Source organism: Tsukamurella sputi (assembly GCF_007858445.1).
Classification (GTDB): Bacteria; Actinomycetota; Actinomycetes; order Mycobacteriales; family Mycobacteriaceae; genus Tsukamurella; species Tsukamurella sputi.
In genome coordinates this window covers 905332-960047 of the sequence record NZ_VIGV01000001.1, presented here as the reverse complement: position 1 = coordinate 960047, position 54716 = coordinate 905332, and the positions used below count along the sequence as shown (strand labels likewise).

The window sequence follows — 54716 nt, the reverse complement described above, 5'->3', positions numbered from 1 at the left end:
CACCGCCGCCACCGTCCCCGCGGCGGCCACGGTGTCGTCGAGCGCCTCGGCGGCGACGCTGCGCTCCTCCACGCCGTCCGTCTCGGATGCTGCGTCGCTCGTGACTCCTGCGGCGGCCGCAGGTGCTGAACTCCCGGCGGCGCCGGTCCAGGCCGCTCGGCCTGCGTCGTCCGCAGCGAGCGCGGTGCCCTCCGCACCGGCGACTCCGTCGGCGCCGTCCACCCCGGCCTCGTCGGTCACGCCTGCGCAGCCCACGGCACCGGCCACGAACACGTCGGCGAGCACCCCGGCGGAGAGCGTAGCCCCCGCGACATCCGAGACCGTGAGCCACCCTGCCGGGTCCGCGCCGGCCAAGTCTGCGACCGCGCCCGCGGCGGAGGCCGCTGCTCCCGCCGCGTCCGCGACCGGCAGCACGGGTAGCGCTTCCGCTCCCTCGGGCTCCACCTCCTCGAGCTCGTCGTCGCGCTCGTCCTCCTCCGCTTCCGCGGCATCGGGCTCGACGTCCTCCGACGCGGCCTCCTCCGGCGGCTCGTCGTCGAACTCGTCGTCTTCGGGCGCCGCTGAGAAGTAACCGAACACCCGGTAGCCACCGACCCGGCGCACAGCGCACGTCTCCTTCGGGAGGCGTGCGCTGTTTGCGTTTTCGCGGGAAGTGGCCGAGTGGTTCGCGCCCCGATGGAATGTGACCTTCCGCACGCCACGGGCGCATTTTCGCAGGTCGTGTCACTGCGTGCAGTGCGCATCCGAACTCGGACATATCCGCCGATTAGGCCGTGTTAAGGTTTGGCTGACCTAAGGGTGCAAAGGGTTGCCTTGCATAATCGAACGTGCGGGTGTGCACCTGAGGGGATCCGTGAGCGAGCGCTCCGGAATCGATCAGGTGAGGTGAGAGTTGCGGAACACTGGGTGGAAGTCGGGCGCGGTCGTGGCGACGATGGTGGTCGGCGCGTCGATCGGTGCGGGTGCGGCGAACGCGGGGCCGCTGCCGAGCGGGCAGAAAGTCGTCGCGGCGCCGGCCGGATGGTCGATCGTCCTGAAATCGGTGGGGAACGCCGCGGCGATCCAGCCGACGATGGCGACGCCGCAGTCGCGGTCCGCCTGGCTCACGACCACCGGTTCGGTCGAGGTGAAGGTGCCCGCGGACGTGAAGGATGTCCAGGGCAAGCTCGGTGTCGGACTGGTCTCAGGATGTCAATTCCCTGGGCAGATCGGCGGCGGCATCGACGTCACAGGACCCAGCGCGGGCGCATCGAGTAAGGGAATTACGGCCAATCTCGGTGGAGTGTCGCCGAGCCTCAGCATTCCGCTGTCGCCGGGTGCGACTTCCAGTGTCACCGGCTACGGGCAGTCCGACCAGCCCAGCGCGCTCGACTCGATCAAGTTCACCAAGGCCGGCACCTACGAGGTCGTGATCAAGGACCAGAACGTCGACATTCCGTTCTGCACGGGCTATGCGCAGGCACGCGTAGTGACCTATGTGGAGATCAAGGGCAGCAACCGGATTCAGGGCTTCCTGTACGGCGCGCCGTTCTCCCTGGGCTGACCCACGTCACGGCCGACGAGCCGCTCTTCACCGCCCCGAGCGCGGAATCCGAACCACGAAGGACGAATTCATGAATCGCACCACCCTGCGCGCCGCTGCCGCCATCGCTGCTACCGGCATCGCCGCCGGCGCCCTCACGACCGCCACTGCCAATGCCGATACCGTGCTCAATCTCGGCACCTCGACCGTCTCCCAGAAAGTAGGCGGAGCAACGGTCACGATCACCCTCTCGGGCCATTCGGCGCGCCTGTCACCCGGCATGGTCGCGTTGCCCACCACGCGCAACGCGTGGGTCTCGGGCATCGTTTCGGCGACGATCGACGGGGCCAAGGCCAACGGCGGATCGATCCAGGCCGGCTACGTCGTCGGCTGTCAAGTAGATGTCGGAGCGGCGAATGTGAAGTTCTCGGGCACGGCCGACAGTGGCGTCGGATTCGACAGCTCGGCTGACAACCCGTTGTCCGTCACGCCCAAGGCCAGCGGGTCGACGGGGGGTTCCCTTTCGCTCAAGGCCGGCTCTGTGGGCACACAGATGCTCACCTACGACCGCTCCAAGTGGCCGTCGCCCGGCGACGAGATCTCGCCGAAGTTCGCGGAACCCGGTACCGGGTTCAAGTTCGCCGGCAAATCGGGCTCGCTGTCGTACAACGATCAGACGATCGGTGTCGACGGCTGTGCCGGCTACGCACAGGCGAAGTTCTTCGCGAAGGTCAAGGCGCAGGTGGGGAACTCGGAGGGCACCGTGATCCTGTGGGGCAAGCCCTTCACGCTTGGCTGACCGCGCGGTGTCACGGCGGTGTGAATTAATCGCTATTCCGTGTTACATGCGTGGTCATGACCGTGATTAGGTGCCCCTTGGGCTGCTAGGTTCAGAGACCTGCCGTTCGACGTCGTCGTGAACGGCTCAGAAAGGACTCGAATGCCTATCAGGACAACGCACGCCGCTGTACTCGCCGCCGCCGGTGCACTCACCGTCGGATTGCTCGCTCCCGCGGCCACCTCCGGTGCGGACACGGTGATCCCCTTGCGTGACACGGTCAAGACGGTCAAGGTGGGCTCCGGCTCCATCACCGTGACGGTCAAGGGGCAGAAGGCGAGGCTGTCGCCCGGCATGGTGGCGCTGCCGACGACGCGCAATGCCTGGGTGACCGGCGCGATCAGTGTCAAGTTGACCGGTGCCGACGCTGATGCCGGAACTATCGAAGCCGGCTACGCGGTCGGCTGCCAGGTGCAGGTCGGCGACGCGAGCGTGGGTGTTAATGGAACCGCAGACTCCGGTGTGGGATTCGACAGTTCGAAGGGGGGCAACCCTCTGTCGGTCTCACCAAGCCTCAGCGCCGAGACGGGCGGGTCGCTCAGCCTCGCAGCCGGACAGGTCGGTGTGCAGTCGTTGACCTTCGACCGCGCCACCTGGCCCAAGCCGGGCGACGAGATCAAACCGCGTGGTGCATCGTTCGACCCCTCGACCAGTTTCGACTTCAAGGGGGGAAGCGGCAGTTTCAACTACGCCGATCAGACGATCGGCGTCGACGGCTGCGGCGGCTACGCGCAGGCTCGCCTGTACGTCATCGTGACGGCACAGATCGGCGACTCGGAGGGGACCGTTCTCGCCTGGGGCGATCGGTTCACCCTGGGATAGGACGCGGAGCGATCCGTGGACACGGCGGCCTCGTTACCTCGGTACGGGGCCACCGTGGCGTCTGTTGCGGAAGGGATCCCCGTTTCGGGCGCCGCTGGGTTATCGGCATCCGCTCCGCCAGGGCTTTCCGCTGGAGGCCGCGTGGGCTGTCGACTCGCTGACGGAGAGGACGCCTCCGACCAAACGAATGCCGGCCTCCCCGCGCGGGGAGGCCGGCATTCGTTTGGTTGTGGTTGTTGTTAGATCTGCGGTTTCTGCGAGGGGAACTGACCCGTCGGCGGCAGAGCGGAGTGCGCGCCGCCCTGCGGCTGCGAGGCCTGGGCCGCGAGCAGGTCGCGGATCTCGACGAGCACGTCGACCTCGTCCTCGGCGGCAGCGTTTCCGGCGCGCTTCTTGAGCGACTCGTACGGCAGGATGAGGATGAAGTAGACGACAGCCGCGACGAGGATGAAGTTGATGCCCGCGGTGATCACGGCACCGAGGTCCACAGTCGTCTTGTCATTGCCGTCCACGATCTGCCAGGCGAGACCCTGCACGTCCTTGGCGCCGCCGATCGAGGCGATGAGCGGCTGCACGATATGTTCCGTGAATGCGGTGACGATCGCGGTGAACGCGGCGCCGACGACAACGGCGACCGCGAGGTCCAGCACGTTGCCCTTGAGGAGGAAGTCTTTGAATCCCTTGAGCATGTTCGTCAGTCCTTCGTGGAGGTGTAACCACAGTTACGTATGTTGTAGTTTCAGACTTATGATAGTCACATGAACAGGTCCCGCGCAGGGGACGCGAGCGTGTCGGTAGGTGTGATCTTGGTGGTGGGCGGTCTCGCCGCCGGTTGGTACGGACTCGAACGTGCGGTGCCCACGCCGCGGACACCGGTGGCGGATCACACCTACCGCGTCGGCGACGACGATGCGGGCGTGGATTTCCGGGCACCGTCGGGCTGGGACAAGATCCCTTCCGGCCAAGCGGATGTCGTGCGCTTCGTCCACCCGAGCGGCAGCTCGCTCTCGGTTCGGCTGACCACGGGAATGACCGATTTCACCACCGCGGCCCCGCGGCGTCTGCGGGCGCTCGAAGCCGGCGGCGTGGACGCGCGGTTCACCGGCGACGTTCGCGGCGAGCAGTTCACCGGTCGCAGCTGCACGGCCTCCGGCGGCGGTAAGTCGGGGGAGTGCGCGGTGGTGGGGCGGTCGTCACTGCTGGTCACGGTGCTCACCCTTCGCGGGCCCGACGGGGCCGTCGCGGACCTGACCGCGCTGGTCCGGTCGATGCGGGAGGCGTGATGCGCGCGCAGCTCACCACGATTTCCTTCTGGGTGTTCGCGGCCGGCCTTCTGATCGGCGGCGTCATCGAGGCTCGTGATCTGTTCCCGCGCTTCGGCGAATCGGGCGAGGCCATCGCCGTCGCACTACCGATTGTGTTGATCGCCGCGGGCCTCGTCGCGCTCCTGATCTGGGCGCTGGACCGATCGCACGCCCAGGTCCGCAGCGCCTGGGGGTGGGCGTTCGCGTGGGGTGCGATCGGCGCGTGCGGTCTCGCGCTGCAGATCAACGGCTACGCCTCGGATGCGGTCAACGACGTCCTCGACGATCCCGGTTCCACCCTGTGGGGTGCGGCGCTCGTGGGTCCGCTCGACGAGGAGGTGATCAAGGGCGCCGGCGTGGCACTGCTGCTCGTGCTCTACCGGGATCGACTGCGCCGCCCGCTGCAGATCTTCGCGGTGGGCGCGTTCGCCGGCCTGGGCTTCCAGGTGGTCGAGAACCTCTCCTACGCCCTCAATTTCGCGATGCGCGACGCCCAATCGGATGCGGTCGGAGCGCTCACCGTGAGCCTGATCCGCGCCTTCTTCGGGTTCCAATCCCACTGGGTGTACACCGGCTTCTTCGCGCTCGGACTGGCGTTGGTGCGCATCCGGCCGCACCTCGCGGCCCTGCCGATCGCGCTCTCCTTCCTCCTGCACTTCTGGTGGAACGCGCCCAACGGCGAACACTCCGTGGGCGTGACACTGCTGCTGATCATGCTCAAGTGCACCGTGACCGTGTCGCTGCTCGCCGGCGCGTGGTGGTGGATGCTCGTGGAACAACGACAGTGGCTTCGGCGCGCCATCCGCACCCCCGAGGCGGCGGCACTGGCCCCGCCCGCCGAGCTCGCCACGCTGCCCACCCGGGCCGAGCGCCGCGCGGGCGAGCAGTACCTGCGGTATTACTACGGGCCCGCCGTCGCCGAGGTCGCGCGGCGGCGCCAGAAGTGGCTGATCCGGGAGCTCACCTACCGCGTCGGCTGATCGTGCCGAAAACCATTTGTCCGAATCGGTCGCAGCGGGAGAGTATTCGGGCATGTTCTCCGCTGCCGTCGATCGCTATTGGCGCACCGTCTTCGACGGCCCGTACGCGGGCGTGCCCTTCCGGTTCGTCGTGAGCCCGGGCCTCGACGACGGACTCCGGCTCGTCACCCTCACCTCGCCCGACGGTTCCGTCGCCGCCGCGACGACGCCCGCCACCGCCGCGGAGATCGGGTGTCCTGCCGACGCCGCGGCGCTGCACGTCGCACTCGCCGCCGCCGGACTGCGGCTGCACGGCGCCGACCACGTCTTCTACCTGCCGGAGGCGAGCCACGCGGACCGTCGGCCCGCACGGCCGGACGTCCGGCGGCTCGGCGAGGGCGACGTCGAGGCGTTCCACCGCTTCGAGGCGAGAGCCACTGCGGAAGACCTCGATGCCGCACTCGTGGATCTCGACGACGACGTCGCCGTCGGCGCGTTCGACGGTGACCGCCTGGTCGCCGTCGGCAGCTCGTACCGGTTCGAAGACTCCGCGCTCTGGGACCTGGGCGTCCTGACGCTGCCCGAGCACCGCGGCAGGGGATACGGGCTCGCCGTCGTGGACGCGTTGAGCCATGCGGCGTTCGAGGCGGGAGGCGAGCCGCAGTACCGCTGCCAGACCGACAACGCTGCGTCGATCGCCCTCGCCGCCCGCGCCGGCTTCGTACGGTTCGCGGACTGGGACCTCGTGCAGAGCTGACCTCACCGGAAGACCACCGACAGTGGCGAACTCAGCGCCGCGGCGGCCACCGCGTGGGCCTCGGACTCCGACATCGCGAGCATCGCCGTACGGGCCTGCTGGCGCGTGGCCTGCGCTGCCGGGGCGACGGCTACCGTCGCTGAACGGGCCAGCACCGCAGGGGAATCATCCTTGCGCTGCGCCACCACGTCCACCACATCGCCCGGCCGGAGCAGGTCCATCGTTGCCGAATCCTGCAGCGAGACCGGCACGAGCCGCGCTCCGGGCCGGATCTGTCCAGCGGTGCGGTCTGTGAGAACCCTCCGGCCCGTGAGGATCTCGCCCGCGCCGACCGGGCCCGTCACCGAACGGCCGACGGCGTCCTCGGCGCTCGCCAGTACGTCCTGCGGCGCGAGTTCCGCCGGGACGGTGCGCACCGCCACGTCCTCCGCCGTGAGCTTGCCGCCCGGACCCAGCTCACGCGCGGCGACGAGGACCTGCGCCTGCGGCCCGTTCGGCCGGCTGGTGAGCGCGACGACGAGTGCCAGTACGGCCAGGGCCGCGGCGGCGGCCCGGCGCGCCGTCAGCGTGCGCGCCCACCCGGGCCGCAGGGCGGCGCGGATCCGTTCCGCGCCGGTCGGTTGCAAGGAGTCCATGCCCGCACGCTACGACGGCGGACCGTCGGACCGAGTGCCGCGCGAGGGCTCCTGTGGATAACCCCGAACCTGTGGATACCCGCCGGTATCAGGCCGACGGGTCCTTGTAGTAGACGATCTGGTGCGTGGTCGCCAGGAGCGTGCCGTTCCGGCTCCAGAGCTGGGCGTACTGGTCGAAGTGACCGTGCCCGAAGCGGGCGCCGCGGGCGGTGCCCAGCAGGTAGTCGTCGGACTGCTGCTCGAGTTCCGCGGGGCTCGCGTGGAAGTACGTCGTCAGCGAGATCGTCCCCGCCGGCAGATAGGTGCCGCGGCGCAGGAAGACGCGGGGGAAGAAGGCGTCCGCGAGCGACGCGAGAGCGGGGTAGTCCAGCGCCCGCGCGGGCTTGTCGCGCAGCCACAGCGTGGTGGTCGACGAGTCCTGCGGACCCTCGAGCTGCAGGCTGCCCTCGACGAAGCGCGTCTCGTAGTTCTTGGCCCACTCGATGAACTCGGGGAAGGGCAGCTCCGGGTAGTCCTCCGGTGCGCCGACCTGCGGGAACTCCAGCTCCGTCGCGGACCAGGTGTCGCGGCGGATGCCGAACACCGCGGTGCCGGAGGCGACGGCACCGTCGCCCTGTTCGATGAGGAAGGTGAAGTGTTGGTTGGTGCGGTTGGTGCGCAGCACGGTGATCGTGATGTCCCACTCGCCGTTGCTGATGGGTGCGGCGTAGTTGATCGTCAGGCTCAGGGGATGCCCCTGGGTATCGGGGTGCGCCTGCAGCGCCGCGACGACCGTGGCGGCGGTGATGCCGCCGAACGGGCCGACCATGTTGTTGTAGGCCGGGTGCGTGTGCGCGCGGAAGACCCCGTCGACCTTCTCGACCACCGTCGCCTGATCGAACGGGTGGGACATCAGCTGGTGGCCTTGTCGACCTTGGCGGCAGTGTCCGACGAGCTCTTCGTCTCCGACTTGGCCGTGGTATCGGCCTTGGAGCTGCGGGAATCGGTGCGGTAGAAGCCGCTGCCCTTGAAGACCACTCCGACGGAGTTGAACAGCTTCCGCAGGGGACCGCCGCAGTTCGGGCACACGGTCAACGGATCGTCGGAGAAGGACTGGACAGCGTCGAAGGCCTCTCCGCACTCCTTGCACTGATACGAATAGGTAGGCACCTGCTGATTCTACCCCTCGGATTAGCACTCCGCTGATTCGAGTGCCAAGCATGTGAGCGGATACGATGACCGCCATGACCGATCTCCCGCGCACGCCGTCGCCGGCCCGGCGGATCGTGGACGCGGCGCGCGAGGTGATCGCCGCGAACGGCATCCCCGGGGTCAGCATGGACCAGGTCGCCAAACAGGCGCACGTCTCCCGCAGCACGCTGTACCGGATCTTCCCCAACCGTGATCAGCTGATCGCGCGCGTGGTGGCCATCGAGATCCGCACGCTGCGTCGCAAGCTCGACAAGACGATCGTCGGGTACACCCCGCAGCAGACCCTCGTCGAGGTGTTCGTGCTGAGTGTCGAGCAGGCCGCCGCCAATCTGGCCGTGTCCAAGGTGCTCGCCGCCGAGCCCGAGTACTTCCTGCGCATCCCCCGCGGCGTCTGGGACCTGCTGATCCAGGGCATCGTGATCCGGCTGCGGAACTCCGGTGCCGAGCAGGACTACGCCGAGCTCTGCTCCGTCACCGATCTCATGCTGCGGATCACCGGCTCACTGCTGTCGAACTCGCCCACCGGCCTGGACGTGGGCGATTCCGACGCGCTGCGTGCCTACGGCGAGAAGTACATCTCCCGCCTCCTGATCTAACCGACGCCGTGAATCCACGGCGCACAGCGTCACGAAGCCGAATCTGGCCTCCTGGCGCTCTCACCCGTGGATTCACAGGAACTCGACGAGCCCCGACGGGGTCAGTGCCGCATGCACGGGCACATCCGTGGGCTCAGAGGGCAGCGCATCCACCAGCTCGTGGTCGTAGACCACCGCGATCAGCCGGGGGCCGGGACGCAGGGAGCGGTCGTAGTAGCCCGCGCCGCGCCCCATGCGCACGCCTGCGCGCGAGACCCCCAACGCGGGCAGCAGCACCGTCGACGCCGAGGCCAGGGCGCCCGCGCCCAGACGCGGCCCCGCGGGCTCGAGCAGCCCGAACGGCCCCGGCGCGAGCTCGCCGGACCAGGCCCAGTCCAGTGGTCCGGGTTCCGGGGGAGTGACGGGCAGCAGCACTCGTCGGTCGAGCGCGACCGCCGGCTCCGAGCCCACCGGCACGTACGCCGCCACCACCGGACCCAGGTCCAACGACGCTGCAACCGAGGTCAAGGCGTCCGCAGCGGCAGCGCGTTCAGCCGCGCTCATCCCCGCGCGACGGCGCCGGAACCATGTGCGCCAGGCCGCCTTGGACGCAGTGCCGGAGGGAGCGTCATCGGAGTCGGACACCACACCATCCTCGCACTGTGATCCGCGCACTCCGATCGTTACCTTCGTGTGACCTAGCCTAAGGTGGGGGAATGACCACCACCCCGTCCATTCCGAAGACCGCGATCGTTCCCGCCGCCGGCCTGGGAACTCGCTTCCTCCCCGCGACGAAGACGGTGCCCAAGGAGCTGCTTCCCGTGGTCGACACCCCCGGCATCGAGCTGGTGGCCGAGGAGGCCGCGGCGGCCGGCGCGGAGCGGCTGTGCATCGTGACCAGCCCGGGCAAGGACGGCGTCGTCGCCCACTTCGTCGAGGACCTCGTGCTCGAGGGCACGCTGGAGAAGCGCGGCAAGACCGCGATGCTCGACAAGGTGCGCCGCGCCCCGAACCTGATCCACGCCGAGGCCGTCATCCAGGAGAAGCCGCTGGGCCTGGGTCACGCCGTGGCCTGCGTCGAGCCCGTCCTCGACGACGACGAGGACGCCGTGAGCGTGCTACTGCCCGACGATCTGGTGCTGCCGATCGGCGTGCTCACCACCATGGCGAAGGTCCGCGAGAAGCGCGGCGGCTCGGTGCTCTGCGCGATCGAGGTCTCCCCGGAGCAGATCAGCAGCTACGGCGCCTTCGATGTGGAGATCGTTCCCGATGCCGCCAATCCCGACGTGCTCAAGGTCAACGGCATGGTCGAGAAGCCCAAGGCCGAGGACGCACCGTCGAACTACGCGGCGGCCGGCCGTTACCTGCTGGACCGGGCCGTCTTCGACGCGCTGCGCCGCATCGACACGGGCGCGGGCGGCGAGATCCAGCTGACCGACGCCATCGCCCTGCTCATCAGTGAGGGGCATCCGGTGCACGTGGTGGTGCACCGCGGAACCCGACACGACCTCGGAAATCCCGGGGGCTACCTCAAGGCTGCGGTTGACTTGGCGTTGGACCGCGACGACTACGGTCCCGACCTGCGCGACTGGCTGCAGGATCGCCTGAACAACTAGGAGGCCCGACGACATGCGCTCCGTGGAGGACCATCTGGCACGGGTGACGGCGGCGGCGGTGGCGCCGCGACCGGTGCGCGTGGGGATCTCCGAGGCGCAGGGCCTGATGTGCGCGGAGGAAGTGGTCGTCGAGAACGCTCTCCCCGCCTTCGACCAGGCCGCGATCGACGGCTACGCGGTCCGCTCCGTCGACGTCGCGAACGCCGGCGGCACCGACGAGGAGACCGGCGAGCAGATCATCGTCAGCCTTCCGGTCGTCGGCGAGGTGCGGGCCGGCAACCGCCAGCCCATCCGCCTGCAGCCCGGCCAGGCCGTCAAGGTCGAGACCGGTGCGCCCCTGCCCACGCTCGCCGACGCCGTCCTCCCCGACAAGTGGACCGACGGTGGCCTGTCCAAGGTCCGCGTCGGACACGCGGTCCGCTCGGGCCAGTACGTGCGCCGCACGGGCGACGACGTCCAGCCGGGCGACGTGGCCGTGCGCCGCGGCACCGTCGTCGGCCCTGCGCAGGTGGGCCTGCTCGCCGCCGTCGGGCGCGACAAGGTCTCCGTGCACCCGCGGCCGCGCGTCGCCGTGATCTCGGTGGGCCGCGAGCTCGTCGACATCGACCGGGAGACCGGCGCCGGCCAGGTCTACGACGTGGCCTCGTACGCGCTGGCGGCCGCCGCGCGCGACTGCGGCGCCGAGGTGCACCGCGTCGGCATCGTCGGCACCGACGGGGTGCGCGAGGCCGTCGAGGCGCAGCTGCAGCGCTCCGAGGTCGTGATCATCACCTCCGCTCTGGGCGGCAGCGCCTCCGAGGACATCACCGCCGCCCTCGTCGAGCTCGGCGACCTCGCGGTGGAGCGGATCGCGATGCACCCCGCGTCGGTGCAAGGCTTCGGCACCCTCGGCCAGGACCAGGTGCCCACCTTCCTGCTGCCGTCCAATCCGATGAGCGCGCTGGTCGCCTTCGAGGTCATGGTCCGGCCGCTCATCCGCATCGCGCTCGGCAAGCGCCAGCCGATGCGCCGCCTGGTCACCGCCAAGAGCGCCGCCTCGCACCAGTCGCCCGCCGGGCGCCGCGAGTACGTGCGCGGTCAGCTCATGCGCGACGAGGACTCCGGCGAGTTCATGGTCGCGCCGATCCCCGACAACGGGTCCCACCTGCTCGTGAGCCTGGCCGAGGCGAACTGCCTCATCGTCGTGGATCCGGAGGTCACCGAGGTGCGCGCGGGCGACGACGTGGTCGTCGCGTTCCTCGCCCAGCGCGGCTGACCGCGGTGTTCGGAGCGAACTGGCAGGTCGAACTCGGGCCGCTCACCACGGCTGCGGGCGTCGTGCGGCTACGGCCCATCCGCGCCCGCGACGGCCGTCAGTGGTCGCGCCTGCGGCTGCTCAACCGTGCGGAGCTGGAGCCGTGGGAACCGTCGGGCGAGGTGAACTGGCAGCGCCGGCACGCCGCGTCGCAGTGGACCCCGCTGTGCGCCTCGCTGCGCTCGCAGGCCCGGGCCGGGACGATCGTGCCGATGGTCATCGAGGTCGACGGTGCCTACGCCGGCCAGATCACCATCGGCAACATCACCCGCGGCCAGCTGCAGAGCGCGTGGGTGGGGTACTGGGTCGACCGGCGCGTCACCGGGCGCGGGGTGGCGACGGTGGCCGTGGCGCTCGCCGTCGACCACTGCTTCGGGACGCTCGGCCTGCATCGCGTGGATGCCACGGTGCGGCCGGAGAACGGCGGATCGCGTGCCGTGCTGCGCAATTCGGGCTTCCGCGAGGAGGGCCTGCTGCGCCGGTACCTGCACGTCGACGGTGCCTGGCGGGACCACCTGCTCGTCGCGATCACGGCCGAGGAGGTCGCCGATTCGATGGTCGCGCGGGTGGTGCGCTCGGGTCGCGCACGCTTCTAGCCGTGTGACTGAAGTGACTGTTTGAGATTTTTGGGGTTTCGCTACGGCGCGTCGGGCGCGCTGATCCATCCTGGTGAAATAGCCTTCAAGGCGACTTACACGGATGTGATCCGTGCACGCTGATTGCCGGAGGGAGCCGACATGATCCCGCAGACACTGCTCTGGGTGGGGCTGATCGTCGCGTGGTTGGTGGTGCTCGTTCCGATGCTCGCCGCGCGGCACCCCAAGGTGAACCAGGTGTCCGATGCGACGCTGAAGACCCGACTGCTGCACCGCGGCGGCTCCGCCACCCGCGCCGTGCGCCGTCGTATCCGCCCCGCGGCCACCGTCGCCGAGGCCCGCGCCGACGAGGCCCCTGCCGACCAGGACCACGACGAGGACGTCGACGGCCGCATCGTGCTCGGCAAGGCAGACGGGGCCGTGGAGGCCGCGCAGCTCGCCGACGAGGAGGCCGAGGCGCACGCCTACGTCGACTCCGACGTCGACGACCTGCACGGATCCAGCCCCATGGACGGCGACACCACCCCGATCCCGACCGTCGAGCGGGCCGCTATGCGCGCGAAGGCGAAGGTCGTGGACCTGGACGATCTCGATGCGCCCGAGGCGAAGCCCGTTGTGAAGGCCGAGAGCGATGCCGCCGCGCCGGAGGCGGAGCCGATCGTCCGGCGCGTGACCGCGCCCGTCGACGAGCCGGTGGCCGAGCCCGTCGCCGAGATCCAGCCGGCCGCGGAGCTCCCGGCCGCGGAGCTCCCAGCCGACGAGGCCCGGGGCGAGGACGCGTCGCGCGACGACGCCGTCGAGTTCGTGGACGAGGACGTCGACGAGGTGCCCGCGGACGAGCAGCTCACCGAGGAGCTCGCCCCCGTCGCCCGGCCCGCGCGCGCCGACGACGACGAGCTCGACGACGACGAGCTCGCCGACGAGTACGCCGATGCCGAGTACTCCGCCGAGGACGGCGAGGCCGAGCCGCGCCGTCGTCGTGGCGGCTACGACCCCGAGAACGACGCCCGCCTCACCGAGGCGCGCTTCCGGTTCCGCCAGCGCGTGACGCTGGTGCTGGGCGTGCTCGCCGTCGTCGCCCTGGGGGCGGGCCTGATGAACGTCCCGTTCGCCTGGTACGGCCTGGGCGCCGTGGTGCTGGCCCTCGTGGTGTACCTGACCTACCTGCGCCGGACGGTGCGCATCGAGTCCGAGATCCGTCGTCGGCGCATGGCCCGGCTCGAGCGTGCGCGGCGTGAGCGCGCCCGCGAGGCCGAGGTGCGCGACGGGGTGCCGGCGCACCTGCGCCGGGGCGGCTGCATCGTCATGGAGATCGATGACGAGGATCCTGCTTTCGACCACCTGCCGCGCTACCGCGCCGAGGAGTTCGACTTCCTCGATCGCCCCGCTGACCTGCGGGAACCCTACGAGCGCAAGGTCGGTTAACAGTTTGCCCGCGGAGCTTGCTAAGGTATTCGAGTTCCGCAAGGGGCTATAGCGCAGTTGGTAGCGCGCCTCGTTCGCATCGAGGAGGTCAGGGGTTCGATTCCCCTTAGCTCCACAGAGGAAACCGCAGATCGGGCGGGGTTCTGAGAAATCAGAACCCCGCCCGATCTCGTTGTCCGGGTGGCGGGTCCGCGTAGGGTGGAGACCGCCGTCGAACCGCCAGGAGGCTCCTCGTGTTCACCAAGAAGGGCGACGCCGCCGTGCTCGCCAAGCTCCGCGCGATGCCCGCCCCGTACGCCGAGATCGGCGAGCGCGTGCACGCCATCATCCGCGAGAACGCCCCCGGGCTCGAGCCGGTCGTGCGGTGGGGCCTGCCGTTCTACGTCGGCGGCGGCGAGGACGTCTGCTACATCAAGCCGGGGGAGACCTACGTGGCCTTCGGCTTCGGCGAGACGGTGAACCCCGCCTTCGAGGACGGCGCCACGATGCATCCGATCGTCTGGAACATCACCGCGCTCGATGCCGAGACCGAGGCGAGGATCGCGGCACTCGTCGCGAAGGCCGTCGCCTGACGGCCCACCGTCGGCGATGACCCCGCTCGACCAACTGTGGCGCTGGGAGGATTCCGGCGGCACCTGGGCCGTATTGAGTCGCTCCGACGATGCGGTCGTCGTGGCGCTGCTGCGCTGCGACGGTGGCGAGATCGTCGATCGCCTCGAATCCGGCGACGCGGCCTGGCGGGAGTACGTCGCCGACGCCTGATTCCGGCGGTTCAGGCCGCGACGATGCTGCGCTTGGCCAGGCCCATCCAGAAGCCGTCAATGGGCTCCTCGGGCGCGGCCTCGGGATCCGTCGCCGCGCCGAGGGTGACGAACAGCGGCGCGAAGTGCTCGATCCGCGGGTGCGCATAGGGCATGCCGGGGGCCTCCTCGCGGAAGCGCATGAGCCCGTCCACGTCACCGTCGGCGAAGCGCTCGTGCGCCCACGCGTCGAACTCGCGGGACCACCCGGGCGCGACGGCGTCGGCGCTCGGGTCCGTGAGGAAGGGCAGGCCGTGGGTGGTGAACCCGGAGCCGATGATCATCACGCCCTCCTCGCGCAGCTCCGCGAATCGGCGGCCGAGGCCGAACAGGGCTTCCGGCTCGAGCGTGGGGAGCGAGACCTGGAGGACGGGGATGTCGGCCTCCGGGTACATCACGGTCAGCGGTACGTACGCGCCGTGATCGAGCCGGCGCCGCTCGTCCCGGTGCACGGGCTGATCGTCGGGTGCCATTGCCGCGATCCGATCCGCCAGCTCCGGCGCGCCGGGGGAGGGGTAGACGGTGCGGTAGTACCGCTCGGGGAAGCCGCCGAAGTCGTAGGTGAGCGGCACTCGGGAATCCGTGGCGCCCACGGTGAGTGGCGCGGCCTCCCAGTGTGCGGAGACCATGAGGATCTGTTCGGGCCGCGGCAGGTCGGCGGCGAGGCGGCGCAGCTGCGAGACCCACCGCTGGTCGTCGACGAGCGGTGGTGCGCCGTGGCTGAGGAACAGCGCGGGCATGGGGGTCATGGCATCCCTTTCGAGCGTGGGAAGCGCGTTACGACCGTTGCGCGGTGGTCATGGCCGTCTCGACGGCTTCCACCAACTGCAGCACGGCGGCCGCCACGTCGGTGCCGGCGGGAGTGAGCCGGTACTCGGTGTGCGGCGGATTGGTGCCGGCGGAGTACCGGGTGACCAGGCCGTCGTCGACGAGTGCGCGCAGCGTCTGCGTGAGCATGCGATCGCTGATGCCCTCCACCTGGCGGCGGATCTCGCCGAAGCGCTGCGGCTCCGAGCTCAACCGTCCCAGGACGAGGGCGCCCCACCGCCCTGTGACGTGCGCGAAGACATCGCGCGAGGGGCAGTTCTTCGCGAAGACGTCGAATTCGGCCATGAGGAAACCTTACACGTACGGATGTATTGCGCTTACGATTTGTATGTGCTTCTATGGTAGCGCACGCTTGAAGCTTCAACAATAGAACGGAGTGGTCCGCATGGCCGCACAGCTCGAGCGGGGCCAAGGCCTCGCATCCACGATCGCCCGGGTGATCCTCGGCGTCATCTTCTTCGCGCACGGCTGGCAGAAGTTCGTCACGTTCGGCATGGACGGCGTCGCCGCCAACTTCGACAAAATGGGTGTCCCGCTTCCCACCCTGTCCGCGTGGTTCGCCGGCATCGTCGAGCTCGTCGGCGGCGCCGCACTGATCATCGGCTTCGCCGTGCCGATCGTCGCGGTGCTCGGCATCATCGACATGCTCGGCGCGATCATCTTCGTGCATTGGGACGCCGGCTTCTTCGCGAGCAACGGCGGCTACGAGCTGCCCCTGGCGCTCATCGCCGGCCTGATCGCCGTGGGCATCGCCTCGCACGGCCCGCTCGCCGCCGATACGCACCTGCTCAACCGTCGTTCGAAGGCGGTGGCGAAGTGAGGATCACCGTCTTCGGCGCCTCCGGTTACTCCGGCGGCCACATCACCACTGAGGCGCTCGCCCGCGGCATCGAGGTCGTCGGCGTCGCCCGCGACATCGCGAAGGTCCCGGCGGGCGCGACCGCCGAGGCCGGCGACGTGACCGACCCGGCCTTCGTCGCCCGCGCCGTCGAGGGCTCCGCCGTGATCGTCTCGGCTCTGCCGACCGCTGCACCGTCGGGCGAGGGCACCGACCTGCCCACCGCCCTGGAGGCACTCGTCACCGCCGCACGCGCCACCGGTGCCCGCCTCGGCGTCGTCGGCGGCGCCGGCAGCCTGCTGGTCGCCGAGGGCGGCCCCAAGCTGGTCGACACCCCGTCGTTCCCCGATGCGGTGAAGCCGATCGCCCAGGAGCACGACCGCGCGCTCGACTACCTGCGCACCGTCGACGACGTGGACTGGTTCTACCTGAGCCCGGCCGCGGCGTACGGCTCCTTCAATCCCGGCGAGAAGCGCGGCGCCTTCCGTACGAGCGGCGACCTGCTGCTCACGGACGCCGACGGAAACTCCGAGATCTCAGGCGAGGACTACGCGATCGCCTTCGTCGACGAGGTGCTCACCCCGGCGCACCACCGCGAGCGGTTCTCGGTCGCGTACTGATCACGGTCCGCGCCGTGCCGTCGTATCCTCGGCTCAAGGGACGAATGCAGGGGGTGTGATGGCGCGGCGCGAACCCGTCTATCAAGTGGTCTTGGTTCTGGCGAAGAGCATCATCGGGGCGCAGGGATTGCGGGTCGACTACCGCGGACTCGAGAACATCCCGGCGTCCGGCGGAGTGCTGCTCGCGGTCAATCACACGTCCTACGTCGATTTCCTCGAGGCGGGGCTCGCCGCCAAGCGCGCCGGTCGCTGGCCGCGCTACATGCTCAAGGCCGAGCTGAAGAAGATCAGGATCATGGCCTTCCTGATCAAGCACTGCGGCGCCATCGGAGTGGACCGTGAGCACGGCGCGGAGAGCTACCACGAGGCCGTCGCGGCGCTCGAAGCCGGTGAGGCGGTGATCGTCTACCCCGAGGCCACCATCAGCCGCAGTTTCGAGCTCAAGGAGTTCAAGTCCGGCGCCGCACGCATGTCCATCGAGGCGAACGTGCCGATCGTCCCCGTCATCGTCTGGGGCACGCAGCGCATCTGGTCCAAGGGCACGCAGCGCCGCATCGGCAGGCACCGCTTCCCCGTCGTCGTGGAGGTCGGTGCGCCGCTGCGGCCCGACGGTGACGACCCCGTCGCCCTGACTGCCCGGTTGCGATCGGCGATGTCGGAGGCGCTCGACCGCGCGCAGCGCGGATTCCCCGCTCCCGCAGGGGAGGACTGGGTACCCGCACGGTTGGGCGGCGCGGCGCCCCCGCCCGACGAGGCGCTCCGGCTCGAAGAGGAGGAGTTCGCGCGCCGGCGGGCCGAGCGTGAGGCGAAACGCCGGGGCGACGACGGCTGAGAAGCCACCTATGGTGTGTGTCACGACCTGTTGGTAGGTTTGCCGGGATCGTTCATGTCCGAGGAGGAGACCATGACGCAGCCGCCGAACTACCCTGGCGACAACCAGGGCGGCTACCCGCAGAACCCGCAGGATCCGCAGCAGGGCGGATACCAGCCGGGGGGACACCCGGAGCAGCCCGGCTACGGCCAGGGCGGTTTCCCGCCGCCGCCCGCCGGTGGCTTCCCGCCCCCGCAGGGCGGCCAGGGCTTCCCGCCTCCGCAAGGCGGCCAGGGCTTCCCGCCGCCGCAGGGCGGCGACTACGGCCAGGGCTTCCCGCCCCCGCAGGGCGGCCAGGGCGGTTTCCCGCCTCCGCCGCAGGGTGGATTCCCGCCCCCGCCCGGTGGCGGCTTCGGCGGCCCGCAGTTCGGTGGCCAGCAGCCCTTCAACATCGGTGACGCCTTCTCCTGGGCCTGGAACAAGTTCAGCAAGAACGCACTTGCTCTCGTCGTCGCCGTCCTGGTGTACGCGCTGGTGGTCTCGGTCGTCGGTGGCGCGCTGGGCTACCTCGTCGCGTCGCTCACCGGCACCACCACGTCGATCGACGGCGGTTTCGCCTACAGCGCGACGGGCGTCGGCGCGATGCTCGGGTTCGCGCTGGTCGGCTTGATCACGCAGGTCCTCTCGTCCATCGTCTTCGCGTCGCTCTACAGCGGGCTGCTCGACATCGCCGACGGCAAGCAGGTGGACATCGGCTCGTTCTTCAAGCCCCGCAACCTCGGCCAGGTCATCATCGCCGGCGTGATCATCGCGGTTGTGACGAACGTCCTGGCGCTCATCCCGATCCTCGGATACGTCGTGGGCATCGTGATCTCGTTCCTGACGGTGTTCGTGATCCCGGTCATCGTGGACCGCGGCCTGCCCGCGATCGAGGGCATCAAGCAGGGCTTCGCGATCATCCAGCGCGACATCGGCAACTCCATCGTCGCGTACATCATCGCGGTCCTCCTCGTGATCGTCGGCGCCTGCCTGTGCGGCATCGGCCTGCTGTTCACCGGCCCGCTGGCCGCGCTGCTGATCACCTACGCCTACCGTCGCCTCTCCGGCGGCCAGGTGGCACCGCCGACCCCGTAGTCGGCCGCTCCACGACGAAGCCCGCTCCACCGCATGGTGGGGCGGGCTTCGCCGTTGCCGGGCTAGGCCAGGAAGTCGAGCACGGCCCGCGCGAACGCGGCGGTGGCCTCCCGGTGCACCGTGTGCCCGCCCCGCAACTCCAGGTACTCGCCGCGCGGCAGGGCGTCGGCGACCAGCCGCAGGTACTCGGGCCGCAGGAAATCGCGCGGCCCGCCGGAGATCACCAGCGTCTCCTGTGGCGTGGTCGACAGTCGCTCCCACCACGCCGGATCGGGCCGGAACTGCGGCGAGACCGAGTCCATCATCGTGCCGTCGAACCGCGAGAGCGCGCCCGGTGTCTGCACCACCTGCTTGATCCCGAGCCACACCCGCCGCGGCGTGAGCGGCAGGTCCATCGACTCCGCGAGCTGCGAGTCCTCCTGCGCGACCGGCGGCATCTCCTCGAGCACCAGGCGGCGCACACCGTCGGGCAGGCGCCACGCGAGCCGCAGCGCGGCCTGGCCGCCGAGGGAGTGCCCGACGACGTCGAACTCCTCGAGGCCCGCGTACCGCGAGACGTGCTCCGCGTCCTGCGCGAGCTCGTCGAGGAGGTACTCGGGGCTGTGATCGCTGCGGCCGTGGCCGCGCTGGTCGTAGGTCACGGTGTCGCGCCCGGCGGCGTTCAGGGCGCGGACGGTGCGCCGCCAGGTGCGGTGATCCGCGGCCATGCCGTGGATGAGCAGGACCGGCGGTCCGGTCGGCTCCGGCACGCGGCGGTGCTGCACCCGCAGCCGCACGTCGCCGGCGGTGATGGTCTCCTCGCGCATCAGTTCATGGTGCCAGCACGGTCAGGCCAGTGCGTAGCTCAGCGCGACGCACACGGCCGTGCCCGCGACGATGCTGAGCACCGCGTTGCGCCGCCACAGGTGCGCCGCGGCTGTGGCCGCGACCCCCGCGATCTGCGGCAGCCCGTGCGCCGGCGCCGCGTAGTCCACCTGCGCCATGCAGTAGACGGCGAGCACCACGACGGCGCCCGCGGGCATCCACCGCCCGAAGTCGGCGAGCAGAGGCGAGTCGCGCAGCGCCGAGGCGAGGCCGAAGGGCGCCAGCCGCAGCGCGAGGGTGACCGCCGCCGCGATCGCGATCCCCGCCAGCAGGTAGCCGGTGCTAGGCATGCGCCGCCTCCTTCGTCCGGCGGGCCAGGACGTGGCGCATCACCAGCAGCCCGGCGAAGCCGCCCATCGCGACGAGCAGCATCGCCCCCGGCGCGACGGCCAGTGCGACCGCGCAGGCGCAGAGCGTGAGAGCGAGCGTCGTGCGGTCCGGGTGCGCGTCCAGCGTGAGGACCACGAACAGCGCGGTCAGCACGAAGTCGACGCCGGGCACATCGCGCAGGAAGGCGCCGCCCGCGAGCCCGCCCACCAGGGACCCGCTCACCCACGCGACGTGCAGGCCCACCTGGGTGCGCAGGATCATCGGCCCGGTCATCGTGGCCGACGGTGCCGTGCTCACCAGGGCGTAGGCCTCGTCGGTGAGGGCGTAAACGCCGTAGGCCCGCCCGACCCGGCTGCGGATGCGCCCCAGCGGGAAGGTGAGGCCGTAGAACAGGTGGCGCGAGTTCACCAGGAAGGTGGTCGCGGCGATCGCGGCCAGCGGCGTCGCCGCGGCCAGCAGTCCGGCGAGCAGGAACTCCACCGAGCCCGCGTACACCGCCATCGACAGCACCGGCGCGATCCACCACGGCAGGCCGTTGCCCGTGACCACCACACCGAGGCCGATGCCGAGTACGAACAGGCCCAGCTGCACCACGGCGACCTTCGACGGAACTCCCATGGCGACAATTCTATTTCGCACTGTGCGCAATGTGCTTGCGAGAATATTGAGATAGAGCCTGTTTCGAGCAATGATTGATAGATGGATGCCCTGGACCGAGCAATCATCGACGAATTGGTGCGCGACGGTCGGCTCACCAACCAGGAACTCGCGCAGCGCGTGGGCCTCACCCCCGCGCCGTGCCTGCGTCGCGTGCGGCGCCTGGAGGCCGACGGCGTGATCACCGGCTATACCGCCGTCCTCGACCCCGCGGCGCTCGGCCGCGGCTTCGAGGTGCTCATCCACGCGGACCTCTCCGCCAACGACCGCGCCTCCGTCGAGGCCTTCGAGGCGCGCATCGCCTCCTTCGACGAGGTCATCGAGGTGCGCCGCATGTTCGGCCTGCCCGACTACGTGATCCGCGTCCGCGTCGCGGACCTCGACGCCTACGAGAAGTGGGTCACCACGCACCTCATGGGCGATCCGGCGATCGTGCGCGTGGACTCCCGGATGACGATGAAGGTGGTCAAGTGAGCGATCTGAGCATCGCGCAGCGCATCGCCGACGGTGCCTGGCCGGGCGCGACCGTGGAACCCCTGTTGGTCAGCGAGAACGCCACCTTCCGGGTGTGCGGCGGACAGCGGCCCGCGGTGCTGCGGCTGCACCGGCCGGGCTACGTGGGCGACGCGGCCATCGAGTCCGAGCTGGCCTGGATCGCTGCCCTGCGCCGGGACACGACGGTGCCGGTGGTCGAGCCGCTGAGCGGGGTACTGATCGATCCACCGACGGGGCGCCGCGCGGTCCTGTTCGCCGAGCTGCCCGGCGGCCCCGTGCCCGACGAGGCCCTCGACGTCGCGCACTTCGCCGCGCTCGGCGAGATCGCCGGTGCCTTCCACGACCACGCCGAGGCCTGGCGGCGGCCCGCGGCGTTCACGCGGTTCACCTGGGGACTGGCGGAGACGATCGGTCCGCGGCCGCGCTGGGGTTCCTGGCGCGACGGGCTCGCGGTGGGGGAGGCGCACCGTCGGGCGATCGCGCCGGCGGCCGAGCGCGTCGCGGAGCGGGTGGACGCCTTCGGTCGCACCCCTGATCGGTTCGGCCTGATCCACGGCGACCTGCGGGCGGCGAACCTCATCACGCCCGGCGAGGGCTTCACCGTGATCGACTTCGACGACGCCGGATTCGGCTGGCACCTCTTCGAATTCGCGGCGGCCGCGTCCTTCGTGGAGACCGATCCGCGGCTGCCGGAATGGGCAGCGGCGTGGACCGCGGCCTACCGGCGTCGTCGGGCCCTGCCGGATGCGCATGTCGACCTCCTGCCCGACTTCGTGCTGCTGCGCCGCCTGCAGCTGCTCGGCTGGCTGGGCACGCACGGGCACGCACTGGAGGCGGATCCCGGATTCGCCGACGGCACCGTCGAACTGGCCTCCCGGTACCTGGCCGGACGACTACTGTGAGGCCGGTGAGCTTCTCGGAATCGGTCGCCGCGCACGTCGTGCGCTACGGCGGCACCTTCGCGCCCCTGCCCATCGATCGCGCCGCGGGCACGTACGTGTACTCGGGGGAGCGCCGCTGGCTGGACTTCACCTCCGGCCAGATGAGTGCCATTCTGGGACACAGCCATCCGGCGATCGTCGAGACGGTGCAGCGCGAGATCGCGACCCTGGACCACCTGTTCTCGGGCATGCTCTCGCCGCAGGTGGTGACACTCGCCGAGCGGCTCGCCACCACCCTGCCGGAGCCCCTGAGTCACGTGCTGCAGCTGACCACCGGCGCGGAGTCCAACGAGGCCGCGCTGCGGATGGCCAAGCTGTACACGGGCAAGCACGAGATCGTCAGCTTCTCGAAATCCTGGCACGGCATGACGGCGGGCGCCGCGGCGGCCACCTACTCCTCGGGCCACAAGGGCTACGGCCCCACGGCGCCGGGCAACTTCGCGCTGCCCACACCGAACGCCTACCGCTCACGGTTCGTCGACGCAGCAGGCAAGTACGACTGGCAGGCCGAGCTGGACTTCGGCTTCGACCTCATCGACGCGCAGTCCACGGGCTCGCTCGCGGCGTGCCTGGTGGAGCCGATCCTGTCGTCGGGCGGCATCATCGACGTGCCTGTCGGCTATCTCGCGTCGCTCAAGCGCAAGTGCGAGGAGCGGGGCATGCTGCTCATCGTCGACGAGGCGCAGACGGGGCTGTGGCGCACGGGCGCCGCCTACGCCTTCGAGCGCGACGGCATCGTGCCGGACATCCTGACCCTGAGCAAGACGCTCGGCGCGGGCCTGCCCATCGCGGCCGTCGTGACCTCCGCGGAGATCGAGCGGGTGTGCCACGAGCGGGGCTTCCTCTTCTTCACCACGCACGTGAGCGATCCGATGGTGGCCGCGGTCGCCACGACGGTGCTGGACGTGCTGAACGACGGTGTCGCCGCATCCGTCGCGGCGCGGGGTGCGCGACTGCGCGCCGGGCTCGACGAGCTGGCCGCCCGGCACGAGGCCATCGGCGACGTCCGCGGCCGCGGACTGATGCAGGGCATCGAGCTGGTCACCGACCGGGAGACCAAGGAGCCGGCCAACGAGCTGGGCAGGCTGGTCACCGAGCGTTGTTACGAGCGGGGCCTGCACATGAACGTGGTGCAGCTGCCGGGCATGGGCTCGATCTTCCGCATCGCGCCGCCGCTCACCGCCACAGACGCCGAGATCGACGAGGGCCTGGAGATCCTCGACGGGGCGCTGCGGGGGTAGGGGGCGGAGCCCGCAGTTCGTGCCGGAGGGACTCTCCCTCAGAACCGCGTCCGGCGGGACGCGGTCGTCCGATATGCTCCGTTCACCGGTTCGGCCGCGAGCACCACGGCGGTCGTCGTAAGAGGGAATCCGGTGTGAATCCGGAACTGTCCCGCAGCGGTGAGTGGGAACGACGTCGCCATCGAGCACTGGGCCTGCGGCCCGGGAAGCGGCGGCGGAGGAAGACCTCGATCACGAGGAAGCGCCCCGAGTCCGAAGACCTGCCGGTACGTCGGCGCAGGAGCGACGACGCGAACCGTGAGGCCGAGGAGCCGAGAAGAAACATGAATACCGATTCACCCGCGCGGCGGGTGATGCCCCGCGTCCTGGTCGCTCTGCTCGCCGGCTTCGCGATCGCCGTATCCGCCTGCTCCGCACCGGATCGGCCCGGACCTTCGAGCGTCTCCGCGACGCCGCGGATCAGTCTCGTCGACGACGCCGGGCGCACCGTCGAACTCGATGGCCCCGTGCAGCGCGCGGTGGTCGCGAACCGCTACAACAGTGAGCTGATCCGGGCCATGGGAAAGATCGACCGCGTCGTGTCCGTGGACCTGAACACCGCCCAGGACCGTGCCTATTGGCCGATGTTCGACCCGGCGAACGTGATCGGTAAGGGGCAGGACGATCTCAACCTCGAAAAGGTCACGTCCCTCCACCCCGACGTGCTGATCCTGCCCCGCAACTCGAAAGCGGACGAGTACGCGCAGAAGCTGGCGCCGTCGGGGATCAAAGTGCTCGTCGTGACGGGGTGGGACAACGCGAAGCTGCCGGGGCAGATGGATATTCTCGGCAAGGCGTTCGGTGATCGCTCCGCGGCGCAGCGGGTGACCGACTTCTTCCAGCGGACCATCGCGTCCGTGACTGAGCGGGTGGGCTCACAGAACCCGAAGAAGACCGTCTACTGGGAGTACGGGGACCCGTACACCACGGCGATCCCGGGGACCTCGAACGACGGCTGGCACAACATGATCGTCTCCGCGGGCGGGGTCAACGTCTTCGGTGATCCGACGCTGAAGGGCGCCACGGTCGATCCGGAGAAGATCCTTCAGGCGAATCCCGATCTGATCGTCAAGACCACGTCGGGTGGGGCGCTCAAGAACACCGGGCGCTACACACCGCCCGAGGACGGAGAGTTCGCGCGGATCGGTGCGGACATGGTCGCCCGCACCGGATGGCCGCAGCTGAAGGCGGTCCGCGCGGGCGATGTGTACCTGATGACGGGCTTCGCGGGCGGCGGGCTGGGCAAGGCGGTGGGCACCGTGTACCTCGCGAAGTGGCTGTATCCGGAGCAGATGAAGGACATCGACCCCGATCACGTGTTCACCGAATGGCTGGCGACACAGGGGATGCCGTTCGTCGCAGGGCACACCTTCCGCGTGCCCGCGGCTGGATTACCTCGACCGACGCGCCGTCGACCGCGGGCCCCGCGCCGGACGACGTCGCGGCGCTCGCCCGCTGGCGCTGGCGCAAGCGGGCGATCCTCGTGGCAGCGGTACTGGTCACGGTGGCCCTGGCCTGGCTCGGCGTGGTGCACGGCGTCACGGACATCAGCTCGCGGCGCCTGCTCGCGACCGTCCTCCCTGGTGGCGGCTCTCTCGGTCGGCCGCTGGACTGGCTGGAGTGGTCGGCGCTGATCGACCTGCGACTGCCCCGGATCGCGCTCGCCGTCGTGGCCGGGGCAGGGCTCGCCTGGTGCGGCTGCGGGATGCAGATCATCACCGGGAATCCGATGGCGAGTCCGTTCACGACAGGGATCTCGCACGCGGCGGCGTTCGGGGCGGCGCTATCGATCCTGGGGGCCTTCACGATCGGGGGTTCGGCGACCGCCGCGACGATCGCATCGGCGTTCGTCATGGCGTGCCTGTGCTCGCTTCTCGTGGTGGGGATAGCGTCCGCCGCCCGGCTCGGCCCGACCGCCATCGTGCTGTCGGGCATCGCCATCAGCTACCTCTTCGCGGCGCTGTCCGCCGGCATGCAGTACGTGGCCGATGAACGTGCGCTTTCGGCGATCGTCAGTTGGACCTTCGGTGACCTGGGCAGGGGCGACTGGAACCGGATCGGCGTGATCACCGTGGTCGTCGCCCTGGCCGGGGTCCACACCCTCGCCAACGCACGCCGGTTCCAGCGGCTCGCCGCGGGTGACGAGGCGGCGATCGCGCTCGGTGTCCCGGTCCGCCGGCTACGGCTCGAGACGGGGTTCGTGGTCACCGGTGTCGCCGCGACGATCATCAGCGTCACCGGTGTGATCGGCTTCGTCGGTCTGGTGGCGCCGCACATCGCCGGGATGCTCGTGGGCGCCGACGAGAGATACCGGCTCCCGCTCGCGGGAATCGTCGGCGCCGCTGTGGTCCTGGGCGCGGACCTCGCCGGAAGGCTGGTACTGAGCCCCGTGATCGTGCCGGTGGGGATCGTCGTCTCGCTCGTCGGGGTTCCGATGTTCCTCTGGCTGATTCTCCGGGAGGGCCGATGGGCACGGCGGTGAGCGCGGAGCCGACGACATCGGGGCTGCGGATCGAGGGCCTCGTCGCGGCTCACCGTCGTCGTGGTGCCCCGGCGATCAGCGACGTCGACCTGATGGTCGGCCGCGGTGAGATCGTCGGAGTCATCGGCCCGAACGGGTGCGGCAAGTCGACCCTGGTGAAGTCGGTGGTCGGCGTCCTGACACCACGAGCGGGGAGGGTCACGGTCGACGGGACGGACACGACGCGGACGCGACCCGCGCGCCGGGCGAGGCTTCTCGGCTACGTTCCCCAACAGGACACGGTCCAGGCACCTGCCCTGACCGTCGTCGAATCGATCGCGCTCGGGCTGCACACGCGTCCGCGCGGGGCCGATGGATTCGAGCGCGCCGTCACGATCGCGGAGGAACTCGGTCTCGGAGGGTTGTCGCTGCGCCGTGCCACCGAGCTGAGCGGCGGCCAACGACAACGTGTCCTGATCGGCCGTGCGCTCGCGGGCGCGGCCCCCTACCTGCTTCTCGACGAACCCGTGAGCAATCTGGATCTGCGTTATCAGGTGGAGATCATGGATCTGCTGCGCGGGCTCGCCGATACCGGGACGGGGGTGCTCGTCGTGCTGCACGATTTGAACCTGGCAGCGGCCCATTGCGATCGACTCGCCGTGATGTCCGACGGGCGGATCCTGTACGAGGGAGCGGCGGACCGCGTCGTCACCGACGACCTCGTGCGGAGCCTGTACGGGCCGGTCGCCACCGTCGCGGAGATCGACGGCGCCCGGTACGTCCTTCCCCGACGACGGGGAGGGGCGTCATGAGCGGGCTCGAGCGGATCCTCGACGACGTGGACGGACTGGGGCAGCCCTTCCGGATCCGGACGGTCCGGCCCGGCGATGCCGACGGCGATGCGGTCCGCTTCAGCGCCGCGCGTCTCGCTGACGCGACTTCGGGCGAGGCGGTGCGCATGGCGGACCTGCACGCGGACTTCCGTCGCATGCCGCGTGCCCGTCACGCTGCCTCGCTGGTCTTCCAGCGGTACAGCCACCGGGTGTGCGGTGTCGCGGTGGCCGCCTGGTACCGCCATGGCACTGTGCTCGACCTGTCCGCCGGGAACGTCGTGATCCGGTTCGTCGGCGGTACGCCCGACGGAATCGAGCTGCGCGAGGCGCGGACGGTCGACGGGACCGGCGTCGGCGGTGTGCTGCGGACCGTGCTGGACGCGCATCTGGTTCCCGTCGCCCGAGCGCTCAGTGCCGCTCGCGGTCCGGGAATGCCGAACCTCCTCGGCAACGCCGCCGCAGGCTTCGCCGGCGCTTTCCGGACACTGTCCGCGCGCTATCCCGGGGACGACGTGGTCCGCGCTGCCGAGCTCTTCCTCGCCGCGGATCCGCGTCTCGCGCGCGGTGGGACGTTCCGTACGGTGGACGGCCCGCGGGGGCCGCGCCTGCAGTACGACCGTTCGAGTTGTTGCCACTGGTACGCGGCTCCCGACGGCAAGTACTGCTCGTGGTGCTCCCGGCTGACGCCGGACGAGCGCACCGCCCGCTACCTCGAGGCTATGCGCGCAGAGCGGTGAACGCCGCGTCCCGTCCGATCTGCACGGCGCGGGAGATCAGCGGACCGTCGTTCGAGAGCCGCCCGACGGCGGGGCTACCGGACGGGACCCACACCTGCAGCACCTCCGCCGCGCCGGGCACCACGGGGTCCGGCGCGGGCGCAGCCCTGCGCGCGGTGAAGTAGGCGTCCAGGATCCACTGCTCGGCGCGCGAGGAACGCGGCGCCGCATCCGCTTCGACGGTGCGCAGCACCAGCAGGTGCGTCGCGCCCTGCTCGATCGGGGTCGCCAGCGGGACCTTCTCGGCGAGGCCGCCGTCGAGGAACTCGCGGCCCCCGAGCCGCACGGGCGGGCCGGCCAGCAGGGGGAGCGCGGTGGTCGCGCGCAGCGCGGTCCGCAGGGTCGCGGCATCGGTGATGAACGGCGCGAGGTCCGCGACCCGGCGGGTGTGCGCGTCGACAGCCAAGGGATGCAAGCTGATCGGGCTGGCGAGGATCGCGTCGAAGTTCATCGGCGTGACGTCGGAGTAGACGCGTTCCACGAGTCGGCGCGTGTCGACGACGACCCCGCCGCGCAGCACCCGGCGCGGATGCACCACCCGCTCGGCCAGGACGTCCTCCCAGCCCCACGAGGGCAGCCACCGTCGGCCTTCGCCCGAGACGAGCCACGCGGCGTTCAGGCCGCCGCCGGAGGTGCCGTACACCGCGTCGATCGCGGGCAGGAGGCCGAGCTCGTCCACGGCGATCGCCATGCCGGCGGAGTACGCCGAGCGCGAGCCGCCGCCCTCGATGCACACGGCGATCCGCAGACCGTCGGACCGCTGTCCGGGGACGCTGCCCGAGGCGAGTCGAGCCCGCAGGGCATCCAGCATCGTCATCCGACCGGCACCCCGTAGCCGACGAGGCCCGAGGTCTCGGTCAGGCGGTAGGTCCAGGCGCTGATCCCGCCCTCCTGATTGCCGCCGATCGTCGTGACCTCGTCGCCCGACACGGCGACCACGAAGTTGGTGTGCTGGCGCATCACCGGATGCTCCGGCGCGTACAGCACCACATCGCCCGGCACCGGACGATACGCCGTCGCGGACCGGAGCTTTCCGGCCTTCTGGAAGTACTCCGTGAGGGTGTACACGCCGGGAATGCGCCACGTCCCGGAGTTGGGATTGCGCAGCGGCAGTCCGGAATCGCGGAGCACCGTCGAGACGAAGTCCGCGCACCACGGCTCCTCGACACCCTCCGAGAAGGCCGTGCCCGGCCGATTCTCGGCGAACTCCTGTCGCAGATTCTCGATGATGCGAACCCTTGACGGATCGAGGCCCGCCGTGCTGACGGTGGGGAAGACCCTCGGCTTGAGCTCGGTGGGGAGATGCCTGGAGAGCGGCGTCTCGTGCGCCGTCGACAACCAGATCGCACCACCGGCGATCACCACCAGCGCCGCGAACACCGCCGCGATGATGAGTCCGATCCTCCGTAGCCCCATGGATCCACCGTACGCAATGAGCCGGATGCGATCATGGACCGATGAGCCCGCACATCGTGACCTGCACGATCAAGCCGGGGAGCCGCAAGGGGCCCGTCGTCGAGATCGGCGACGACGGTGCGCTGACCCTGTTCGTCCGCGAGCCCGCGACCGAGGGGAAGGCGAACAGGGCGGCCGTCGGCCTGCTCGCCGCCCACCTCGGCGTGCCGAAGTCCCGCGTGCGGTTGATCGCGGGGCAGACGAGCAGGCTCAAGCGGTTCGCCGTCGACGACTGATCGCGCGCCGCTCCGGCGGGCACTCGCAGGTGCCCGCGCGCGGCACGCATGCACCGAGTGGCATGCTGGGGGTGCAGCTGGTCTGCCGCCCGAGGCCTCGGACGCGGCATCGAAGCGCGCGGTGCGCCGCGACGTGAAGAGGGAACCCGGTGGGAATCCGGGACTGTCCCGCAGCGGTGAGCAGGAACGAAAGTCGCGATGACGCACTGGACCCTCGGTCTGGGAAGCAGCGACCGGTAGGAACGAGTACGAGGCCTGCGAGTCCGAATACCTGCCCGCTGTACCGGACGCGCCGCGTCCGGTGGTGTGCCGCCTCGCGGAATGGGCGTGCGACCGCAGGAGGACGAGACGTCGGCAGGCGGGCTCGTCGTCGTGCGTACGTGCGTCCGGACGGGCGGTCACCGCCCGCTACGCACGAAAGGAACGGTCCACCCGTGACCGCACCGAACTTCACCCGCACCGTTCTCGGTGTTCCCCGCATCGGCCCCCGCCGCGAGCTCAAGCGCGCGATCGAGGGCTACTGGAAGGGCTCCGTGAGCCGCGCCGATCTCGAGTCGACCGCCGCAGGCCTGCGGCGCGACGAATGGGCGCGCCTGGTCACGGCCGGCCTGGACTCCGTGCCCACCAACACCTTCAGCTACTACGACCAGATCCTCGACACCGCCGAACTGCTCGGCGCACTGCCGCCCCGCGTCGCTGCGATCGCCGACCCGGTGGACCGCTACTTCGCGGCCGCACGCGGCAACGCCGAGGTCACGCCGCTCGAGATGACCAAGTGGTTCGACACGAACTACCACTACCTCGTCCCCGAGATCTCGGACGCCACCAGCTTCTCGCTGCACCCGGAGAAGGTCCTCGGCGACCTGGCGGAGGCCCTCGCGCAGGGCGTGCCCGCGCGCCCCGTCGTTGTCGGGCCGATCACCTTCCTCGCGCTGTCCAAGGCCGTCGACGGCGCCGGCGATCCGCTGGCCCGCATCGACGAGCTGCTGCCCCTCTACCGGGACCTGCTCGGACGGCTCGCGGCTCAGGGCGCGCAGTGGGTCCAGTTCGACGAGCCCGTACTCGTCAGCGAGGCGGGTCTCGGTCTCGCCGACACCGCGGCGAAGGTCTACGGGGAGCTGGCCGAGGTGGCCGAGCGTCCCGCGATCGCCGTTGCCACGTACTTCGGCTCGCCCGGCCCGTCGCTCGCCGCGCTCGCCGGCACCGCGGTCGAGGCGATCGCCGTCGACCTGGTGACCGACCCGAGCACCGTCGATCTCGTCGCCGGGACGCCGGCGCTCGCCGACAAGCTGCTTCTCGCCGGCGTCGTCGACGGTCGCAACGTCTGGCGCACGGACCTCGAGGCCGCGCTCGCGACGCTCGGTACCCTCACCGGGTCTGCGGCACTGGCCGTGAGCACGTCGTGCTCGCTGCTGCACGTGCCCTACACCGTCTCGGCCGAGACCGCGCCCGAGCCCGCCGGCGCCGAGGGCGTGCGCGCATGGCTCGCGTTCGCCGAGGAGAAGGTCGCCGAGGTCGTCGTCCTGTCCCGCGCGCTCGCCGAGGGGCGCCCTGTGGTGGCCGCCGAATTCGGGCGGAGTGCCGCCGTGCGTGCCGCACGCGCGGCCGATCCACGCCTGCACGACGATGCCGTGCGGGGCCGCCTGAGTGACATCCGTGCGACCGGAACCGGCCGTGCTGTCGCGGCGGAACGCGCTGTCGCACAGCGGGAGCGGCTGGGCCTGCCGCTCCTGCCGACCACGACCATCGGCTCGTATCCGCAGACCGGCGCGATCCGCGTCGCCCGCGCGGACCTGCGCGCCGGCCGGATCGACGAGGCCGAGTACGTGCGCCGCATGCAGGCCGAGATCGCCGACGTGGTGAAGCTGCAGGAGGACCTCGGGATCGACGTGCTGGTGCACGGCGAGCCCGAGCGCAACGACATGGTGCAGTACTTCGCGGAGCGCCTCGACGGCTTCCTCGCCACCGACAACGGCTGGGTGCAGTCCTACGGCACCCGCTGCGTGCGGCCGCCGATCCTCTTCGGCGACGTGCGTCGCGCCGAGCCGATGACGGTCTCGTGGATCACATACGCGCAGACCCTCACCGAGCGGCCGGTCAAGGGCATGCTCACCGGCCCGGTCACGATCCTCGCGTGGTCCTTCGTGCGCGACGACCAGCCGCTCGCCGACTCCGCAGATCAGGTGGCGCTCGCGATCCGCGACGAGACCGTCGATCTGGAGCAGGCGGGAGTGAAGATCATCCAGGTCGACGAGCCCGCCCTGCGTGAGTTGTTGCCGCTGCGTGCCGCGGACCGTCCGGCGTACCTGGACTGGGCCACCGGCTCGTTCCGGCTGTCGACCTCGGGCGTCGAGGACGACACCCAGATCCACACGCACCTGTGCTATTCGGAGTTCGGCGACGTGATCGGCGCCATCGCCGACCTCGACGCGGACGTCACCTCGATCGAGGCGGCCCGCTCGCGCATGGAGATCCTCGACGACTTGAACCAGGCGGGCTTCGCGAACCAGGTCGGGCCGGGCGTCTACGACATCCACTCACCCCGCGTGCCTGCGCAGGACGAGGTCGAGGCGTCGCTCCGCGCGGCGCTGGAAGCCGTTCCTGCGGAGCGCCTCTGGGTGAACCCGGATTGCGGCCTAAAGACGCGTGGCACCGAGGAGACGGTGGCCTCGCTGCGTAACCTCGTCGCGGCGGCCAAGGCGGTCCGCGCGAGCCTCTGAGGCCCCGGTTCCGAGAGGCAGTGGGCGCCTCCGGAACCGGACACCGCCGCCGGGGTAGGCGTCACCTGCCCCGGCGGCACCCTCAGGGGATCAGCTCCGCCGCAACCGGATGTGCAATCCGTCGTCGTGGTGGACCGTCGCGCGGACCTCGAAGACGTCGCTGATCGTCTCGGCGAGGAGGACCTCGTCGGGAGTCCCGTCGGCGACGACGGCGCCGCTGCGCAGGATCACGATCCGATCGCAGAACATCGCCGCCAGGTTCATGTCGTGCAGTGCCATCACCGCGGTGAGGCCGGAGTCCAGGACACGGTCACGGACCAGTCCGAGCAGTCCGAGTTGATGTTTGACGTCCAAATGGTTCGTCGGCTCGTCGAGCACCATCACCTCGGGCTGCTGGACGAACGCGCGGGCGATGTGCACGCGCTGGCGCTCACCGCCGGACAGGGTGTGGTAGCCGGCGTCGAGCAACGGGGTCAGCTCGGTCTCGTCCGCGACCGCGGCCACGATCGCGCGGTCGCTCCTCGACGTGCCGGACCACGCCGCGCGATGCGGAATGCGCCCCAGCTCGATGACGTCCCGGACCGTCGGGTTCTGGTCGGTGTCGGAGGCCTGCTCGACGAAGGCGATCCGCCGCGCCGCTGTGCGGCGGGACATGCCGGCAAGATCCTCGCCGTCGAGTTCGACACGCCCGGAGTCCGGCCGGCGGAGTCCGACGAGTAGCCGTAGCAACGAGGACTTCCCACTGCCGTTCGGACCCAACAGGCCCACCACCTCGCCCGGCCGGGCCTCCAGATCCACGTCGTCGACGATCCGGCGGGCGCCCACGCCCCAGCTCGCGCCCCGCGCGCACAGTGTCATCGGCGTGCCTGCCGAATCATGATGATCAGGAAGGCCGGTACGCCCACCAGCGCGGTCGCGACCCCCACGGGGAGGTCCTGCGGCGCGAGGACCACCCGGCTCACCGCGTCGACCCAGACCAGGAAGATCGCGCCGAGCAGGGCCACCGTCGGCATGCTGACCCGGTGTCGCACGCCGACGAGGGCCCGGGCCACATGGGGGAGCACGAGCCCGACGAATCCGATGGCGCCCGAGGTGCTGACGACGACCGCCGTGATGAGCGCGGTCGTCACCAGGAGCAGCATCCGGGTGCGGCGGATGTTCACGCCGAGCGCTGCGGCCGCGTCTTCGCCGAAGGTGAAGGTGTCGAGCGCGGATGAGTAGTACAGGCAGATGGCCACGCCGAGGAGCACCGCGGCGGCGCACATCGCCACCTCGGTCCAGCTCGCAGAGGCCAGCGATCCGAGCAGCCAGAACAGCACACCGCGGGTCTGCTCCGCGTCGGCCGCGATGTACACGATGAACGAGGTCAGGGCGGCGAAGAGTTGCGTCGCGGCGATACCGGCGAGAACGACGCGGTCGAGCGTCCCACCGGCGAGGCGCGCCATGAGGAGTACCAGGCCGAACGCGAGTAGTGCCCCGAGGAAGGCGCCGCCCGCCAGGCCGACGGTGCCGGTCCCCACGCCGAGCACGACCACCGTGACGGCGCCCATCGAGGCGCCCGACGAGACGCCCAGGACGAACGGGTCGGCGAGCGGGTTCCGCAACAGCGACTGCAGCACCGCCCCGGAGATCGCCAGGCCGGCGCCGCAGAGGGCGGCGAGCAGGGAGCGCGGCAGGCGGAGATCCCAGACGATCCCCTCCCGGATCCGGGACAGGCCCGAATCTCCGCCCAGGACTTTGGCGCGCGCCACCGCGAGGACGTCGCTCGCGCCGACGTCGGAGGGACCGACCACGATCGCCAGGACGATCGATGCGACGAGGACCGCCACTCCCGCGAGCCACAGGACCGGGGCGGCCGTCGCGCGCACGCGGACGGCCACGGGCTCAGCCCGCCAGGCCGAGGCGGCGCAGCCCGTCGGCGGCGTCCTCGATGCCGTAGACGGTGCGGATCGACGGGTTCATCGCGGCACCGGTGATCGCGATGTAGCGCTTGTTCTTCACCGCGTCCATCTCCCGAGTCACGGGGTTCGACTCCAGGTACGCGATCTTCGCGGCGGCGGTCTCCGCCGTCTCGCTCTTGCGGGTCAGGTCGCCGACGAAGATCACCGTCGGATTGCGCTGGGCGACGGCCTCCCAATTGATCTGCGGCCACTCGTCCTTCGTGTCGTCGAAGACGTTCTTGATGCCGAGGGTGTTGGCGATGATGCCCGGTGCACCACAGCATCCGGCGAGGTACGGGGACTCCGCGCTGGCGAACCAGAACATCGCCGAGACGTCCTTGGCCTTCGCCCCGGACTCAGTGGCACCGACCCGGCCCTTGAGGTCGGCGATCAGCTTCTCCCCGGCCGCGGGAACATCGGTGAGGCGAGCGAGCTCCGTGATCTCCCGGTAGATGAGGTCGAGGGTCAGCGGTGTGTCCCGGGTACCGTCGCCGCCGGTGGCCCGCTTGCCCTCGCATTCGGTGGGTGTGAGGTATGTCGGCACGCCGAGTTTCTCGAAGCGCTCGCGCGGTGCCACACCTCCCTGCGCAAGAGTGCTCGTGAAGGACGCCGTGACCAGGTCGGGTTCCTTGCTCAAGACGGATTCGAACGACGGGTAGTTGTCAGCGAGGCGGGGCACTTTCGCATTGGCCGCCTCGAGTGAGGGGAGGACCGGATCGGTCCACGTCCCGGTTCCGACCATCCGGTCGGCGAGACCGAGCGACAGCAGGATCTCAGTGGAACTCTGATTGAGTGAGACGATGCGCTGGGGCTTCTTCTCGACGGCGACGGTCTCCCCGCAGTTCGCGAGTCGAATGGGGTACGCCCCGCCGCCGGTAGTAGACGGATCCGTGGGGGCGTTGTTCTGGCCGCAGGCGGCCAGAACAAGACAGGCGATCGTCATCGCGCCGAGGCGACGCAGCGTCATCATCGGTGAAACCTCCGGTCCGGAGCCCGGAACGCGGGGCCCGCTCACCACCGGGCGGCGGATGCCGCCCGGCGGCCAGCAGGTCTTCGGACTCGAGGGATCGACCGGCGGCGGGCGCCTTCCCGGAGTCGGTACTCCAGTGGCGCAATGCCCGCGCCGTACTCCTTCACCGCTGCGCGTCAGTTCCGGATTCGCACCGGATTCCCCGCCCCGGTCAGGGGCGTGCTGGCACGGATCACCCTAGCGGACCGGCCGGTCACCCCTCGATGACGGCGACGAGATCGCCACCGTCGACCTGGGTGGGGCCGGCGAGGGCTACCCGGCTGACGGTGCCGGCGACGGGGGCGGTGATGGCGGCTTCCATTTTCATGGCTTCGATGGTGGCGATCTGGTCGCCGATCTCGACGGTGGATCCGGTGTGCACGGTGGGTGTGACGACGCCGGCGAACGGCGCGGCGATGTGGCCGGGGTTGGTTTTGTCGGCGCGTTCGGCGGCGGGCACCTCGGCCTGCACCGCGCGGTCACGCACGGAGACGGTGCGTAGTTGGCCGTTGAGGGTGCAGACGAGCGTGCGGTTGCCGTGCTCGTCGGGTTCGCCGACGCCCTCGAGTTTGATGAGCAGTTCGACGCCGGTGGCCAGCTGCACGCGGTGTTCTTCGCCTTGGCGTAGTCCGTAGAGGAATTGGTTGGTGGAGAGTTTGGAGACGTCGCCGAATTCGGCCAGGTGGTCGGTGAACTCGCGCATGGGGCCGGGGAAGAGCAGGCGGCTCAGCGCCGCGCGGCGCTGCTCCGAGCTGCCTGCCAGCTGCTCGGCTTCGTCGGTGGGGACGTCGCTGACCGGGGCGGCGTCGGCGCGGCCCTGCAGGGCGCGGGTGCGCAGCGGCTCGGGCCATCCGCCGGGCGGGGTGCCCAGTTCGCCGCGCAGGAAGCCGATCACCGAGTCGGGGATGTCGTAGCGGCCGGGGTCGGAGGCGAACTCGTCCGCCGAGACGCCGGTGCCGACGAGGGCGAGGGCGAGGTCGCCGACGACCTTCGACGACGGGGTGACCTTGACCAGCCGGCCGAGCATGCGGTCGGCGGCGGCGTAGGCGTTCTCGATGTCCTCGAACCGCTCCGCCAGCCCGAGCGCGCCTGCTTGCTGGCGCAGGTTCGACAGTTGCCCGCCGGGGATCTCGTGGTGGTAGACCCGCCCGGTGGGGGCCCGCAGGCCGGATTCGAACGGGGCGTAGGCGCCGCGGACGGCCTCCCAGTACGGCTCGAGCGCGCACACCTTGTCGAGGTCGATGCCGGTGTCGCGGTCGGTGTGCGCGGTGGCGGCGACGATCGACGACAGGGAGGGCTGGCTCGTCGTGCCGGACAGCGGAGCGGCGGCACCGTCGACGGCGTCCGCGCCGGCGGTCCAGGCGGCGAGGTAGGTGGCCAGTTGCCCGCCCGGGGTGTCGTGGGTGTGCACGTGCACCGGAAGGTCGAACTCGCGGCGCAGCGCGGTCACCAGGGTGGTCGCCGCGGCCGGGCGGAGCAGGCCGGCCATGTCCTTGATCGCGAGGACGTGCGCGCCGGCCTGCACGATCTTCTCGGCGACGTGCAGGTAGTAGTCGAGCGTGTAGAGCTGCTCGCCCGGGTTCGACAGGTCGCCGGTGTAGGACAGGGCGCCCTCGGCGACCGCGGTGCCGGTGGCGAGGACGGCCTCGATCGCCGGGCGCATCTGCTCGACGTCGTTGAGCGCGTCGAAGATCCGGAAGATGTCCACGCCGGTGGCGGCGGCCTCGGCGACGAACGCGTCGGTCACCTGCTGCGGGTACGGGGTGTACCCGACGGTGTTGCGGCCGCGCAGCAGCATCTGCAAGCAGATGTTCGGCATGGCCTCCCGCAGCACGGCGAGGCGCTCCCACGGGTCCTCGTGCAGGAACCGCAACGCCACATCGTAGGTCGCGCCGCCCCACGCCTCCACCGACAGCAGCTGCGGCATCAACCGCGCCTCATACGGGGCGATGGTCGCCAGCGCCGAGGTCCGCACACGGGTGGCCAGCAGCGACTGATGCGCATCCCGGAAGGTGGTGTCGGTGACCGCCAGCGCCGTCTGCGCCCGCAGGTCCGCCGCGAACCCGGCCGGCCCCAGCCGGTCCAGGCGCTGCTTCGAACCCTCCGGGGCGGGCGCCGTGAGATCGAGCGCGGGGACCTTGTCGGAGGCGTACACCTTCGTCGGCCGGGTGCCGTGCGGCTTGTTGACCGTCACGTCCGCGAGGTAGCGCAGGATCTTCGAGGCCGTGTCCTGCGAGCCCCGCGCCGTCAGCAGCTCGGGGCGCTGCTCGATGAACGACGTCGTCACCTCCCCGGCGACGAACGCCGGATCGGACAGCACCGCCTGCAAGTACGGGATGTTCGTCGCGACACCGCGGATGCGGAACTCCGCCAACGCGCGCCGCGCCCGCACGATCGCCGTCGCCCGGTCCCGGCCGCGGGTGGTCAGCTTGACCAACATCGAATCGAAGTGCGGGCTGATCTCCGCACCCACCGACGTGCCGCCGTCGAGGCGGATCCCCGCGCCGCCCGGCGTCCGATACGCCGACACGCGGCCCGTGTCCGGACGGAAGCCGTCCGTCGGGTCCTCCGTGGTGATACGGCACTGCAGCGCCGCACCATTGAGACGAATCGCATCCTGCGTCAGGCCCAACTCGGGCAGCGTGGAACCGGACGCGACCTTGAGCTGCGCCGCGACCAGGTCGACGTCGGTGACCTCCTCGGTCACCGTGTGCTCCACCTGAATCCGCGGGTTCATCTCGATGAAAACATGCCGCCCCTGCGGATCGACGAGGAACTCGACCGTGCCCGCACAGCTGTAACCGATCGCCCTGGCGAAGTTCACCGCATCGGCGCACAGGCGCTCGCGCAGCTCCTCCGAGATGTTCGGCGCCGGCGCCATCTCGATGACCTTCTGATGCCGCCGCTGCAACGAACAGTCCCGCTCGAAGAGGTGGATCACATTCCCCGCGGTGTCGGCGAGGATCTGCACCTCGATGTGCCGCGGATCGATCACCGCCTCCTCGAGGAACACCGTCGGATCACCGAACGCCGATTCCGCCTCCCGCGAAGCGATCTCGATCGCATCCCGCAAGCCGCCGATCTCCGCGACACGGCGCATACCGCGGCCGCCGCCACCCGCGACCGCCTTGACGAAGACCGGGAAGTGCATGTCCTGCGCCGCGGCGAGCAGCTCATCGACATCCGACGACGGCGCCGTCGACGCCAGGACCGGCAAGCCCGCCTCCCGAGCCGCCGCGATCGCCCGCGCCTTATTACCCGTCAGCTCCAACACCTCGGTCGGGGGACCCACGAAGGTGATACCCCGCTCCGCGCACGCCGCCGCCAGATCCGGGTTCTCCGAAAGGAACCCGTAGCCCGGGTACACCGCGTCGGCGCCCGCCTTCTCGGCGATGCGGATGATCTCCGAGACATCGAGGTACGCACGGACCGGATGCCCCTCCACCCCGATCTGATACGCCTCGTCCGCCTTCTGACGGTGCGGAGAATTCCGATCCTCGTACGGATAGACGGCCACCGTTCGCGCGCCGCTCTCCACCGCCGCACGGAATCCGCGGATCGCGATCTCACCACGGTTCGCCACCAGGACTTTATTGAACATGTTGTGCTACCACCGGTCTTCGTGGGACTGGACGACGTACTCTTCCGACGGTCAGGACTGTCTGCTCCGCCGCCGTTGCTGACGATGATATTGACCGCACGGCCGGTGTCACAGGTGATCGCGGGAACGGGATGATCGATGCGTTCCCCGGATCACCGGCGGCGCGGTGGCGGCCCTAGGCCACGACGGGGCGCTGGGCGACGCCGACGTACTCGCTGAGCGGCCTGATGAGGGCGTTGGCCTCGGTCTGCTCGATGATGTGTGCGGTCCACCCGGTGATCCGGGACATCACGAAGATCGGCGTGAAGACCTCGGTGTCGAATCCCAGCAGGTGGTACGCGGGGCCGGTCGGGAAGTCCAGGTTCGGCTTGATCCCCGTCGCGTCGACCATCGTCTTCTCGAGGATGTCGTACATCTCGACGAACCGGCCTCCGTCGGTTCGATTCGCGATCTCGACGAAGGCCTGCTTCATCGTCGGAACCCGCGAATCGCCGTTCTTGTAGACGCGGTGACCGAAGCCCATGACCTTCTCCTTGCGGGAGAGCTTGCCGCGCATCCAGGCCTCGGCGCGCGCCGGATCGCCGATCTCCTCCATGTCGTGCATGACGGCCTCGTTCGCGCCGCCGTGCAGCGGTCCCTTGAGCGCGCCGATCGCGGCGGTGACGGCGCTGTAGATGTCCGACAGGGTGGACGTGACCACGCGCGCGGCGAAGGTCGAGGCGTTGAAGCTGTGCTCGGCGTAGAGGATCAGCGAGACCTCGAAGGCCTTGACCAGCTCCGGCTCCGGCACCTTCCCGAAGCACATGTTGAGGAAGTTCGCCGCGAAGCCGAGGGTGTGATCGGGGGCGATCGGCTCGAGGCCGTGCCGGCGGCGCTGATCGGCGGCGACCACGGTCGGCAGGACGGCGAGCAGCCGCAGCCCCTTGGCCTGGAGTGCGACGGGGTCGCGGTTCCATTCGTCGGTGTCCTCGGCGCCGAGGTAGCTCACCGCGGTGCGCACGACGTCCATCGGGTGGCAGCTCTCGGGCAGCTTCGTGACCAGGCTCAGCAGCGAGCGGTCGGCGCGTCGCGCGGCCCGCTCCCGCTGCGTGAACAGCGAGAGCTGCGGTTCGGTCGGGAGCTCGCCGTTCCACAGCAGGTAGGCGACCTGCTCGAACGAGCAGTGCTCGGCGAGGTCCTGCACCGCGTAGCCGCGGTAGGTCAGCGAGTTGGTCTCGGGGACGACCTTCGACACGGCGGTCGTATCGACGACGACGCCTGCGAGGCCCTTCTTGATGTCGGTCATCACTGGTTCCTGCTCAGATCGAAGTTGAAGATGCCGGAATCGAAGTCGTTGTAACGCTCGTACTGGAGGAGCTCGTACAGGCGGCTGCGGTGCTGCATCCGGTAGAGCAGCTCCTTCTGCGTGCCCTGCGCGGCGATCTCGCGCAGACCCTCCTCCGCTGCGAACATCGCCAGTCGCAGCGTGGTGACCGGGAAGATCACCGCGTCGTAGCCGATCGATTCGAGGGTGTCCGCATCGATCAGGTCGGACTTGCCGAATTCGGTCATGTTCGCCAGCAGCGGGACGTCGACCGCAGCGCGGAAACGCTCGAAATCGGCGGTCGTGTAGAGCGCCTCGGTGAAGATCAGGTCGGCGCCCGCGTCGGCGTAGGCCTTCGCGCGCTCGACGGCGGCGTCGATGCCCTCGATGCCCGCCGCGTCGGTGCGCGCGCAGATGACGAAGTCCTCGTCGCGGCGGGCAGCGACGGCGGCGCGGAGGCGGCGGACGGCCTCGTCGGTGGGGACGACGGCCTTGCCGTCGAGGTGACCGCACCGCTTGGGGTTCACCTGATCCTCCAGGTGCAGGCCCGCGAGGCCGGCGTCCTCGAGGACGGTGACGGTGCGGGCCGCACTCATGGGCTCGCCGAAGCCGGTGTCGGCGTCGACCAGGGTGGGCAGGTCCGTCACTCGGGCGATCTGCTGGGCCCGGGTCGCGACCTCGGTGAGGGTCGTCAGGCCGATGTCGGGGAGGGCGAGATCGGCGGCGACCACGGCGCCGGAGACGTACACGCCCTCGAAGCCGATCTCCTGGATCAGCCTCGCGGTCAACGGATTGAACGCGCCGGGCAGCCGGGCGATCCGATCCGAGGCGAGCGCGGCGCGGAAGGCCTTGCGCTTGTCGTTCGCCGACGCGCGGGCGGCCAGCAGGCCGCCGGTCGAGCTGGTGCCGGTGTCGCCGCCGCTCATCAGAAGAGCCCCGGGTTCAGCTTCGGGGTGCGGGAGAGCACCTCGTCGGAGACCGTGAAGGTGAGCTGGTCGAGCTCTCCGGCCCCGAGGGTGGGGGTGCGCTGCGCGACGTCCAGGAAGCGGTCCTGTTCGGACTTCTCGATGACGCCGTCCGCAAGGATGCGGAACTTCTCGATGTACTGCTCGCGGGCGAACGGGCGGGCGCCGAGCGGGTGTGCGTCGGCCACGGCCAGCTCGTCGACGATGACCTCGCCGCTGCGCAGGGTGATCTCGGCGCGTGCGCCGAAGGCCTTCTCGGCGGGATCGGTCGAGTGGTACCGGCGCGTCCACTCGGGATCCTCGGCGGTCGAGATCTTCTTCCACAGCTCGACGGTGTCGGGTCGCTGCGCGCGCTCGGGGGCGTACGACCGCTCGTGGTGCCAGCCGCCGTCCTGCAGCGCGACGGCGAAGATGTACATCACCGAGTGGTCCAGCGTCTCGCGCGAGGCGTGCGGGTCGAACTTCTGCGGGTCGTTCGAGCCGGTGCCGATCACGTAGTGCGTGTGGTGGCTGGTGTGCAGGACGATCTTCTCGATCTGCTCGAGATCGCCGACGCGCTCACGCATCCGGCGGGCGAGGTCGATCGGCGCCTGGCTCTGATACTCCGCGGAGTGCTCCTTGGTGTACGAGTCAAGGATGGCGCGCTTGGCCTCGCCCGGACCGGGCAGCGGCACCTCGTACGAGGCCTCGGGGCCGCCGAGCAGCCACGCGATCACGCCGTCCTCGCCCTCCCAGATGGGAGACGGTGCGCCCTCGCCGCGCATCGCACGGTCGACGGCCTCGACGGCCATCTTGCCCGCGAACGACGGGGCGTAGGCCTTCCAGCTGGAGATCTCGCCCTTGCGGGACTGGCGCGTCGCGGTGGTGGTGTGCAGCGCCTGCCCGATGGCCTGGTAGATCGTCTCTGCAGGCAGGCCCAGCAGGGTGCCGATGCCGGCAGCCGCCGAGGGGCCGAGATGCGCGACGTGATCGATCTTGTGCTCGTGCAGGCAGATGGCGCGCACCAGGTCGATCTGGATCTCGTAGCCGGTGGCGAGGCCGCGGATCAGGTCGGCGCCGGTCGAGCCCTTGTGCTGGGCGGCCGCGAGGATCGGCGGGATGTTGTCGCCGGGATGGCTGTACTCGGCCGCCAGGAACGTGTCATGGAAGTCGAGCTCGCGGACGGCGGTGCCGTTGGCCCACGCCGCCCACTCGGGGGAGAACCGGCCGGGGACACCGAAGACGGTGGCGCCCGGGCCGTAGGGGTGGGCGAGGGCCTGTGCACGGGCGTTGGCGACGGGTCGGCGGGTGACGGACGCAGCGGCGACCGAGGCGTTGTCGATGATGCGGTTGATCACCATCTCCGTCGTGTCGTCGGGCACCGCGACGGGGTCGGCGGCGACCTGCGCGATCTTCCAGGCGAGGTGCTCCTCGCGGGGGAAGGTCTCGGCTGAGCGACGGGTGCGCACGGTGTGCGTCTGCACGGGAGGGGCTCCTCTACACAGGGGACAAGGTCGATTCACACGCTATGCATCGACCGCGGACTGCGAAACGGCTTGCAGATGTGGATCTCTGCGAAGGATTGTCCGAGCTCTTGCGAAAGTTGTGAAAGCGCCCGGTGCTAGATTCGCCTCATGCAGAGGCTGTACGTGGGAGCGCGCATCAGGCGCCTCCGGGAGGAGCGCGGCCTCACCCAGACGGCGCTGGCGAAGACGCTCGACCTGTCGGTCAGTTACGTCAATCAGCTGGAGAACGACCAGCGTCCCCTCTCGGTCCCGGTGCTCATGCGGCTGAACACGACCTTCGACCTCGACATGACGTTCTTCGCGCCGGAGTCCGACGCCAGGCTCGTCGCCGACCTGCAGGACGCGCTGGCCGAGGTGGGCGGCGCGGGTGAGGTGGGGCCCGCCGAATTGGACGACATCGTCGCGCGTTCGCCGGCGGTCGCGCGCGCCGTCGTCGCGATGCACCGCCAGCTTCGCGGCGCGTCGGAGCAGGTGGAGCGCCTGTCGAGCGGTCTCGCCGGGGGAGCGGGCGGGTCGGTGCCCACCCCGTACGAGGACGTCCGGGACTTCTTCTACGACCGGCGCAACCACGTGGCGTCGCTCGATCTCGCGGCGGAGGAGCTCTTCGACCGTCACGGGCTCACCGTCGGGGGCCTGGACCTGCAGCTGGCCCGGTTGCTGCGCGACGAGCACGGCGTCACCGTCCGGATCGCGGGAGGCGAGCCGGACCGGCCCGGACCGCGCCGCGCCTTCGATCCCGAGACGCGCGTGCTCACGCTGGCGCGCCGGCTGGATCACGGTCAGCGCGCCTTCCAGATCGCCACGCAGATCGGCTTCCTCACGCAGGCCCAGGAGATGGACCGGATCGTGGGCGAGGCGTCGTCCTTGCCGACGCAGTCGCGGGAACTGGCGCGCGTCGGGCTCGCCAACTACTTCGCCGGTGCGCTCGTGCTGCCGTACGAGCGGTTCCTGCGGGCGGCGGAGGAACTCCGGTACGACATCGACCTCCTGTGCGCGCGGTTCGAAGTCGGCTTCGAGACCGTCTGCCACCGATTGTCGACCCTGCAGCGTCCGGGCCGGCGTGGCGTGCCCTTCTTCCTGGTCCGCACCGATCGCGCGGGGAACATCTCGAAACGGCAGTCGGCCACGGCCTTCCACTTCTCCCGCGCGGGCGGAAGCTGTCCGCTCTGGGTGGTGCACGACGCCTTCGCCACGCCCGGGCGGATCCGCACCCAGGTGGCGCAGATGCCCGACGGCCGCAGCTACCTCTGGATCGCCCGGACCACGTCCGAGGCCGCAGGCGGATACCTCGGGCAGGGGCGGGACTTCGCCGTCGGGCTCGGGTGCGACCTCGCGCACGCCGGCCGGCTCGTCTACTCGCGGGGGCTCGCGCTCGACGATCCCGAGTCCTTCGTCCCGATCGGCGCCGGGTGCAAGGTGTGCGACCGTCCGCGCTGCGCGCAACGCGCCTTCCCGCAGTCGGGGCGGCCGATCGCGGTCGACGAGAACCGCGCCGAATCGCTTCCTTACATCTTTGCAGGCGCATCCGGCGCCGACGGGGCATGATGAGTCTCCGGTAGTCGCGCAACAGGGGGAGCCGTGGATGAGTGAGGCAGTCGAGAGCGCGGTCGAGGCCGCGGCCGGGGAATCGGGGCGCGTGCTGGACCGCATCCGTGAATGGTGGTCGCACCGGTACACGTTCACGGGGACCGCGGTGGGCCTGCTCTTCCTCTGGCTCTCCTTCACCCCGTCCCTGCTGCCCCGCGGCCCGCTGTTCCAGAGCCTGGTCAGCGGCGGCTCGGGCGCGATCGGCTACATGTTCGGAGTCTTCGGCGTCTGGCTCGTGCGGTTCATGCGGTCGCAGGACTCCAGCCCGGCCGCGCCGAAGCAGGCGTGGTGGGTCCTCCTGGGGGTGGGGGTGCTCGGCACGTTCGGGATGGTCCTGTACTTCGACATCTGGCAGACCCGGTTGCGCGACATGATGGACGTGGAGTACCTCCGCTTCGTCGACTACCTGGAGATCGGCGTGCTCTCCGTCGTCCTCCTGTACGTCTTCGTCGAGATCGGCAAGGGCGTGCGGACTCTCGTGCGCTGGCTGACGGGCCGCCTGCGCGGCGTCTGTCCTCCCCGTGTCGCGGCGGTGGTCGCGGTGGGTCTCGTGCTGGTGGTGTCGGTCGGGCTCATCAACGGCGTTCTCGTCCGCGGTGCGATGGACGCCATGAACTCCGCGTTTTCGAAGGTCAACCGCGAGGGCGGCAGCGATCGCCCCGCACCGACGAGCGCCTTCCGTTCGGGCGGCCCCGGCTCGATCGTCGAATGGTCGTCGCTGGGCAAGCAGGGGCGGGTCTTCGTCTCCAACGCGCAGACGGTGGAACACCTCTCCGCCTTCAACGGTGCGCCGGCCGTGGAGCCGATCCGGACCTACGCCGGCCTCGGATCCGTCGACTCCGGTGATCCGAACCGCTATCAGGCGATCGCCGAGAAGACGGCGCAGGAGCTGGAACGCACGGGCGGGTTGCGGCGCAAGGTGGTGGCCGTGGCGATGACCACCGGTACCGGCTGGGTCAACGAGGCCGAGGCGGGCGCCCTCGAGTACATGTACAACGGCGATACGGCGATCGTCAGCATGCAGTACTCGTACCTGCCCAGCTGGCTGTCCTTCCTCGTCGACAAGCAGAACGCGCTCGATGCGGGCCAAGCCCTGTTCGAGGCCGTCGACAAGCGGGTCAAGGCTCTGCCGGAGGGACAGCGACCCAAGCTGGTTGTCTTCGGCGAGAGCCTCGGCTCCTTCGGTGGCGAGGCCCCGTTCCTCTCGCTCAACAACCTGCTCGCGCGGACCGACGGTGCGCTGTTCTCCGGTCCCACCTTCAACAACGAGATGTGGGTGCGGTTGACGCAGCAGCGCGACGCGGGTTCACCCGAGTGGCTGCCGGTGTACCAGCAGGGGCGGCACGTGCGGTTCGCCGCCCGCGCGGAGGATCTCGCCGGCCCGACGGGACCGTGGGACGGTCCGCGCGTCGTCTACCTTCAGCACGCCTCGGATCCGATCGGGCGGTGGACACCGGATCTGGCCTTCAGCAAGCCCGATTGGCTGCGGGAGAAGCGGGGGACCGACGTGCTGTCCTCGGTCTCCTGGGTGCCGATCGTGACCTTCTTGCAGGTCTCGGCCGATATGGCCGTCGCGGTGAACGTGCCCGACGGGCACGGCCACTCCTACGTCAAGGCGGCCGCGGACGCATGGGCCGCGATCCTGGAGCCGCCGGGCTGGACGGCGGAGAAGACCGCGAAGCTCCGACCGATCCTCAACAGTCAGACGGGGTACAACGACCCCTCGGAGGCGAAGCCGGCGGGGTAGTCCGCCGGACGGCCCCCGGGGGCGGCGGCTCAGACGGCCCCGTCGAAGCCGTTCTGACGCCAGGCCTCGTAGGCGACGATGGCCGCGCTGTTGGCGAGGTTGAGGGACCGGCGGCCGGAGAGCATGGGTATGCGCAGGGCCTCGGTGATCCGCGGATCGGCGAGGACCTCCGGCGGGAGCCCGGTGGGTTCGGGACCGAACAGGAGGACGTCGCCGGGGACGTAGGCGACCTCGTGGTGGTGACGCGTCGCGTGCGCGGTGTAGGCGTACACCCGCTCCGGCTCGAGCGCGGCCCAGGCGGCGTCGAGGTCGGCGTGCACGCTCACGTGCGCCAGGTCGTGGTAGTCGAGGCCGGCGCGGCGGAGCTTGGGCTCGGAGAGGTCGAAACCGAGGGGTTCGACTAGGTGCAGCTCGCATCCGGTGACGGCGGCGATGCGGATCGCGTTACCGGTGTTGGGGGCGATCCGGGGCTCGAAGAACAGAATGCGGAACACGGATGACGATCCTGTCATCCGTGCTCCGCATCCGTGGGACGAGGGGCGGTCAGCCGACCAGGTCGGAGACCTGCTGCTGCACGTGCTTGGCCGTGCTGCGCAGCTGGAGTGCCGAGACGATCTGCACGATGCCGATCGCGACGGCCCAGATGCCGGCCACCAGGACCAGGACCTCGACCGAGAACGGGTACGAGATCAGGACGGCGCCACCGGCGAGGCTGATGATGCCGAGGAGGACGACCCAGACGCGGCTGGGGAGCTGCTTGTCGGTGATGCCGATCGTGATGGAGGTGACACCGGAGAAGATCCAGCTCACGCCGATCCAGATGCCCAGGATGGCGACCGAGTTGACGACGTCGTCGCGGAAGCAGGAGACGCCCAGGACCAGGGCGAGCGCGCCGCTGATCACGGTGAGCACGCGGTGCTGCGTCTCCCCGAGCAGGCCCGCGATCACCTGGAAGGCGCCGGTGAGGAGGAGGAAGATGCCGAACAGGATGCCGACCACCAGGGTGGTGGGCCCGGGCCACACCGCGATGATGATGCCGAGGACGATGTCGAGGACGCCCAGGAGGAGGATCGTCTGCCAGGTCGCCTTGATGCCCTGCTGGAGGGGATTCGGATTGGTCATGGGGTCAGTATCTGTTGGAATCCGAACAAAAGCGACTCGAAACGACGGAAATCGTCGCGGTGATCCCGGGGCGATAGGATGTGCGCCGTGACGGCGCTTGTACTGGACGGTAAGAAGACCCGCGACGAGCTCTTCGAGAGCTACCGGGAACGGGTGGCAGCGCTCCGCGCCCGCGGCGTCGTTCCCGGGCTGGGCACCGTGCTCGTCGGCGACGATCCGGGTTCGCACTCGTACGTCAAGGGCAAGCACGCGGACTGCGCCAAGGTGGGCATCGAGTCGATCCGCCGGGACCTGCCCGCGGACATCTCGCAGGGCGAGCTCGAGGCCGTGATCGACGATCTCAACGCCGACCCCGCCTGCACGGGCTACATCGTGCAGCTGCCGCTGCCCAAGCACATCGACGAGAACGCGATCCTCGAGCGGATCGACCCGGCCAAGGACGCCGACGGCCTGCACCCGACGAACCTGGGACGCCTCGTGCTCGGCGCGGAGGGGCCGCTGCCCTGCACGCCGCACGGCATCGTGCACCTGTTGCGCCGCTACGACGTTCCGCTCGACGGCGCGCACGTCGTGGTCGTCGGCCGCGGCGTCACCGTCGGGCGGCCCATCGGCCTGCTGCTCACGCGGCGCACCGAGAACGCCACGGTCACCCTGTGCCACACCGGTACCCGCGATCTGGCGGCGGAGGTGCGCCGCGCCGACATCGTGATCGCCGCGGCCGGCGTGCCCGGGCTGATCACGGCCGACATGGTCAAGCCGGGTGCCGCGGTCCTCGACGTGGGCGTCAGTCGCACCGCGGACGGCCTGCGCGGCGACGTCGCGCCCGACGTCGCCGAGGTCGCCGGACACCTCTCCCCGAACCCCGGTGGGGTGGGGCCGCTGACGCGAGCGTTCCTGCTGGGGAACGTGATCGACGCCGCGGAGCGCGATCTCGCCCGTTCGGACCGGGCGTAGTGGCCGGACCCGCGGCCGAACAGTTCCGGCGCGCCAGGATGGTGCGCGCGGTGGTCGCGAACGCGGGTTACGTCGCCGTCGTCGCAGTCCTCGCGACCGGCATGGTGCTGGTCGGCCTGGAGTACTGGCGTCGCGGCCTGTTCGTCTTCGGCGCGGGCACCGGATTCGCGGCGGTGCTGCGCGCCTTCCTGCCCGAGCGCAGGCAAGGCCTGCTGCGGGTACGCAGCCGCTGGTTCGACGTCACGGTGCTCGCACTCGCGGCCGTCGCGATCCTCGTCGTCTCCTGGGGGATCAGCCCGCTCGACACCTAGTAAGCGGATGCATTCGAAACTGGGAGTTTCGATTCGTGTATGTAACGTTTCGGCTTCGGGTACGATGTGTTCAGGTAACGGGTTCGTCGAGCGATCCGATCGGAGGTGCCATGAGGATCTCGTCCTTCGGCGCGTCCGTGGGCTCCGGGCCCGTGCACTGCGTCCTGCTCGACATCGAAGACGGTCACGTCGTCGACCGTCAGGCGCGCACCATCGACCCCGGGCCGTACCGTCTCGGGCGCCGCGGCAATCTGCTCTCCTCGGGCTTCGACCTGCTCGCGAGCCATGCCGACGGTGCCGTCGACGCCTCGGCCGTGACCGTGCGAACACGCCGGGACCTGCTGTCCGTCCGGTTGGGCGCCCGCGGCGGCGTCCGGGGTGCGGGGATCGTGCGCGATGCCGACGCCGCCCTGCGCGGCCTCGGCGAGCGCGGCACGATCTCCCGCTACGACACGGCCCTCGTCGCCGACCTCGCCCCCGACGGGGTGCGCCTGTACACCGTGCGCGACGGTGCGGTCACCTCCGAGCGCAGGACGCACGCCGTCGTCGTCGACGGGCACGGTGTCGCCCCCGTGGATCACGTGGCTGCACTGGTCCGCTCGGCGGTCGCCGGCGCCTCAGCAGCGCCCGAGGCGCTCGCGGTCATCGGTCCCGGTGCACTGAACGAGGTTGTGCGCGAAGCCGTTTCCCGTGTCGCGCGGGAAGCGGGGATCGAGCCCGTGCAGGTCGACGAGCCCGAGACCATCTCCGCGACCGGCGCCGCGCTGCTCGCCGCCGATCGTCGAGCCGCGGGAGCCGCGCCGTCGTCACTGGTCGACAGCGGTATCGGTGTGCTGGGTGGGCACAGCGTCCGCCTCACGGCGGCGATCCTCCCGCTCCTGGTGGTCGCGGCGCTGGCCGGCGCGGTGCTCGCGACCGGCTACGCCACCGGCATCATCGGGCCCGCCGCCCGCAGCACCGAGGAGGTCGTGCCCACCTCGTCCGACACGGTGACCAGTGACGTGCCCGCCTCGCAGGGGCGGATCTCCACCGTGGTCTCGACGACCTCGACGCTGCCGTCGGAGAAGCCGGTCGTGCCCACCGCGGTGCCGCCGGAGCAGGGCCACGGCGACGAGGTGACCCCCACCATGACCACTTTCGCCCCGCCGCCCGTGATCCCCACGACCACTCGCCCGTGGCCGCCGGTGCCCACGACCCCGCCGACCCCGCCGACCTCGGCGACGGCCACGCTACCGACCACGATCCTGCCGTCGATCCCCACGGGAACCCCGTCGGGGACACCCACCGCCACCGTGCCGCCCACCGAGGGCACCGCCACGCACCCGTCACCCACCGCGGAGACGCCGCGAACCGTGCCGGGCAACGGCCTGGTGCCGCCCGCCGCCGGCGCAGCGCCCGACGCGTCCAGCTCGAGCTCGAACCGGGTGAACACCGGCGCGGCGCAGTCGGATCGGGAAACCGCAGAGGTGACGCCCGCCGGCAAGGCGTTGGACTCCCCGTCGGACGTGCCGACCGTCACCGCCCCGGCCCCCTGAGGGACCACCGGCAACCCGCTAGCGTCGCGCGAGATCCATGGTCCGCGCGAGAAGGGCCGCCACGGCGTCGCTTTCGGTGAGGAAGCCGTCGTGGCCGTCGCGGGAACGCACCACTACGAGGTCGTCGCAGCCCGGAAGCAACTCGGCGAGCTCCCGCTGCAGGCGCAACGGGTAGAGCCGGTCGGAATCGATGCCGCCCACCACGATCGGGACCCGGCAACCGCGCAGCGCCGCCTCGACGCCTCCGCGGCCGCGTCCCACGTCGTGATGATTGAGCACGTCGGTCAGTACCACGTAGCTGCCGGCGTCGAACCGGTTCACCAGCTTGTCGGCCTGATGGTCGAGGTACGAGGTGACGGCGTAGCGGCCCCCGGTGAGCGGGTCCTCGTCGCCCTGGGCGTCGTTGCCGAACCGGCTGTCCAGTTCGATCTCGGTGCGGTAGGTGAGGTGCGCGATCCGCCGCGCGATGCCCAGGCCCGCGGCGGGCGTGACCTCCGAGTCGTAGTAGTCGCCGCCCTGCCAGTGCGGGTCCGCTGTGATCGCCGCGATCTGCGTCGTCTGCGTGCCGATCTGATCGGCCGTCGCGCGGGCGCCCACGGCGAGGATCAGCGCCGAGCGGAGGAAGTCGCCGTACATGAGGGCCCACTCGAGGGCCCGGGCGCCGCCCATCGATCCGCCGACGACGGAGGCGATGTCGTGCACGTCGAGGGCGCGCAGCAGTGCGGCCTCGGCCTCGACCTGATCGCGCACCGTGATCACGGGGAAGCGGGAGCCGTACGGGCGCCCGTCCGGGGCGAGCGAGGCCGGCCCCGTCGAACCCGAGCAACCGCCCAGGACGTTCGCGGAGACGACGCACCACTCGTCGGTGTCGACGGCGGCGCCGGGACCGATCAGGCCGTCCCACCACCCGGCGGAGCCGTGATCCGCGTCCGCGGGCCCCGTGACGTGCGAGTCGCCGGTGAGGGCGTGCAGCGCGAGCAGGACGTTGTCGCGGGCGGCGTTGGGCTGTCCCCAGCGCTGGAAGGCCATCGTCACGTCCTCGAGGACGACGCCCGATTCCAGGACCAGCGGGCCCAGCGACAGGGACTGCAGCGCACCGTCGGGCACCCGGGCCCAGTCTCCCGGGGGACTGTCGATGGGGCGTCCCGTGCGGATGCTGATGGTCACCGAACCTCTCCTCGCGCTTGCCACCCGGCGGGCGAGCCGGGAAACCAGGTCATCACCCGGGGCACCCCACCGCGGTGGAGGGTTGCCGGTCAGCAAGCCGGGGCTGTGCGCTGACACTCATGACCTCTGTCTGCATCATAACGGACCGATTTCTCGTGAACGAGGTCACAGCAGCAGGCGGGAAGCGGGGAAGTCCACGGGGCGTTGCACCGTCCCGTGGACTCTTCTACCCGCACCAGGCTCGCGGTCGGCGCCATGGCGCTCGGCGGCTTCGGCATCGGCACCACCGAGTTCGCAGCGATGGGGCTGCTGCCCGACATCGCCGCGGATCTGCGGGTCACCGAGCCGGTCGCCGGGCACGTGATCTCGGCGTACGCGCTCGGTGTGGTCGTCGGGGCGCCCCTGATCGCCGCCGCCTTCGCGCGCGTGCCGCGCCGGGCGCTGCTGATCGCTCTGATGGTGGCCTTCACGGTGGGCAACGCGCTCTCCGTCTTCGCGCCGACGTACGGGACGCTGATGGCGGCCCGGTTCATCGCCGGCCTGCCGCACGGCGCCTTCTTCGGCGTCGCCGCGCTGGTGGCCGCGCACTTGGCCGGCCCCGCGGAACGGGGGAAGGCCGTGGGGCGGGTGCTGATGGGCCTGTCCGTCGCCAACGTGATCGGCGTGCCTCTGGTGACCTGGCTCGGGACCGCGTTGAGCTGGCGGTACGCGATGGCCGTCGTCGTGCTGATCGGTGCGGTCACCGTCGTGGCGCTGCTGGCCTTCCTGCCCGCCGTGCAGATCCCCGTCACCAACCCGATGACGGAGCTCGGCGCACTGGCGCGCCCGCAGGTGTGGTTCGCGCTGCTCACCGGCGTCGTCGGCTTCGGCGGCATGTTCGCCGTGTACACCTACATCTCGACCACGCTGACATCCGTCTCCGGGCTCAGCGCCGCGTCGGTCCCCGTGGTCCTCGCCGCCTACGGCGTGGGCATGGTGATCGGCAACGCGGTGGGCGGTCGCGCGGCGGACGGCTCGGTGACCCGGTCGATCGTCGTCGCGCTCGCTGCGCTCGTCGTGCTGCAGGCACTGTTCTCGCTGTTCGCGCCGCAGCCCTTCGCCGCGGTCACGTTGTTCTTCCTGATCGGGCTCACGGCCTCGGCGCTGGTGCCCGCCCTGCAGACCCGCCTGATGGACGTCGCGGGCGAGGCGCAGACCCTGGCCGCCACGCTCAACCACTCGGCGCTCAACATCGCGAACGCGCTCGGCGCGCTGCTCGGTGGTGCGGTCATCTCCGCCGGTGCCGGGTACACGGCGCCCGCGTTGGTGGGCAGCGGACTCGCGCTGGCCGGGCTCGTGATCTTCGCCGTCGGCGTGCTGGTCGCTCGCCGTGGCGCGGTAACTGTCGGTGTCCCTCGGTAGGGTCGTCGCCATGCGAAGGATCCTCGCCCTGTGCGTCGTCGCGCTACTCGCCGTCTTCGGACTCGTCGCGTGCGGTAAGTCGTCCACCCCCGAGCGCGCGTCTGCTACGTCCGCGTCGTCGGCGGCCACTGCGTCGTCGGTGACGGCGAAGCCCGGCCCCGCCGGCCGTACGTCGTCGTCGAACTCCGCCGTCCCGCAACGCGTCCTCGACACGCTCGCCCGGATCGACGCGGGCACATGGCCGCCCAAGGACGGCTCGGGTACCCAGGGCGGCCGTGACTTCGGCAACTTCGAAGGTCGACTGCCCAAGACCGATTCCCAGGGCAAGGCGGCCAAGTACACCGAGTGGGACGTCAACATCAAGAAGTCGGGCCGCGGCCGCGACGCCGAGCGCATCATCACCGGGGCCGACGGCGGTGCCTGGTACACCCTGGACCACTACGAGACCTTCACGAGGATCCGATGAGCACACTTCCGCAGTTCCTCTCCGCCGGTGCCGGGGCGGCACTGACCGGCACCGACCTGGACGCCGTCAAGCGCAGGGAGCGTCCGCGCGTCCTCGTCGCACGGGGCAGCCGGATGCGCACCAAGGCGGCGCTGCTCGACGAGGTGTCGGCGGTTCTGCAGTTCCCCCTCGACTTCGGCGGCAACTGGGACGCCCTCGCCGACAGCCTCGGGGATCTCGACTGGCTCGGCGGGCCGGAGGCCGTCGTGCTCGGGATCGCCCAGGCCGAACAGGTGCTCGCGGATGAGCCGGATCTGCTCGCCACCTTCGTCGCCGTGCTGGCGGACCGCGAGGTCCGGGTCCTGCTGGCGGTGTCCGAACACGCCGACGGCCCCGGCGTGCGTTCCGTGTGGGCGGGATCGGGCCTGACGGTGGAGGCGCTCGCATGATCATCTCGTCGATCAACGTCAACGGGATCCGCGCTGCCGTGAAGCAGCGCTCGGAGGAGAACCTCGGCATGCTGCCCTGGCTCCGTGCGACCAAGGCCGAGGTGGTGCTGCTGCAGGAGGTGCGTGCCACGCACAAGCAGACGCTGACGGCGCTCGCGCCGGCCCTGGAGGAGGGCTGGCACCTGGCGGCGGCGGAGTCCTCGACGGCGGGGCGCAACGGGGTCGCCGTGCTCTCGCGCCGCGAAGCCGACGCGGTGCGCATCGGCTTCGGCAGCGACGAGTTCGATCATGCGGGCCGGTACATCGAGGCCGACTTCGACGGCCTCACCGTCGGCTCGTTGTACCTCCCGTCGGGCGATGTGGGCACGGAACGGCAGGACGAGAAGGACCGGTTCCGTACCGAGTTCGGCGACTACCTCGCCAAGCTGGGGCGTAAGCGCCGCGAGGTCCTCGTGTGCGGCGACTGGAACATCGGCCACACCGAGCTGGACATCAAGAACTGGAAGGGCAACGTCAAGAACTCGGGGTTCCTGCCCGAGGAGCGGGCCTGGATGAGCGAGTACATCGGCGAGGGGCGCGCGTTCAAGGACGTCGTGCGGGAACTGCATCCCGGCGTGCCCGGGCCCTCCGCCTGGTGGTCGTGGCGCGGCAAGGCTTTCGACAACGACTCCGGCTGGCGGATCGACCTGCAGATCGCCAACAACGCGCTGGCCAAGCGCGCGACCTCCGCGCACGTCGAGCGGGCGGCGGCGTACAACCTGCGCTGGTCCGACCACGCGCCGGTCACCGTCGAGTACACGGACTAGGTCGACGGGGTCCTGCGCGCGGAGTCGCGCTCCGGTTCCCGGACCGGCAGGCCGACTCCGCGAGACGCCGCGGTGACCGGACCACCGGGGCCGGGTGGCGCCGTCGGGCCGGATAGCCGTCGGGCCGGATACTGGGGCGACGTGCCGGACGGCGGTCGATAGACTCGACGACCGTGACCGAAACCGCACCCACCACCCCCGCGAAGCGGCAGCGCGCGCTGTCGGGCATCCAGCCGACCTCGGACTCGTTCCACCTCGGCAACTACCTGGGCGCGGTGCGGCAGTGGGTGCAGCTGCAGGACGAGTTCGAGACCTTCTACTTCATCCCGAACATGCACGGCATCACCACGCCCCACGATCCGAAGGCCCTGCGCGAGCGCACCGTCTTCGCCGCGGCGCAGCTGCTGGCGCTCGGCGTGGACCCGGCCCGGTCGACGATGTTCGTCCAGTCGCAGGTGCCGGAGCACGCCGAGCTGACCTGGGTCCTCAACTGCATCACCGGCTTCGGTGAGGCGAGCCGGATGACGCAGTTCAAGGACAAGTCGGCGAAGAACGGCACCGAGAGCTCCTCGGTCGGCCTGTTCACCTATCCGATCCTCATGGCCGCCGACATCCTGCTCTACCGCCCTCAGCTGGTGCCGGTGGGGGAGGATCAGCGACAGCACCTCGAGCTGACCCGCACCCTGGCGCAGCGTTTCAACACCCGGTTCAAGAAGACCTTCGTCGTGCCCGAGGCGCACATCGTCTCCGACACCGCCAAGATCTACGACCTGCAGAACCCCACCGCCAAGATGAGCAAGTCCGCGGAATCCGATGCCGGCCTGATCAGCATCCTCGACGACCCGAAGGTGATCGCGAAGCGTGTGAAGTCGGCCGTGACCGACACCGAACGCGAGATCCGCTTCGACCGCGAGAACAAGCCCGGCGTGTCGAATCTGCTCACCATCGAGTCGGCGTTCACGGGTACCCCGATCCCGGAGCTCGAGCTGGCCTATGAGGGCAAGGGGTACGGCGATTTGAAGACCCAGGTCGCGGACGTCCTCGTGGAGTTCGCCACGCCGCTGCGCGACCGGGTCAAGGGCTACCTCGACGATCGTGCCGAGTTGGACAAGGTCCTGACCTCCGGCCGGGAGCGGGCGCGCGAGATCGCCTCCCGCACCCTCGCGGACGTCTACGACCGGGTAGGGTTCCTGGCGCCGTGACCGCTGTGCAATAGCGAACAGTAGGAGGACGACTCCCCATGCTCCAGAAGTACC

General features: G+C 70.3%; 60 protein-coding genes, 1 tRNA gene and 4 riboswitches (2 of these 65 only partly in view). Of the genes, 39 read left to right on the top strand and 22 right to left on the bottom strand.

Annotated elements, in window-relative coordinates; genetic code table 11:
- From FK268_RS04705 to FK268_RS04690, 4 genes are all read left to right on the top strand, one after another.
- Window positions 1-571: the 3' end of a hypothetical protein gene (locus FK268_RS04705; protein WP_146431549.1), read on the top strand. 905 nt of this gene lie to the left of the window's left edge; only the last 571 of its 1476 coding nucleotides appear in the window; its start codon lies beyond the left edge, outside the window; its stop codon occupies window positions 569-571.
- A 363-nt stretch (window positions 572-934) separates the two neighbouring features.
- Complete coding sequence (locus FK268_RS04700) at window positions 935-1543, top strand: MspA family porin (protein ID WP_231706940.1); 609 nt, start codon at window positions 935-937, stop codon at window positions 1541-1543.
- Window positions 1544-1613: 70 nt separating this feature from the next.
- On the top strand, window positions 1614-2321 hold the full coding sequence (locus FK268_RS04695; protein WP_146431545.1) for an MspA family porin: 708 nt from the start codon (window positions 1614-1616) through the stop codon (window positions 2319-2321).
- A gap of 237 nt (window positions 2322-2558) precedes the next feature.
- Window positions 2559-3182, top strand: coding sequence for an MspA family porin (locus tag FK268_RS04690; RefSeq protein WP_231706939.1), 624 nt, complete (start codon window positions 2559-2561; stop codon window positions 3180-3182).
- 239 nt (window positions 3183-3421) lie between these two features.
- Here the strand turns inward: FK268_RS04690 and mscL are convergent, their stop codons facing one another.
- Window positions 3422-3871 (bottom strand): large-conductance mechanosensitive channel protein MscL, encoded by a 450-nt coding sequence (gene mscL, locus FK268_RS04685; RefSeq protein WP_146431543.1) that lies wholly within the window; start codon window positions 3869-3871, stop codon window positions 3422-3424.
- 69 nt (window positions 3872-3940) lie between these two features.
- On the opposite strand from mscL, the gene FK268_RS04680 reads away from it, so the two are divergent.
- Genes FK268_RS04680 through FK268_RS04670 form a run of 3 tightly spaced genes read left to right on the top strand, consistent with a single transcriptional unit; the run spans window position 3941 to window position 6202 of the window.
- A complete protein-coding gene (locus FK268_RS04680) occupies window positions 3941-4465 on the top strand; it encodes a hypothetical protein (RefSeq protein WP_146431541.1) in 525 nt (174 codons plus the stop codon).
- On the top strand, window positions 4465-5466 hold the full coding sequence (locus tag FK268_RS04675; protein ID WP_231706938.1) for a PrsW family intramembrane metalloprotease: 1002 nt from the start codon (window positions 4465-4467) through the stop codon (window positions 5464-5466). The genes FK268_RS04680 and FK268_RS04675 overlap by 1 nt, the downstream gene beginning before the upstream one ends.
- A 52-nt stretch (window positions 5467-5518) precedes the next feature.
- Window positions 5519-6202 carry a GNAT family N-acetyltransferase gene (locus FK268_RS04670; protein ID WP_146431537.1) on the top strand — a complete coding sequence of 228 codons (684 nt, stop codon included), beginning with the start codon at window positions 5519-5521 and terminating at the stop codon, window positions 6200-6202.
- Window positions 6203-6204: 2 nt separating this feature from the next.
- Here FK268_RS04670 and FK268_RS04665 read toward each other — a convergent pair whose 3' ends face one another.
- The 3 genes from FK268_RS04665 to FK268_RS04655 all read right to left on the bottom strand — a co-directional run bounded on the left by FK268_RS04665 (window position 6205) and on the right by FK268_RS04655 (window position 7986).
- Window positions 6205-6837: an SAF domain-containing protein gene (locus FK268_RS04665; RefSeq protein ID WP_146431536.1), complete on the bottom strand. Its 633-nt coding sequence runs from the start codon at window positions 6835-6837 to the stop codon at window positions 6205-6207.
- An 88-nt stretch (window positions 6838-6925) separates the two neighbouring features.
- Window positions 6926-7729, bottom strand: coding sequence for an acyl-CoA thioesterase (locus FK268_RS04660; RefSeq protein ID WP_146431534.1), 804 nt, complete (start codon window positions 7727-7729; stop codon window positions 6926-6928).
- Window positions 7729-7986, bottom strand: coding sequence for an FmdB family zinc ribbon protein (locus FK268_RS04655; protein ID WP_146431532.1), 258 nt, complete (start codon window positions 7984-7986; stop codon window positions 7729-7731). The genes FK268_RS04660 and FK268_RS04655 overlap by 1 nt, the downstream gene beginning before the upstream one ends.
- Before the next feature lie 74 nt (window positions 7987-8060).
- Here FK268_RS04655 and FK268_RS04650 point away from each other — a divergent pair, with 74 nt between their 5' ends.
- Complete coding sequence (locus FK268_RS04650; RefSeq protein WP_158636038.1) at window positions 8061-8624, top strand: TetR/AcrR family transcriptional regulator; 564 nt, start codon at window positions 8061-8063, stop codon at window positions 8622-8624.
- 72 nt (window positions 8625-8696) lie between these two features.
- On the opposite strand, the gene FK268_RS04645 is transcribed toward FK268_RS04650, so the two are convergent.
- Window positions 8697-9248, bottom strand: a complete 552-nt coding sequence (locus tag FK268_RS04645) for a 5-formyltetrahydrofolate cyclo-ligase (RefSeq protein WP_231706907.1) — start codon at window positions 9246-9248, stop codon at window positions 8697-8699.
- A 71-nt stretch (window positions 9249-9319) separates the two neighbouring features.
- Between FK268_RS04645 and FK268_RS04640 the strand changes: the two genes are divergently transcribed.
- The 7 genes from FK268_RS04640 to FK268_RS24625 all read left to right on the top strand — a co-directional run bounded on the left by FK268_RS04640 (window position 9320) and on the right by FK268_RS24625 (window position 14296).
- On the top strand, window positions 9320-10219 hold the full coding sequence (locus FK268_RS04640; RefSeq protein WP_146431528.1) for a UTP--glucose-1-phosphate uridylyltransferase: 900 nt from the start codon (window positions 9320-9322) through the stop codon (window positions 10217-10219).
- Between the two features lie 13 nt (window positions 10220-10232).
- Window positions 10233-11474, top strand: coding sequence for a molybdotransferase-like divisome protein Glp (glp, locus tag FK268_RS04635; RefSeq protein WP_146431526.1), 1242 nt, complete (start codon window positions 10233-10235; stop codon window positions 11472-11474).
- 5 nt (window positions 11475-11479) lie between these two features.
- Window positions 11480-12109 (top strand): GNAT family N-acetyltransferase, encoded by a 630-nt coding sequence (locus FK268_RS04630; RefSeq protein ID WP_193560235.1) that lies wholly within the window; start codon window positions 11480-11482, stop codon window positions 12107-12109.
- Between the two features lie 141 nt (window positions 12110-12250).
- Window positions 12251-13534: a divisome protein SepX/GlpR gene (sepX, locus tag FK268_RS04625; protein ID WP_146431524.1), complete on the top strand. Its 1284-nt coding sequence runs from the start codon at window positions 12251-12253 to the stop codon at window positions 13532-13534.
- 42 nt (window positions 13535-13576) lie between these two features.
- A tRNA-Ala gene (locus FK268_RS04620) sits at window positions 13577-13649 on the top strand.
- Window positions 13650-13767: 118 nt separating this feature from the next.
- On the top strand, window positions 13768-14106 hold the full coding sequence (locus FK268_RS04615; RefSeq protein ID WP_146431522.1) for a DUF1801 domain-containing protein: 339 nt from the start codon (window positions 13768-13770) through the stop codon (window positions 14104-14106).
- 16 nt (window positions 14107-14122) lie between these two features.
- Complete coding sequence (locus tag FK268_RS24625) at window positions 14123-14296, top strand: hypothetical protein (RefSeq protein WP_166443441.1); 174 nt, start codon at window positions 14123-14125, stop codon at window positions 14294-14296.
- Between the two features lie 10 nt (window positions 14297-14306).
- On the opposite strand, the gene FK268_RS04610 is transcribed toward FK268_RS24625, so the two are convergent.
- Together FK268_RS04610 and FK268_RS04605 are read right to left on the bottom strand one after the other, a co-directional pair.
- Entirely contained in the window at window positions 14307-15083 is a 777-nt protein-coding gene (locus FK268_RS04610) for a dioxygenase family protein (RefSeq protein WP_146431520.1), read from the bottom strand.
- 28 nt (window positions 15084-15111) lie between these two features.
- A complete protein-coding gene (locus FK268_RS04605) occupies window positions 15112-15447 on the bottom strand; it encodes a winged helix-turn-helix transcriptional regulator (protein WP_146431518.1) in 336 nt (111 codons plus the stop codon).
- 100 nt (window positions 15448-15547) lie between these two features.
- Between FK268_RS04605 and FK268_RS04600 the strand changes: the two genes are divergently transcribed.
- The 4 genes from FK268_RS04600 (at window position 15548) to FK268_RS04585 (ending at window position 18565) form a co-directional block, all read left to right on the top strand.
- Window positions 15548-15982 (top strand): DoxX family protein, encoded by a 435-nt coding sequence (locus FK268_RS04600; protein WP_146431517.1) that lies wholly within the window; start codon window positions 15548-15550, stop codon window positions 15980-15982.
- Window positions 15979-16620, top strand: coding sequence for an NAD(P)-dependent oxidoreductase (locus FK268_RS04595; protein ID WP_146431515.1), 642 nt, complete (start codon window positions 15979-15981; stop codon window positions 16618-16620). Before FK268_RS04600 ends, FK268_RS04595 begins: the two co-directional genes overlap by 4 nt.
- A 58-nt stretch (window positions 16621-16678) precedes the next feature.
- Window positions 16679-17452, top strand: coding sequence for a lysophospholipid acyltransferase family protein (locus FK268_RS04590; RefSeq protein WP_146431513.1), 774 nt, complete (start codon window positions 16679-16681; stop codon window positions 17450-17452).
- A 72-nt stretch (window positions 17453-17524) separates the two neighbouring features.
- A complete protein-coding gene (locus FK268_RS04585; protein ID WP_146431511.1) occupies window positions 17525-18565 on the top strand; it encodes a DUF7544 domain-containing protein in 1041 nt (346 codons plus the stop codon).
- Window positions 18566-18627: 62 nt separating this feature from the next.
- Here FK268_RS04585 and FK268_RS04580 read toward each other — a convergent pair whose 3' ends face one another.
- From FK268_RS04580 to FK268_RS04570, 3 genes are read right to left on the bottom strand one after another with little or no spacing between them, the layout of a single operon-like run.
- Window positions 18628-19371 (bottom strand): alpha/beta fold hydrolase, encoded by a 744-nt coding sequence (locus FK268_RS04580; protein ID WP_146431510.1) that lies wholly within the window; start codon window positions 19369-19371, stop codon window positions 18628-18630.
- A 21-nt stretch (window positions 19372-19392) separates the two neighbouring features.
- The gene (locus FK268_RS04575; RefSeq protein ID WP_146431508.1) at window positions 19393-19719 is read right to left on the bottom strand and encodes a branched-chain amino acid transporter permease; all 327 of its coding nucleotides are present in this window, start codon (window positions 19717-19719) and stop codon (window positions 19393-19395) included.
- Window positions 19712-20377 (bottom strand): AzlC family ABC transporter permease, encoded by a 666-nt coding sequence (locus tag FK268_RS04570; RefSeq protein ID WP_146431507.1) that lies wholly within the window; start codon window positions 20375-20377, stop codon window positions 19712-19714. Before FK268_RS04570 ends, FK268_RS04575 begins: the two co-directional genes overlap by 8 nt.
- Before the next feature lie 81 nt (window positions 20378-20458).
- Here FK268_RS04570 and FK268_RS04565 point away from each other — a divergent pair, with 81 nt between their 5' ends.
- The 7 genes from FK268_RS04565 (at window position 20459) to FK268_RS04535 (ending at window position 27163) form a co-directional block, all read left to right on the top strand.
- Window positions 20459-20890: an Lrp/AsnC family transcriptional regulator gene (locus tag FK268_RS04565; protein WP_146431505.1), complete on the top strand. Its 432-nt coding sequence runs from the start codon at window positions 20459-20461 to the stop codon at window positions 20888-20890.
- Window positions 20887-21813 carry a phosphotransferase enzyme family protein gene (locus FK268_RS04560; RefSeq protein ID WP_158636037.1) on the top strand — a complete coding sequence of 309 codons (927 nt, stop codon included), beginning with the start codon at window positions 20887-20889 and terminating at the stop codon, window positions 21811-21813. The genes FK268_RS04565 and FK268_RS04560 overlap by 4 nt, the downstream gene beginning before the upstream one ends.
- Before the next feature lie 5 nt (window positions 21814-21818).
- Window positions 21819-23093: an aspartate aminotransferase family protein gene (locus FK268_RS04555; protein ID WP_146431501.1), complete on the top strand. Its 1275-nt coding sequence runs from the start codon at window positions 21819-21821 to the stop codon at window positions 23091-23093.
- 69 nt (window positions 23094-23162) lie between these two features.
- A riboswitch (cobalamin riboswitch) is annotated at window positions 23163-23375 on the top strand.
- 41 nt (window positions 23376-23416) lie between these two features.
- A complete protein-coding gene (locus tag FK268_RS04550) occupies window positions 23417-24766 on the top strand; it encodes an ABC transporter substrate-binding protein (protein WP_231706906.1) in 1350 nt (449 codons plus the stop codon).
- On the top strand, window positions 24658-25614 hold the full coding sequence (locus FK268_RS04545) for a FecCD family ABC transporter permease (protein WP_231706937.1): 957 nt from the start codon (window positions 24658-24660) through the stop codon (window positions 25612-25614). Before FK268_RS04550 ends, FK268_RS04545 begins: the two co-directional genes overlap by 109 nt.
- The gene (locus tag FK268_RS04540; RefSeq protein ID WP_158636036.1) at window positions 25611-26405 is read left to right on the top strand and encodes an ABC transporter ATP-binding protein; all 795 of its coding nucleotides are present in this window, start codon (window positions 25611-25613) and stop codon (window positions 26403-26405) included. Before FK268_RS04545 ends, FK268_RS04540 begins: the two co-directional genes overlap by 4 nt.
- The gene (locus tag FK268_RS04535) at window positions 26402-27163 is read left to right on the top strand and encodes an IucA/IucC family C-terminal-domain containing protein (RefSeq protein ID WP_146431495.1); all 762 of its coding nucleotides are present in this window, start codon (window positions 26402-26404) and stop codon (window positions 27161-27163) included. Before FK268_RS04540 ends, FK268_RS04535 begins: the two co-directional genes overlap by 4 nt.
- On the opposite strand, the gene FK268_RS04530 is transcribed toward FK268_RS04535, so the two are convergent.
- Together FK268_RS04530 and FK268_RS04525 are read right to left on the bottom strand one after the other, a co-directional pair.
- Window positions 27144-28019 carry a patatin-like phospholipase family protein gene (locus FK268_RS04530; protein ID WP_146431493.1) on the bottom strand — a complete coding sequence of 292 codons (876 nt, stop codon included), beginning with the start codon at window positions 28017-28019 and terminating at the stop codon, window positions 27144-27146. The two genes, FK268_RS04535 and FK268_RS04530, sit on opposite strands and share 20 nt — an antisense overlap.
- Window positions 28016-28618, bottom strand: a complete 603-nt coding sequence (locus FK268_RS04525) for a CHAP domain-containing protein (RefSeq protein ID WP_146431492.1) — start codon at window positions 28616-28618, stop codon at window positions 28016-28018. Before FK268_RS04525 ends, FK268_RS04530 begins: the two co-directional genes overlap by 4 nt.
- A 41-nt stretch (window positions 28619-28659) precedes the next feature.
- Between FK268_RS04525 and FK268_RS04520 the strand changes: the two genes are divergently transcribed.
- Together FK268_RS04520 and metE are read left to right on the top strand one after the other, a co-directional pair.
- Window positions 28660-28893 (top strand): DUF167 domain-containing protein, encoded by a 234-nt coding sequence (locus FK268_RS04520; protein ID WP_166443440.1) that lies wholly within the window; start codon window positions 28660-28662, stop codon window positions 28891-28893.
- 120 nt (window positions 28894-29013) lie between these two features.
- Window positions 29014-29169: riboswitch (cobalamin riboswitch) on the top strand.
- A 158-nt stretch (window positions 29170-29327) separates the two neighbouring features.
- Entirely contained in the window at window positions 29328-31613 is a 2286-nt protein-coding gene (gene metE / locus FK268_RS04515; RefSeq protein ID WP_146431490.1) for a 5-methyltetrahydropteroyltriglutamate--homocysteine S-methyltransferase, read from the top strand.
- A gap of 90 nt (window positions 31614-31703) precedes the next feature.
- Here metE and FK268_RS04510 read toward each other — a convergent pair whose 3' ends face one another.
- From FK268_RS04510 to prpD, 7 genes are all read right to left on the bottom strand, one after another.
- Window positions 31704-32471: an ABC transporter ATP-binding protein gene (locus FK268_RS04510; protein WP_146431488.1), complete on the bottom strand. Its 768-nt coding sequence runs from the start codon at window positions 32469-32471 to the stop codon at window positions 31704-31706.
- Entirely contained in the window at window positions 32468-33493 is a 1026-nt protein-coding gene (locus tag FK268_RS04505; RefSeq protein ID WP_146431486.1) for a FecCD family ABC transporter permease, read from the bottom strand. Before FK268_RS04505 ends, FK268_RS04510 begins: the two co-directional genes overlap by 4 nt.
- A 4-nt stretch (window positions 33494-33497) precedes the next feature.
- Window positions 33498-34523 (bottom strand): ABC transporter substrate-binding protein, encoded by a 1026-nt coding sequence (locus FK268_RS04500; RefSeq protein WP_146431484.1) that lies wholly within the window; start codon window positions 34521-34523, stop codon window positions 33498-33500.
- 57 nt (window positions 34524-34580) lie between these two features.
- Window positions 34581-34763, bottom strand: a riboswitch (cobalamin riboswitch).
- A gap of 13 nt (window positions 34764-34776) precedes the next feature.
- On the bottom strand, window positions 34777-38163 hold the full coding sequence (locus FK268_RS04495) for a pyruvate carboxylase (protein ID WP_146431482.1): 3387 nt from the start codon (window positions 38161-38163) through the stop codon (window positions 34777-34779).
- A 175-nt stretch (window positions 38164-38338) separates the two neighbouring features.
- The gene (locus tag FK268_RS04490) at window positions 38339-39448 is read right to left on the bottom strand and encodes a bifunctional 2-methylcitrate synthase/citrate synthase (RefSeq protein ID WP_146431480.1); all 1110 of its coding nucleotides are present in this window, start codon (window positions 39446-39448) and stop codon (window positions 38339-38341) included.
- On the bottom strand, window positions 39448-40392 hold the full coding sequence (prpB, locus tag FK268_RS04485) for a methylisocitrate lyase (protein WP_146431478.1): 945 nt from the start codon (window positions 40390-40392) through the stop codon (window positions 39448-39450). The genes FK268_RS04490 and prpB overlap by 1 nt, the downstream gene beginning before the upstream one ends.
- Window positions 40392-41894: a 2-methylcitrate dehydratase PrpD gene (gene prpD, locus FK268_RS04480; protein WP_146431476.1), complete on the bottom strand. Its 1503-nt coding sequence runs from the start codon at window positions 41892-41894 to the stop codon at window positions 40392-40394. The genes prpB and prpD overlap by 1 nt, the downstream gene beginning before the upstream one ends.
- A gap of 150 nt (window positions 41895-42044) precedes the next feature.
- Between prpD and FK268_RS04475 the strand changes: the two genes are divergently transcribed.
- Window positions 42045-43481, top strand: a complete 1437-nt coding sequence (locus FK268_RS04475) for a short-chain fatty acyl-CoA regulator family protein (protein WP_146431474.1) — start codon at window positions 42045-42047, stop codon at window positions 43479-43481.
- Between the two features lie 37 nt (window positions 43482-43518).
- Window positions 43519-45270, top strand: a complete 1752-nt coding sequence (locus FK268_RS04470; protein ID WP_146431472.1) for an alpha/beta hydrolase — start codon at window positions 43519-43521, stop codon at window positions 45268-45270.
- A 29-nt stretch (window positions 45271-45299) separates the two neighbouring features.
- Here FK268_RS04470 and FK268_RS04465 read toward each other — a convergent pair whose 3' ends face one another.
- Together FK268_RS04465 and FK268_RS04460 are read right to left on the bottom strand one after the other, a co-directional pair.
- Window positions 45300-45764, bottom strand: a complete 465-nt coding sequence (locus FK268_RS04465; RefSeq protein ID WP_146431470.1) for a tRNA (cytidine(34)-2'-O)-methyltransferase — start codon at window positions 45762-45764, stop codon at window positions 45300-45302.
- Between the two features lie 49 nt (window positions 45765-45813).
- The gene (locus tag FK268_RS04460) at window positions 45814-46392 is read right to left on the bottom strand and encodes an HdeD family acid-resistance protein (RefSeq protein WP_146431469.1); all 579 of its coding nucleotides are present in this window, start codon (window positions 46390-46392) and stop codon (window positions 45814-45816) included.
- 87 nt (window positions 46393-46479) lie between these two features.
- Between FK268_RS04460 and FK268_RS04455 the strand changes: the two genes are divergently transcribed.
- The 3 genes from FK268_RS04455 (at window position 46480) to FK268_RS04445 (ending at window position 49192) form a co-directional block, all read left to right on the top strand.
- Entirely contained in the window at window positions 46480-47346 is an 867-nt protein-coding gene (locus FK268_RS04455; protein WP_193560234.1) for a bifunctional methylenetetrahydrofolate dehydrogenase/methenyltetrahydrofolate cyclohydrolase, read from the top strand.
- Window positions 47346-47657 carry a DUF3017 domain-containing protein gene (locus FK268_RS04450; RefSeq protein WP_231706905.1) on the top strand — a complete coding sequence of 104 codons (312 nt, stop codon included), beginning with the start codon at window positions 47346-47348 and terminating at the stop codon, window positions 47655-47657. The genes FK268_RS04455 and FK268_RS04450 overlap by 1 nt, the downstream gene beginning before the upstream one ends.
- Before the next feature lie 110 nt (window positions 47658-47767).
- A complete protein-coding gene (locus FK268_RS04445) occupies window positions 47768-49192 on the top strand; it encodes a hypothetical protein (protein WP_146431465.1) in 1425 nt (474 codons plus the stop codon).
- Window positions 49193-49210: 18 nt separating this feature from the next.
- Here the strand turns inward: FK268_RS04445 and metX are convergent, their stop codons facing one another.
- A complete protein-coding gene (gene metX / locus FK268_RS04440; RefSeq protein ID WP_438695961.1) occupies window positions 49211-50359 on the bottom strand; it encodes a homoserine O-acetyltransferase MetX in 1149 nt (382 codons plus the stop codon).
- Between the two features lie 8 nt (window positions 50360-50367).
- Window positions 50368-50484, bottom strand: a riboswitch (SAM riboswitch).
- Between the two features lie 130 nt (window positions 50485-50614).
- Between metX and FK268_RS04435 the strand changes: the two genes are divergently transcribed.
- The 6 genes from FK268_RS04435 to yhjD all read left to right on the top strand — a co-directional run.
- Complete coding sequence (locus tag FK268_RS04435) at window positions 50615-51760, top strand: MFS transporter (RefSeq protein ID WP_146431901.1); 1146 nt, start codon at window positions 50615-50617, stop codon at window positions 51758-51760.
- 10 nt (window positions 51761-51770) lie between these two features.
- The gene (locus FK268_RS04430) at window positions 51771-52226 is read left to right on the top strand and encodes a guanyl-specific ribonuclease (RefSeq protein WP_146431463.1); all 456 of its coding nucleotides are present in this window, start codon (window positions 51771-51773) and stop codon (window positions 52224-52226) included.
- A complete protein-coding gene (locus tag FK268_RS04425; protein WP_146431461.1) occupies window positions 52223-52654 on the top strand; it encodes a barstar family protein in 432 nt (143 codons plus the stop codon). The genes FK268_RS04430 and FK268_RS04425 overlap by 4 nt, the downstream gene beginning before the upstream one ends.
- Window positions 52651-53460: an exodeoxyribonuclease III gene (locus FK268_RS04420; RefSeq protein ID WP_146431459.1), complete on the top strand. Its 810-nt coding sequence runs from the start codon at window positions 52651-52653 to the stop codon at window positions 53458-53460. Before FK268_RS04425 ends, FK268_RS04420 begins: the two co-directional genes overlap by 4 nt.
- 173 nt (window positions 53461-53633) lie before the next feature.
- Complete coding sequence (trpS, locus tag FK268_RS04415; protein WP_193560233.1) at window positions 53634-54662, top strand: tryptophan--tRNA ligase; 1029 nt, start codon at window positions 53634-53636, stop codon at window positions 54660-54662.
- 38 nt (window positions 54663-54700) lie between these two features.
- On the top strand, window positions 54701-54716 hold the start of the coding sequence (yhjD, locus tag FK268_RS04410; protein ID WP_146431455.1) for an inner membrane protein YhjD. It continues 983 nt past the right edge of the window; the window shows 16 of its 999 coding nt (coding positions 1-16); it begins with the start codon at window positions 54701-54703; its stop codon lies beyond the right edge, outside the window.

Excerpts from the sequence above, each read along its gene's own strand:
- FK268_RS04700 (WP_231706940.1), top strand. The coding sequence starts at position 935 with ATGGTGGTCGGCGCGTCGATCGGTGCGGGTGCGGCGAACGCGGGGCCG.
- FK268_RS04695 (WP_146431545.1), top strand. The coding sequence starts at position 1,614 with ATGAATCGCACCACCCTGCGCGCCGCTGCCGCCATCGCTGCTACCGGC.
- mscL (WP_146431543.1), bottom strand. The coding sequence starts at position 3,871 with ATGCTCAAGGGATTCAAAGACTTCCTCCTCAAGGGCAACGTGCTGGAC.
- FK268_RS04680 (WP_146431541.1), top strand. The coding sequence starts at position 3,941 with ATGAACAGGTCCCGCGCAGGGGACGCGAGCGTGTCGGTAGGTGTGATC.
- FK268_RS04675 (WP_231706938.1), top strand. The coding sequence starts at position 4,465 with ATGCGCGCGCAGCTCACCACGATTTCCTTCTGGGTGTTCGCGGCCGGC.
- FK268_RS04670 (WP_146431537.1), top strand. The coding sequence starts at position 5,519 with ATGTTCTCCGCTGCCGTCGATCGCTATTGGCGCACCGTCTTCGACGGC.
- FK268_RS04665 (WP_146431536.1), bottom strand. The coding sequence starts at position 6,837 with ATGGACTCCTTGCAACCGACCGGCGCGGAACGGATCCGCGCCGCCCTG.
- FK268_RS04660 (WP_146431534.1), bottom strand. The coding sequence starts at position 7,729 with ATGTCCCACCCGTTCGATCAGGCGACGGTGGTCGAGAAGGTCGACGGG.
- FK268_RS04650 (WP_158636038.1), top strand. The coding sequence starts at position 8,061 with ATGACCGATCTCCCGCGCACGCCGTCGCCGGCCCGGCGGATCGTGGAC.
- FK268_RS04640 (WP_146431528.1), top strand. The coding sequence starts at position 9,320 with ATGACCACCACCCCGTCCATTCCGAAGACCGCGATCGTTCCCGCCGCC.
- glp (WP_146431526.1), top strand. The coding sequence starts at position 10,233 with ATGCGCTCCGTGGAGGACCATCTGGCACGGGTGACGGCGGCGGCGGTG.
- sepX (WP_146431524.1), top strand. The coding sequence starts at position 12,251 with ATGATCCCGCAGACACTGCTCTGGGTGGGGCTGATCGTCGCGTGGTTG.
- FK268_RS24625 (WP_166443441.1), top strand. The coding sequence starts at position 14,123 with ATGACCCCGCTCGACCAACTGTGGCGCTGGGAGGATTCCGGCGGCACC.
- FK268_RS04610 (WP_146431520.1), bottom strand. The coding sequence starts at position 15,083 with ATGACCCCCATGCCCGCGCTGTTCCTCAGCCACGGCGCACCACCGCTC.
- FK268_RS04605 (WP_146431518.1), bottom strand. The coding sequence starts at position 15,447 with ATGGCCGAATTCGACGTCTTCGCGAAGAACTGCCCCTCGCGCGATGTC.
- FK268_RS04600 (WP_146431517.1), top strand. The coding sequence starts at position 15,548 with ATGGCCGCACAGCTCGAGCGGGGCCAAGGCCTCGCATCCACGATCGCC.
- FK268_RS04590 (WP_146431513.1), top strand. The coding sequence starts at position 16,679 with ATGGCGCGGCGCGAACCCGTCTATCAAGTGGTCTTGGTTCTGGCGAAG.
- FK268_RS04585 (WP_146431511.1), top strand. The coding sequence starts at position 17,525 with ATGACGCAGCCGCCGAACTACCCTGGCGACAACCAGGGCGGCTACCCG.
- FK268_RS04580 (WP_146431510.1), bottom strand. The coding sequence starts at position 19,371 with ATGCGCGAGGAGACCATCACCGCCGGCGACGTGCGGCTGCGGGTGCAG.
- FK268_RS04575 (WP_146431508.1), bottom strand. The coding sequence starts at position 19,719 with ATGCCTAGCACCGGCTACCTGCTGGCGGGGATCGCGATCGCGGCGGCG.
- FK268_RS04570 (WP_146431507.1), bottom strand. The coding sequence starts at position 20,377 with ATGGGAGTTCCGTCGAAGGTCGCCGTGGTGCAGCTGGGCCTGTTCGTA.
- FK268_RS04565 (WP_146431505.1), top strand. The coding sequence starts at position 20,459 with ATGGATGCCCTGGACCGAGCAATCATCGACGAATTGGTGCGCGACGGT.
- FK268_RS04550 (WP_231706906.1), top strand. The coding sequence starts at position 23,417 with ATGAATACCGATTCACCCGCGCGGCGGGTGATGCCCCGCGTCCTGGTC.
- FK268_RS04535 (WP_146431495.1), top strand. The coding sequence starts at position 26,402 with ATGAGCGGGCTCGAGCGGATCCTCGACGACGTGGACGGACTGGGGCAG.
- FK268_RS04530 (WP_146431493.1), bottom strand. The coding sequence starts at position 28,019 with ATGACGATGCTGGATGCCCTGCGGGCTCGACTCGCCTCGGGCAGCGTC.
- FK268_RS04525 (WP_146431492.1), bottom strand. The coding sequence starts at position 28,618 with ATGGGGCTACGGAGGATCGGACTCATCATCGCGGCGGTGTTCGCGGCG.
- FK268_RS04520 (WP_166443440.1), top strand. The coding sequence starts at position 28,660 with ATGAGCCCGCACATCGTGACCTGCACGATCAAGCCGGGGAGCCGCAAG.
- FK268_RS04510 (WP_146431488.1), bottom strand. The coding sequence starts at position 32,471 with ATGACACTGTGCGCGCGGGGCGCGAGCTGGGGCGTGGGCGCCCGCCGG.
- FK268_RS04500 (WP_146431484.1), bottom strand. The coding sequence starts at position 34,523 with ATGATGACGCTGCGTCGCCTCGGCGCGATGACGATCGCCTGTCTTGTT.
- FK268_RS04495 (WP_146431482.1), bottom strand. The coding sequence starts at position 38,163 with ATGTTCAATAAAGTCCTGGTGGCGAACCGTGGTGAGATCGCGATCCGC.
- FK268_RS04490 (WP_146431480.1), bottom strand. The coding sequence starts at position 39,448 with ATGACCGACATCAAGAAGGGCCTCGCAGGCGTCGTCGTCGATACGACC.
- prpB (WP_146431478.1), bottom strand. The coding sequence starts at position 40,392 with ATGAGCGGCGGCGACACCGGCACCAGCTCGACCGGCGGCCTGCTGGCC.
- FK268_RS04475 (WP_146431474.1), top strand. The coding sequence starts at position 42,045 with ATGCAGAGGCTGTACGTGGGAGCGCGCATCAGGCGCCTCCGGGAGGAG.
- FK268_RS04470 (WP_146431472.1), top strand. The coding sequence starts at position 43,519 with ATGAGTGAGGCAGTCGAGAGCGCGGTCGAGGCCGCGGCCGGGGAATCG.
- FK268_RS04460 (WP_146431469.1), bottom strand. The coding sequence starts at position 46,392 with ATGACCAATCCGAATCCCCTCCAGCAGGGCATCAAGGCGACCTGGCAG.
- FK268_RS04445 (WP_146431465.1), top strand. The coding sequence starts at position 47,768 with ATGAGGATCTCGTCCTTCGGCGCGTCCGTGGGCTCCGGGCCCGTGCAC.
- FK268_RS04435 (WP_146431901.1), top strand. The coding sequence starts at position 50,615 with ATGGCGCTCGGCGGCTTCGGCATCGGCACCACCGAGTTCGCAGCGATG.
- FK268_RS04430 (WP_146431463.1), top strand. The coding sequence starts at position 51,771 with ATGCGAAGGATCCTCGCCCTGTGCGTCGTCGCGCTACTCGCCGTCTTC.
- FK268_RS04425 (WP_146431461.1), top strand. The coding sequence starts at position 52,223 with ATGAGCACACTTCCGCAGTTCCTCTCCGCCGGTGCCGGGGCGGCACTG.
- FK268_RS04420 (WP_146431459.1), top strand. The coding sequence starts at position 52,651 with ATGATCATCTCGTCGATCAACGTCAACGGGATCCGCGCTGCCGTGAAG.